This window comes from Kovacikia sp. CALU 1929 (assembly GCF_056784235.1).
The window spans coordinates 1-55046 of record NZ_JBXBCF010000087.1 but is presented as its reverse complement, the minus strand read 5'-3'; the positions used below and the strand labels follow the sequence as shown (position 1 = coordinate 55046).

Below are 55046 nucleotides of genomic sequence, written 5' to 3'. Positions count from 1 at the left end.
GGGGGCGCTTTTTTTATGGGAGGGTGAGGGGGGAGGAGGGAGGGGTTGTTAATTGTTGGTTGTTAGTTGTTAGAGAAAGGGAAAAGTTGAGCGTTGAAAGTTAAGAGTGGTGATGGGTAATCGGTTGACCAATGACCAATGACCAATGACCAATCACTGAGAACTATAACAATATCTAACTGGCTATAGTGTTCTGTATGCCCAAAACGTTTTCCTTCATACCGGATATACGACCCATTGGGCTGGGTGAAAGTCCTTTACTGCTTTTGGCGATCGCCTTGAGCGGTGGGATTTTAATGGCACTGGCAACTGCCCCTCTGAATGCCTTTCCCCTGGCATGGGTTGCCTTGGTCCCTCTCTGGGGGCTAGTTTTCCGCGATCGCGCTACATCTCCCACTGTACGACCCAGATTCTTTACCCTGCCTCTCGCTTGGGGCATTGGCTATCATGGCTTAGCCCTTTCCTGGATTACCGGACTTCACCCCCTGACCTGGCTAGGGATGTCCTGGTTAGCCAGTGTGGCAGTGACTTTCTTTTGCTGGGCATTCATTACCCTGTGGGGCGCAGGATTAGTAGTCATTTGGGCATGGGCAGTTAAAAAATTTACCCCTTTCCCCCTGGCTCCTTCCACTCTTCCACCTCCCTTTACCCGTATCCTTTTCGCTACTGCCCTCTGGTGTGGACTGGAGTGGTTGTGGAGCCTGGGTTCTCTCTACTGGACATCGCTCTCCTATACCCAAAGTCCAGGAAACCTGGCAATTCTTCATCTGGGGCAACTTTCCGGTCCTTCTGTGGTGACGGCGGCGATCGTAGCGGTAAATGGGTTGTTAGCAGAAGGCTGGATTGGTTACCGGGTCGCTAGTGAGCAGTTCCTCAAGAAACCAGAGGGCACAGGGAAAATGCGGGGAAGCGATGGAACGAGGGCATGGAAAGATTTTGATGCCCAGGCTCACATTCCCCCACCTTATATCTTTCTGGTAACGGCTGCTTTTCTCATAATTTCGCTACACCTGATTGGTTTTGGACTTTACAGTCAGCCACTGATTGATTCTGAACAAATGGCTTTGAACGTTGGAGTCGTTCAGGGCAATGTGCCAACTCGGATTAAACTTTCGCCAGTGGGTGTACGGCGTGCAATTCAAGGCTATGTCAATGGCTACACATTGCTGGCAGAGCAGGGCGTTGATGCGGTGTTAACTCCAGAAGGGGCACTACCTGTGCTGTGGGATGAGAAAGACAAGCAAGAGAATGCTTTTTATCAGGCGGTCGTGAATCAGGGAGTAGTTGCCTGGTTAGGAACGTTTACGACTGATGATGGAAAAATAACTCAGAGCCTGTTGACTCTAACTGGCAAAGGCGAGACCTATAGCCAGTATCACAAGATTAAGTTGGTGCCTTTAGGAGAATATGTTCCCTTTCGGGAAGTGCTGGGAGGGTTGATTAATCGTCTCTCGCCGATTGAAGCCGATATGGTGCCAGGCACCTCTGCCCAACGGTTTGATACTCCTTTTGGGCGGGCGATCGCCAGCATTTGCTATGAGTCTGCCTTTCCGGCACTTTTCCGGGCACAGGCAGCCGAGGGTGGGCAGTTTATCCTGACCGCATCTAACCTCGACCCCTACAGCGAGGTACTGATGGCACAACATCAGGCGCAAGACTTAATGCGGGCAATTGAAACCGATCGCTGGGCAATCCGGGCAACGAATACGGGTTACTCTGGCATCATCGACCCTCATGGCAGAGTCATTTGGCGCTCTCAGCCCCACGCCTATGAAATCCATGCCGAAAGAGTTTATCGCCGTCAAAACCAGACATTTTATGTGCGTTGGGGCGATTGGCTAACCCCGCTCCTGGTAGGAATGGCGGTAGTTAGCTGGTTGAGTGATCTCTACAAAAAAAAGTCGTTGGCAAAGAAAGAACGTAATGTATGAATGACGAAGCCAGTTACATCACCGAAGTTAATCTGGATATCACGGGGGTCAGCAAAGCATCTTTGGCTGAAAGTACCATGAAACACAAAGAGACTTTCAATCATGTAGAAAAGCTGCTTCAGCAAATTCCAACCTGGCTATTTGCGACAGGTGCGGTGATTATCCTAGCGATCATTGCCCTTTGGCTAGAAGCGGACACGATTCGATCATTTCGAGATGCCATCAAGGTACTCTTTGAACATGCGGAGTCGATCGCCATTGTGGCGGCAGTGATTTCCTTCTTTAAGGAAGCACCTGGACGTAAGGCGCAGAAGCATTATGAAGCCTGGCAGGTAATTGATCACGCCGCCGCCGCCAAGGTTTCAACCAGTTATGCACGCATTCAAGCCCTTCAAGATCTCAACCAGGATGGTGTTTCCTTGAGAGGCATCCATCTTCCGGGTGCCCGCCTGCAAGCGATAAACCTACAGGGAGCCATCCTTACCTGTGCTGACCTCAGCGATGCTGACCTTGTTCGGGCGAACCTGATGGATGCCGATTTGAGCCATACAAATCTTAGTCACGCAAATTTGATTGATGCTAATCTGCGGGGGGCAAACTTGATGGATGCTGACCTTAGCTGTGCAATTTTAGGGCTTGCTGATCTCAGCCATTGCAATTTAGTCGATGCTGACTTGATGGAAGCAAACCTGATGGATGCTGACCTCCGCCATACCAATCTCAAAGGGGCTAACCTCACGGATGCTGACGTGAGTTGCGCGGATCTGAGGCAAACTAAAAATTTGACCCTGGGACAGATTAAATCGGCTCGGTTTTGGGATCAGGCGGTTCACGAACCATCCTACTGGCGAGAACTTAGCCTCAAGTCAGACCCATAAGGCGATTTTTAGATGAGTAAACTACCACTACCTACCATTGCCTTAAAACCGCTCAACCCCTTCAAACTGCTTTGCCGCTTCCGCCCTAGCTGCTTCCCCACAGGTGCGGGGAGTTGGAAAGATTTTGCCCGGATTAGCAATACCCTGCGGGTCAAAAACTTGACGGACCCATTTCATCGTCTCCAAATCCGCTTCGGTAAACATCTCTGGCATGTAGCAGCGCTTGTCTGCACCGATGCCGTGTTCACCAGAGATGCTGCCCCCCACCGCTACACAAAGTTTAAGAATTGCCCCACCGAGTTCTTCCACCTGCTCCAGTGCTCCAGGAACCGCATTGTTGTACAGGATTAAAGGATGCAGATTTCCATCGCCAGCATGGAAGACATTGGCAACCCGGTAGCCATGCTTTTCGCCCAGTGCTTCGATTTCACCCAACACATACTCCAGCTTGGTACGGGGAATTACGCCATCCTGCACGTAATAGTCCGGGCTAATTTTTCCCATCGCGGCAAAGGCAGCTTTGCGTCCTTTCCAAAGGGTTAGCCGCTCTTCTGGATCGGTTGCAACCCGCACATGACGGGCACCGTTCTGGTAGCAAATGGACTCAACTCGTTTGCTATTTTCGTCGGCTTCCACCTCCAGCCCATCCACTTCGACCAGCAGGATGGCTGCGGCATCACGGGGATAACAATTCGTGCAGACTACATCTTCTACGGCGTTAATGCTGAAGTTGTCCATCATCTCCATGCCGCCGGGAATAATCCCTGCCCTGATGATGTCGGAAACCGTCGCTCCCGCCGCTTCAACACTGGTAAAGTCTGCTAGTAGAACCCGAATAGATTCCGGCGTTTTTAAAATCTTGAGCGTAATTTCAGTTGCAATGCCGAGGGTGCCTTCAGAACCCACAAATAAACCCGTCAGGTCGTAACCGGGCATTTCGGGAATGGTCCCACCCACCTCCACAATGGAGCCATCTGGCAACACCAGCTTAAGTCCCAACACATGATTTGTGGTAACACCGTATTTAAGACAATGAACTCCACCCGAATTCTCTGCCACATTGCCTCCCACGGAGCAGATGATCTGGCTGGAAGGGTCGGGGGCATAGTAGAAACCGGCTCCACTCACTGCCTGAGTGACCCAGTTGTTAATCACTCCTGGCTGCACGACAATCCGCTGATTTTCCAGGTCAACATCCAGGATTCGCTTCATCAGTGAGGTGACGATGAGAACGCAGTCATCGGTTGGTAAAGCGCCACCCGATAGACCCGTGCCCGAACCACGGGCGACAAAAGGAATCTGGTGGCGATCGCACACCTCCACCACCGCCGCCACTTCTTCCGTTGTCCGGGGCAGCACCACTAGAGTCGGACGGTTGCGGTAGCTGGTCAACCCATCGCATTCGTAAACCAGCAGTTCTTCTTTTCGGCGAACAACATGGTTCTCACCGACGATCGCCCCAAACTGGCTAATGATGGACAGCCAGTCCCGCTGTGTGTCCTGTGCAATCATAGCTTTGCCTGGATAGGACTCAAATACTCTCCGTACTACTACTGTATAGCACTGGTGTGGCTGATTTTGGGTATGAATTGAGAGTTGTGTGAATTGAAGACTTTCAATTCATACAGCTATTCAGCACTACCTATGGCACTGGCTACGCAGCGTTTCTTTGAATCCTATCCCCTAATGGCTTTCCTACTTAATATCGGGTTGAGTGTAAATGTATAGAGAAACTGCACCAACTACCAGTGACACTCCAAACAGGATTAACACCGGGTCAAGGGCTTTAGGTGCGTCATCTATCTCGCTGCTGCTGGGTCCATAGTTGGCAAGGAACAGACTTCCTGGCACTACAGAACGGACAGATACTGATTCATTGAAGAATGATGGGCTTGCAGCCAGACCGGGTAATGCCACCAGAGGAGAACCGACAATAATGGGAGCAACGGCAGGAAGCAGCTTACGAGCAATATTGGATCTTAGCTTCATAAGTTTCCTCACAATTCAGGTTGTTATTGGGGACTTGGCAACCAATGATTTACGACTTGATGCACCCAAAATTAGCAGATTGGAAGGTTAAAGGATAAGGGTTTGACCCGTCTCAGGTCCTATTCAAAACCTGAGGCGTTGTTTTCGAGCAGCAGCAGGAATATTTCAGAAATATCCCTGCTGCCAACTTCGAAGATAGAGAGTAGGAAACTCCCAAAAAATAAATTCTTCCTCAGTAAAGAAGGACTTTACCAGAAATGTTCCGTCTAATCAACATTGACTGGCAGGATCTGGCTTTACCGGGTGAACTATCTTCGTGGAATCCCATAGATGGTTCGCTATAGAAGTTGAATCGATATATCTGTAAATTTACTGTACTTTGGGTTCTAGTTGGTTAAGGCTCAGTGAATGCAACCAGAGGAGTGATGAAGCCTTAATGAAATGTTTGACGAGTTAAAAACTCGACTCTGGGAATCAGGGGATCTTGAACCACACCAATCCCTGCCAGTCCCCAGCGTTTGAGCAATCCTTCTACTTGATGACTAGGCACTGACTCTACCCCAAAGCGGTCAGCAACCTCTGCTCCATGCGTATTCAGGTAACTCAAAGCGTCATAGTGCTCAGAAAATACCAGCAAGTAACCTGGGTTCTGAGCTGGCTCTGTTGCCTCAGCATTGCGGTTGGGATGGGCAACGAGATAGCTGCCATCTATCTTTGAGCGCACCAGGTAATAAGCTTGAGAATACATGAATCGGAAGGCATGAAGGGTTTCTAGCGACTAACTAACTAGCCTATATTTTCGAGTTTGATTCGTGGATCAACTACTTTCAACAATAGATCTGCCAGAAGGTTTCCAACAATCAACATGACCGCGCCCATCATCAAACTTGCCATCACCAGGTAAAGGTCCTGTGCCTGCATTGCCTGGAGAATCAAGCGCCCTAAACCGGGCCAGTTAAAGAAATACTCTGTAATAAAAGCACCGCTGAGCAGACTGGCGAATTCAAACCCCAGCAAGGTAATCAGAGGATTAACGGCATTTCGCAGAGCATGGACGTAAATTACCTTATTTTCGGGTAGCCCTTTGGCACGGGCAGTTTGAATATAGTCCTGGCGCAGAACATCTAGGAGTTGACCACGGGTGATCCGTTGAAGTCCGGCAAAGCTGGTGATACTAAGGGCAATAGTCGGAAGAATCAGATGCCAGCCAATATCCAGAATTTTGCCGATCGGGTTCAAGTCAGCATGGTCGATGCTGGTCATATCGCCCACTGGAAAAAGGGGCGCGGTATTTTGTGCCAGGATTAACAGCATCAATGCCGCGATAAAGCTGGGGAACCCTTGCCCAATGTAGCTAATGACGCGCAAAACCCGATCCATCAGGCGATTTTGGTTCACAGCGCCAATTATTCCGAGGGGGAGGGCGATCGCCCAGGTAAAAAATAGGGAGACGAGCGCCATCAGCAAGGTTGCAGGTACCCGTTCCCACAGTAGAGAGGCAACGGAACGTTGGTAAACAAAGCTGGTGCCAAAATTGCCTTGAGTCACCACCTGCCACAGCCAGCGAGTATACTGCCGTGCCCAACACATTGCAGTCGCCAACCAGCCCGGTCCATTAAAGCCCGCCACATATTCCTCTGCCCAGGTGCAGTCCAGTCCGAATTGCTGACTAAGTTGTTGAATCCGTTCCGGTGAAATTTTGGGGTTTTCTCGGAGGGTATCCAGATAGTCTCCTGGGGCAAGTTGAATCACGACAAAAGACAGAATAGATGCCAGAAGCAGGGTCAGCAGCCCTTGCAACACTCGTTTGACGATGTAGGCAAATGTATCGCTAGTAAAGAATGCTACCAGCGAGTCTAGCCCAACTTCTAATCTGCTCTGATTGGAGGTGGTCATTTTAAGGAATGAAAGTTAAATGAGCTTCAGATCGGGTGGGGGAGTGGGGAGTGTGAATTAGGGAGTGCGGAGTCAGAGTGCGGAGTAGGGCTGGGTAAGTAGATTTTGGCTCGATTCAGATAGGCTTTGTTGCATCGATTCTAGTAGAGCCTGACGCAATCCGCCGTCCATTCGTGAGATCGTTCGGCTGAGTGCCCAAGCACCCAGATCGAAGCCTGACCTCTGCCCCCTAACCCCCTTAACTCATTACCGAACTCACACCACCCAATTAATACTCCACCAGGGTGATGATGGGTGCGTCGGGAAGATTTTTACGACCATTCAGGGCGGTTAGCTCAATTACAAACGCGAACCCAACTAAAGTACAATCCGTTTGCTGAACCAGTTTGGCAGTTGCCCCGGCGGTGCCCCCCGTCGCAATTACATCATCGACAATTAAAATTTTGCTTTCTGGTGGGTGCAGGGCATCTTGATGCACCTCCAGGCGATCCATGCCGTACTCTAACTGATACTCCACAGAATGAACGGCTGCTGGAAGTTTACCCGGTTTACGGACGGGGATAAAACCGGCTCCCAGCTTACATGCCAGAGGCGCACCAAAAATAAATCCACGGGACTCCATCCCAATCACGAAATCGGCTTCCAGAGAAGCACATTTTTCTGCCATTAAATCAATGGTGTATTGCAGCCCTTCCGGGTCGCGCAGGAGGGTTGTGATATCTTTGAAGTTAATTCCCGGTTTGGGGAAATCTGGGATTTCGCGAATTAGAGCCTTAATGTCCATGAATTTAGCGCAAAGGAGGGTTAAATTTTCTACCTTTGTATGTTAAAGGTAGGAACTTCATCAAAGATACCGTCTAAGTTGAACTTATGTGTAAGCAATCTAACAAGTTTGACAAACAGAATTTTTGCGATCGCGTACAGTGTGGTAAGCAAATGGTTTTAAGGCTTTAAACGATCTGTGAAGTACTTTTTTCTATCCGATGGGTGGACGGTCGGCAGGGTTTGGGAACTGGGCGGGCTATGGAACGAGGCAGCTTGGCGACGCGAACCAGCAATTTCCCAGCTAGACCTGTGCATCTGGGAGAATGGCGAAAAGCTATGGCTTTACCGGGTTGAGGAAGCCGTGCTGATGGTGGAAGTGAAGCCCACTGACCCGGCTCAACTGGACCGAGCCAGTCAAAATATCGGTCAGGTTGTTTTGAAACGACTGATCAGCGCAGACCAGGCGATTGATCGATTGTGTTCAACCCAAATGGCTCACAAATTAAGCTGAGGAGAGGGGAAGTGGCAGTGAGTTTTGAGGGTTGAGTTTCGAGTGGTGAGTTTTGAGTGCTGGCCCCCAACTGCCCCAGTTTCCCCAACTCTCACCCTCTATCTACCTAACCCTACCCCTGACTCCTGAGATCGCGGGCGGCAGCCAAGATACAGAATAGGGACGATCAAGACTATGCTTAATCGTCCCTATTGTGGGTAGGTAACTCAATTGCCAGCAAAGGGCTGTTCATAAGCGATGGCTTTGAGCCTGTTACCCATCACCCATGCCCTACGACCTCAATTAAAGTAAACATCCCAATCGAGGGGTACCGTGGGCAATTCTACGGTACTGCTGTCAATTTGTACAAATGACGAGGGAACTACCTATCCTCATAATATCTTCAAATTTTTCTGCTAGAGGATTCGGAGTTTGAGGGTTGATTGACTGACCAATCTTTTTAGCCAGTCGCTTTGAATGCCTGGCACGAGAAAGCTGCACTGAATAGTACAGGGTAGTACACAGTGCAGCTTAGAAACTAAGGCTAATCTCTGGAGATAGCTGCTGCCATAAGCAGCTTGTAACCTTTAGCCGCGATCGCTAAGTTCGTTAGTCGTTTTGCAGTTCGCGAGTGCTTCTGCGAGCAGTATCTGGGTACTGCTTACCCCATTGCTTGAACGCTTCTGCCGAATCCTCTGTAATTTGCTGGATTCGCTCATTCAAGGGAGCATCTTCACTGGCTTCTTTCTGCCACTCACCCGTTGTTCTAGGGCGCTGACCTTCAGTAGTCTGATGAGCACGTTCGCGGACTTTTTGACCTAAGGCTTTGTTGTTGAAATCGGGATTGGCATTGGTTGTCATCAACATAAAACCAACCAAAGCAACCGCCAAAACTTGCTTGATCTGGAATTGGTTAAAGAAGGAACTGATACGAGTGAATACTTGAGAAATGAGTTCTGTCATTTGGATCTCCGTTGATGTAATCTCAAACTGTCCATCCAAGGTTATTTGTAAAAGTTGTTGGTTTCCTCTAACAGAAGTCGTAGCTTAAACAGGAGCGGTGGGGACTTCTAAAGGCTTCAGGGTGTATCCGTGGGAACATCGCAGTATTTATCACTGATTACCCAGTACCCAGTACCCCATCACCCATAACGTCCAGTTCAAGATCTGTCATAGGAAGTATGTCCTAATTTGGGGTGAGGGAAGATTATAGGACGTGTGAGGAGTTAAAATTGAATTAAGAAATCCCTGGTATCGCAACACGGACAGATATCAGGGATTTTTTAATGGGAAAATCTTTAGTGGGGAAATTCTGGGTATCTTTCTGAAGCAGCGTTAGACTAGGGGCGGTAAAGATTAGGGGTCGTAATAACCCAGTATCCTATGGCTCTGTTTACGCTGCGATCGCTCCACAAAGACTTTGGTATTAAGGAAATCCTGCGGGATGCCAGCTTTAGCCTGGATGAAGGGGACAAAGTTGGATTAATTGGCACCAATGGTTCGGGCAAATCTACCCTGCTGAAGATGATTGCTGGATTAGAGCCAATTGACAGTGGTGAACTTTGGATTAATTCGGGAGCCAAAATCGTTTACCTGCCCCAGCAACCGGATGTGGACGAAAACCGCACCGTGCTGGAACAGATCTTTGCCGATAGCGGTGAGCAAATGGCCCTGGTACGGGAGTATGAAGCACTCTCTCACCAGTTAGCCCACAAACAGGGAGATGCCCAGACGTTGATGGCACAACTATCCAGTGTGTCTCAGCGAATTGACACCCTGGGCGCATGGGAACTGGAAACCAACGCTAAAGTGATTTTGAGCAAGTTAGGCATTCAGGATTTTGATGCCAGAATTGGCAGTCTCTCTGGGGGGTATCGCAAGCGAATTGCCCTTGCCACAGCCCTGCTTTCAGACCCCGATGTGTTGTTAATGGATGAGCCAACTAACCATCTGGACGCGCTCTCGGTTGAGTGGCTCCAGAGCTATCTCAATCGCTTCCGGGGGGCGTTGTTGCTGATTACCCACGATCGCTACTTTCTGGATCGGGTCACCAACCGCATTCTAGAAATAGATCGCGCCGATCTTTATCCCTATGCAGGCAACTATGCCTACTACCTGGAGAAAAAAGCAGAGGCAGAAGAATCTGCTGCCAGCACTCAGCGTAAACACTCAGGCGTATTGCGCCGGGAGTTGGAATGGTTGAAGCGAGGACCCAAAGCCCGCAGTACTAAACAAAAAGCCCGGATTGATCGGATTCGGGATATGCAGTCCCAGGAATTTAAGCAAACCCTGGGTAAGGTTGAAATTTCGACGGCGGGTCGGCGTATCGGCAAGAAAGTAATTGAGTTAGCCAATATTGGCAAAGCTTACGGCGATCGCACCCTGATCAAAGATTTCACCTATACCTTCAACCCGGAAGACCGAGTCGGTATTATTGGCAGCAATGGTGCCGGTAAATCAACCCTGATGGATATCATTACGGGACGGGTGCAACCAGACTCCGGCACCGTTGAAATTGGCTCTACGATTCATATTGGCTACTTTGACCAACACTCCAATGACCTCACACTCAACGAAAATCAGCGGGTGATTGATTATTTGAAGGACGTTGCAGAACTGGTGAAAACCTCCGATGGCAGTATCATTACCGCTTCCCAAATGTTGGAGCGTTTCCTGTTTCCACCCAGCCAGCAGTATGCACCGATTCAAAAACTGTCTGGCGGTGAGCGACGGCGGTTGTTTCTGCTGCGCATGTTGATGAGTGCGCCTAATGTGCTGATTCTGGACGAACCGACTAATGACCTGGATGTGCAAACCCTGGCAGTTCTAGAAGAATACCTGGAAGATTTTAATGGTTGTGTCATTGCGGTTTCCCACGATCGCTACTTTCTGGATCGCACCGTTGAAACCATTTTTGCCTTTGAACCGGATGGCAATCTGCGCCAGTATCCCGGCAACTACTCCGTGTATTTGGACTATAAAGCGGCGGAAGAGGGGGCGGAGGGGCAGAGGAGCGGAGAGGCAGGGGAGCGGAGGAGCAGGGGAGCGGAGGAGCAGGGGAGCGGAGGAGCAGGGGGACAGGGGGCAACAAACCTCAAAGCTCAGGCTGCGAAAAAGCTGTCCTTTAAGGAAAAGCGGGAATACGAATTGCTGGAGACTCAAATCCCTGAGATGGAGACAGAAAAGGAATCCCTTGAGAAGTTGCTTTACAGTAATCCATCGGGTGGCTTCACCGAAATGCAGAAGCTGACTGAGCGTTTGGCGGAGTTAAGTCAGGCGATCGACACCGCAACTGAACGCTGGTTAGAACTGGCTGAGCGAGGATCTTAGAATGACGATTATTTTTGAAATTCCTTAATCAGCGATCGCTGGCTGGTAGTTTATAGCAATTCCCATCGGTGTGTACGGTCAAACGCCTTACTCAGTAAGCGGTTTCGGCATTCGTTTGTACTGTACTCGTCTGAGAATCGCTATAGTTCAATCGCGATCGCTGGATTTCTGATATTCCTCCCTATGTCTGCTATCCCTTCTATGTCTGCTATGCCTTCTGTGTGTCTGATCAAACGCTTTTCAATTTCCTTAATTCTTTTCAGCCTGTCGGTTCTGCCGCCGCTCACCCAGAATTCCCAGGCAGCAACTTATCCCGATCGCGGCAAACGTGGCATGGTGACTTCTGCCCACTCTGCTGCCAGTGAAACAGGGCTGACCATTTTGCAAAAGGGAGGCAATGCAGTGGATGCGGCTGTGGCTACAACCCTGGCAATTTCGGTTGTAGAGCCGTTTTCTGCCGGAATTGGTGGGGGTGGTTTTCTGTTGTTGCGATCGGGCAAGACCGGGGAGATCCGGGCACTGGACTTTCGAGAGCGGGCACCATTAAAAGCCACGCGGGATCTCTACCTGGATGCCCAGGGAAAGGTACGCCCTAATGCTAGTGTAGATGGCTATCTGGCAGTTGCAGTACCGGGAACGATCGCCGGACTGCATGAAGTCCATCAGCGCTATGGCACGCTTGACTGGCAGCAAGTGGTAGATCCTGCCGTTCGGTTGGCAAAGGAGGGGTTTCCAGTGAGTACCCGATTGTCAACGGCGATCGCACGGCAGGAAACTTTGCGCCAAAACCCGGCAGCCCGTAAAATTTTCACCCGGAATGGCTATCCTTTACAGCCAGGGGATGTGCTGGTTCAGAACGATTTAGCTCAAACACTCCAGGCAATTGCCCAGAATCCCCAAAGTTTTTATACCGGGAACGTGGGAGAAGCGATCGTCCGCGCCATGGCGACCAATGGTGGACTAATTACCCAGGAGGACCTGAAGCGCTACCGCCCCATCTGGCGTGAGCCAGTCTGCGGTAGTTTCCGGGTCTATCAGGTTTGTTCCATGCCGCCGCCCTCTTCCGGTGGGGTTCATCTGCTGCAAATGCTTAACCTGATCGGGGCTGCGGATTTGAAGGCGATGGGCTGGCATCATCCCGATGCGCTGCATTTACTGGTGGAGGTGATGAAAATTGCCTATGCCGATCGCGCTACCTACCTGGGCGATCCTGATTTTGTTCAGGTTCCGGTTAAAGCTCTGATTAGTCCAGCCTACGCCCAATTACGCCGCCAGGAAATTCATCCCCAGAAAGCTCGTCCTGCCAGTGCGGTCAAGCCAGGAGAGCCAGAACTGCTACAAAAACTGTCGGGCGAAACCAGGTTACAACCTGACCTTTCTGTCCGTTCAAGAGTCCTAAAGAAGGAGTCTGCCGATACCAGTCATCTGAATGTGGTGGACGGTGAAGGAAATGCAGTCAGCCTCACGTTTACGGTCAATCTGGGGTTTGGAGCGGGCGTGGTCGTTCCCGGTACCGGCATTGTGCTGAACAACGAGATGGATGATTTTGTGGCTGCCCCCGGTGTACCCAATGCCTTTGGCTTAGTTGGTGGGGAGGCTAACACGATCGCCCCTGGCAAAACACCGCTTTCCAGCATGACCCCAACGATTGTGACGGAGGGTGACAAGCTGCGGCTGGTGATGGGTGCTCCCGGCGGCAGCACCATCATTACCACGGTGTTGCAAGTCATGCTGAATGTGCTGGTCTATGAAATGGATGTAAAAATGGCGATCGCCACCCGTCGTCTGCATCACCAGTGGTTGCCTGACCGTCTCCGCATAGAGCCGTGGGGCTTTGACCCATTAACCCTGGCAGAACTGCGTCGTCGTGGTCATGCGATCCAGGAAGGGGGCACCTGGGGCAACGCCAATGCCATTGTTCGCACTGCCGACGGCTGGCTAGAAGGCGCAACCGACCCCCGAGGCGAGGGCACCGCTTATGGATTTTAATTTGGAATTGCATTGAGTTTTCAGGCTCGGTAGTAACAGCATTCCCTCTCACGGTAGTTGCCAAAACCTGCTGGAAGAAGTCTATTCAAGATATCCCAAAGATTTCAGTTTATTGGCAGCGCAGCCCTTTTATGAGTAACCCTCCAGCACAGCCCTGGATCGATCGCTTCAATAGCTCCCGCCTGGTTCGCTATCTCCTCCTGTTTGCTCTGGGGTGGGCGATCGTGCAGGTTTTAGCATACTTTCAAACCGTCATTATCATCTTTAGCATTGCGGCGATTCTGGCGTTTTTGTTGAATTACCCTGTGTGCTGGGTACAACGTTTTTTACCCCGCGCCTGGGCAGTGGGAGTCGTTTTTCTGCTTGCCCTGGCAATGTTCATGGGGTTGGCGGCAACGCTTGGCATTTCTACCCTTTCCCAGGGGCAACAATTACTCGATAAGGCACCTGATTTTCTGAACTACGCTATTTCCTGGCTAGGAGGGCTTGAAGAATGGCTGCATGAGCGTAACTTTCAACTCGATTTGACGGCGATCGAAGCACAACTGAGAGAACAGGCATGGATCGGGATCAGCATGAGCTTTGCCTTGTTTCAGCAAGTGCTAACCAGTGTGTTGGATTTAATTATTATTGCTGTAGTTGCCTTTTTCATGCTGCTAGATGGCAGCAGGCTCTGGCGATTATTTACTCGGCTGTTTCCCCCCAATCTACGGGATAAAATTACGATCACCGTTAAGCGGAATTTTTTAGGATTCTTTTGGGGAAGATTGTTACTTTCGATCTTCTTTGGTCTTTCTGCTTTTATTGTGTTTTTGTTTTTTCAAGTTCCCTATGCATTGGTTCTGGCAGCGATCGCAGGTGTATTTGATCTGATTCCCGGTATTGGTGCCACCTTAGGGATTAGCCTGGTCTGTTTAATTATTTTGCCCCAGGGAATCTGGTTGAGTTTGAAGGTGTTATTAATCTGTATTTTGCTTCAGCAGATTGAGGAAAATCTTCTGATGCCTCGCGTCATGCAAGGATCTATCAATATCAATCCCGTGGTCATGTTTTTTGCACTGCTGGTAGGAGCTAAAGTCGCAGGATTATTTGGAGTCTTTCTATCCGTTCCGATCACAGGAACCCTGGTCAACCTGTTTGAGATTGATGAAATGAAAGGAGAGTAGGGCGTAGACAGAGTAAGGGGTAGGGAAACGGGGTACAGAAGGAGCCGTTTAGAGTAAAGAAAATTGAGCAGTCAGGTCGAATGCTCATGTCAAAGTCCCATGCTCGATACTCTAAAGAAATATATTGGACTCAGGCAAAATGTCTAGCAACTGGGAGGAAAAGGGACTTGCTAAGAGTTCGTAATTACTTTAAGCGCTTGAGAAGGAAAGAAGTAACGCCTGAGCAGTTGCAGCAGCTTCAACAAGACCTGCTGGCTGAATCGACTACTGACCTGTCCTACCTGATTTTAATTCTCGGCTCTTGCGCCATTGCAACCTTTGGCTTGTTAGCAAATAGTGCAGCCGTGATTATTGGTGCAATGATCATCGCCCCCTTGATGCTACCAATCCGGGGATTAGCGTTTGGCGCACTGGAAGGGAATGTTTTACTGTTTCGTCAGGGTTTGATTTCAGTGGCGGTTGGGACGCTGCTGGCGATCGCCCTTGCCTGGGGGCTAGGTGTGATGGTTGGCATTCCTGGCTTTGGCAGTGAAGTGTTGGCACGGTCCAGTCCCAACCTGTTGGATTTAGGTATTGCAGTCTCGGCGGGTTTCATCAGTGGCTATGCTAGAGTGCAGCCCAAAATTTCCGGTAGTCTGGCAGGAACCGCGATCGCCGTTGCCCTCATGCCGCCTATTTGCGTCATTGGGTTGGGGTTGTCTCAGGGAGATATGAGGCTTGGACTGGGAGCCACACTCCTCTACCTGACCAATCTATTAGGCATTACCCTATCTTGCATGGTGACTTTTTTGTTGGCAGGCTTTACTCCCTTCCGCCGTGCCCGTAAAGCCCTGACTTGGGCATTGGGCTTCACCGCTGTCTTGCTAATTCCCCTGGGGTTTAGTTTTGCTCGGTTAGTGCGTCAGGCACAGCTAGAAGCCAGTCTGCGGCAGGCACTACTCAGCCGTACCGTTACCTTCCAACGCCTGGAGTTCCTCAGCAGTCAGACGAACTGGTTAACCACTCCCCCAGAGGTGCGGCTGAATGTCCGTGCCAGGGAACCCGTAACTCCCAGGCAGGTGCAATTACTAGAAGATTTCCTGGACCGAGAGATGGGGCAACCCTTTACCCTAATTTTTGTAGTTGGGCAGGTAGAAGAAATCCGCCGAGAGAACGCCATTCCTTAGCAGGTGCCAGAAGGTTAGAACACAATGACAGGCAAACCATGCCTCTTTTCCAACTCCTGTCCCCGTCTCCTGACACCTGCTACAAATCCTTCTAACCTTTACAACTGTAGAATCGCCCTTGCCACCGAGAGATAAATGAAAACCCCTAGAACGTCCACGGCTGTCGTGATAAATGGTGCAGACATGAGTGCCGGGTCAAGTTTCAACGCCTTAAACAGAAACGGTAATGCCGCCCCTGCAACCGAAGCCAGCATGGAAATGGCAACTAAACTGATTCCCACCGAGACCGCCACCCCCCAATCCCCCTGCAAAAAATAAGCCCAGAATGTCACAACTACGCCCAGCATGGTGCCCAATAAGGCTCCAGCCAGCGCTTCTCGTCCGACAATATTGAAAGCATTACTCAGATGCACTTCATTTGTATTTAATCCCCGAATCACCACGGTCGAAGACTGTGCCCCTACATTGCCCCCAGCACCAATCAACAACGGGATAAAAAATGTCAGTGCTACGACCTGCTCCAAAATATCTTCCTGATTGCGAATCACGGCAGTCGTGCCCGTATTGGTGAGCAACAGGATCAGCAGCCAAAAAACCCGTTTTCGAGCCACTGCCAGCAGATTCGTCTGGAAATAATCATCTCCCACCGTTTGCACCCCGCCTCCGGTGTAGATGTCTTCCGTTGTTTCCTGCTCAATCACATCCAGCACGTCATCGACCGTGACAATCCCAACCAGTCGTTGTTCAGTATCAACCACGGGAACTGCCAGAAAGTCGTAATGCTGGATTAACTGTGCCACCTCTTCCTGATCCGTGTTCGTATAAACGAAAATGACATCCGTATCCATCAATTCTTGAATGGTTTGTTCAGGGGAGGCTGTGACCAGATTCCGCAGGGACAGAGTGCCAATTAAATGCCGGGACCCATCGACGACATAAAGCGTATAGATTGTTTCTGCCGCATTTGCCAACTGCCGAATATGTTCTAGTGCCTGGTTGACGGAGAGCGTTTCCCGCAAGGTAACAAACTCTGAGGTCATGATGCGTCCGGCAGTGCCCGATGCATACCCTAATAGCAGAGCCGTTGCATCCCGTTCCGTGGGACTGAGGCGGAGGAAAAGCTGGCGAACAACTTTAGCCGGAAGTTCATCAAATAGCCGCACCCGATCATCCGGTGACATCTGATCCAGAATTTCCAGCACTTCTGGGTGCTTAAAATCTTCCAGTAATGTCTGCTGTACTTTTGGTTGAAGGTACTCGTAAACTTCGATCGCTTCATCTTTTGCCAGCAATCGGAAGGCGATCGCCTGCATCGCGTCTGGCAGCGCTTCAATCACATCTGCAATATCCGCAGGTTGCATTGGCGCAAGCATTGCCTTTGCTCCATCAAATTGTTTCTGCTCTAACAACGTTTGCAGTTCCAATCTGATTTGTTCTTGAAAGTCCTGCCGCGAACCTGTCTGTGAAGTCATCTTTTGCCGCCCCCAAACCCAGTATTTACTTCACTTGATGACCTATCCCTATTCCAGGCTCCATTGTAAAGGTGAATGAAAAGTGACAGCGGTTTTCAAGAACAATTGCCGATTAGTCATCACCGCTACTCATCGCTGATGTCGATCCCGTCCATCGATCCGAAATAGCCAGACCATGAGAGCCACAATGCCAAGCTGGAGTGCCAAATTCGGTAAAGCACCATCCACTTCACGACCGGCGAGAACCTGAGTCAGAAAAATGAATACGCCGATAAGACCAGAAACCCCAAAAGCGACATAAATAAACTGTCGTAAGCCCCGATAAGGGGCAGCAGCTTCTGCTTTCAGACGGGCATAGAGTTCACGGTCTTTTGATTGGTCTAATTTTTTAGAAGTGAAAACGGGTGGGCGATCGCCTGATGAAGGTTCAGTCATTGGACTCTATAATAGACCCTGTCACAGGTGTAGTCTGACATTCTGTCATCTTACCGTTGTCTGATGTCGTTGATGTCGTTTCCGGAGGGAGTGCATGAGTCTGCTGGGAAACATTATCTGGTTAGTGTTTGGTGGTTTGCTCAGTGGCATCGGCTATATTGTGGGCGGTTTTGCAATTTGCCTCACCATCATTGGCATCCCCTTTGGAATTAAAGCAATTCAGATAGGAATTGCGACGCTGACTCCGTTCGGTAGAGAGGTTGTGGAAAAGCCAAATGCTGACAGCCTCCTAACTATGATTTTCAATGTTATTTGGATTGTGTTTTTCGGTTGGGAAATCGCCCTCAACCATTTGCTTTGGGGAATTATTCTGGCAATTACTATTGTTGGTTTACCCTTCGGCAGACAACATTTCAAGCTAATGATCCTTGCTCTGCTTCCCTTTGGTCGAGATTTCGTTTGATCGGTCCATCCCGTAATTAGTCCTCAATCACCCGGCAAAAGTAACGCTCAGACGATGTATGGCTGAAGCATCTCTCTTAGGAGAGATTAACCTTGTCAGTCTTTTGAGAGATAAAAAAGCCTGAACCCATTTGCGAATTCGGTCGGTATGTAGATGTGAAAGGGGCGCTCTTTTTGAGTAAATAGCAAATGTCAGGCAAAATTCTTATCTGACGCTTAGTGGAAAAACCATAGGACCTTTACACTTGTTAGCGCTAACAACGACTTTTTAATTAGTCTTGATTGATCAGTCTTGTTAGAGCCCAAGCAAAAGTTTCAAGGGTTTCCACAATTGCATTGATAATGGCAAAATTCTGGAGAAGTTTGTTATGAAACTCATCACAACAGTTCTAAAACCTTTTCGTTTTCTATTAGTTATTTTCACGTGTGCACTGCTAATCTTCTCATATACCAGTCCTGCATTCGCTGGTTCTGATCGGTCTACAACCCAGGAAGGTCAAGCTGCAAAGGTCTTTACCAAGAAAGCACAAGATACCCTCCAAGATGCGCCCCAGTCTTTAAAAGAAGTTCAAAAAAGGACTGGTGAAGGAGGCTTGAATGAAGTACAAGGTACGGCTGGCATTGAAAACATGAAGCGTCCTTCCAACAGCAGCGCAACGACTCCTCAAGAGTATATTGAGCGGGCATTGGACAAAGCTCAAAACAAGACTGACAAGTAGCTCAAGTAGGTTGCGCTTTCTTGCACAATGCAACTTTGTGGGAAGAACGTTCATGCCAACAATCTACTTTCCCTTTGTACTCTGCTGGAAGCAAGCGACAGTCTAACAGTGGATACTCTTCAAACATCCTCTTAGAAGGGTCATCACCTGTAACTTCAACCTACAACCAATCCATTAAAAAAGAGCAGGCAAAACCTGCTCTTTTTTAATGTGATCCCCCAGTGACTGACATCAACTGCACTAATTAAAACGCCATAAATTCTTCTCTTATAGAAAGGTTGAACAAAGTTTCAGTTATATCGTCTTTTACGGCGAGCTACAATTGCCTTCCGCTTCCGCTTCTCCAAAGGCGTTTCAAAATGTCGATGAGATCTTAGATCCGCCAAGATCCCTGCTTTGGAAACCTGTCGCTTAAAACGACGTAGTGCCGAATCAATTCCTTCGTTTTCACCAAGAACTACCTGGGTCATCCTTACTACTCTCTCCAAAAAACGACTGCAATAGAAACGAACTCTGTAGCCTGTTGGAATTGTCTATGCTGAAGGCAAAAACGCACAAAATAGCTTCAAAAACAGGCTTTTTTAGTCTAACCTAGAACCCGCTCAATTTTACACAGCTCCACTCCTGGCACATTACAGGGTAATTCAACCATTCCTTTAGCAAACTATCCCGGTGGTTTTTACAATGGCATCATCGACCAGGTGCAATATCGATCAACCTCCTTACCCAATCCTCAAATGGATTTAAGCTCCATTCCTAGGCAATTTGGTTGATGAAAGAAAGATCAATAGTACTAAAGTTTGTACTTAGCGCTACATTTAGATTTTCCATCGCCTGGACAAGCCACTGTACAGCATCGCGGGTACTCAACTCATAGTGATTAAACAGAATAGAGAACCGCTTCTCCAGATAGGGCTTCACCTTACGACAAATCAAAATGATTTTGAGCAGCAACCCAGTTGCAAGTGTGGGACCAATGTTAGAAATAAGGTCAACAAAGACATAGTGCTGAGGTCTTTGAGGGCTTTCAACCACTAAGAAGTTCAAAAGCTGGCTGCACGTTCTAACAACCAGGAAATCATTCACCTTCTGGGAATCGCTTTCCGGTAAGGTATTCCTTAACTGAATATAGAGCTGATTATTGAACTGTCGCTTACCATATTCTGGGTCAACCGAGGCGAGCATATATTCGTAAAGGTCATCCTTAAACGATTGGAAAGATTGAACCTGGCTGCTATGAGTTAGAAAGCGTTGTGCCATATCCCGATAGGTAGAGGAGTTTTGCGATCGCCCGGCGAACTGCTTAATCGCGCTACACAGTTCGCGATCGCTTAACAGGGTGGGATTTTTTACTGGCTGAATAATTCGGTTGGCTGCTTGAGGCGAAGCTGTTTTAGCAATCTGCGATCGCCGTACCTGGTAGGTCACATACTGGGATAAATCAATCTCATACTGGCGCTGTGCCCTTGCCTGAAGCTGCTTGATCGTCTGCTGGTGCTCATAGGTACTTCCTTCGGACAGCAGACAATGTTCATAGAGGTAGGGATAGCGCCGAATCAGGGATCCCAGTGGTTCACTCCCTGGGATTCCGATGGTCTCACTAGAGTGAGCCATCACCTGGGCTAAGCGACGCAGAACAACATACTGCTCACTTTCAACAAATTTTTTGACCAGCTCCCGCAGCCGTCTGACTGAGCGAGAGCGAGAATACTCTGTGATCTGACGACCTGGGGTTGACTCAAACACAGAAATCAGCTCAGGAATAGCGACCTGAAGCTGAGGTCGAGTTTGCCAGCGATTAATTAAGATGTGACAACAACGATTGAGGACGTACTGAAATTCCTGATCGGCAGCTTTAGAAGCCGCAATTCTATCCAGAGCCGCTGAGATCTCACTATCAGAATAGCCAACCCCATCAATAAATAACGCACGAAAGCGACCAATCAACTGACTGGGAAGTTCACTCTGAACCAGATCAAGGAGATGATCGTAAAGCTGCTGCTCCTCCTGGTCAACTTTTCGATTGTAGTGGGATGTCCAGGTACTCACGGCGTCTAGAACTCCCAAACCTGAAAATTAGTGTATGAATGCTTCCAGTTTGACATTGGTCATCAACTCAACTTTCTAGCCTTACACAAAGGTGTGAAGATCTCAAAAAATTTAAATTTCCATCTATCTCTAGAAAGATTTAGATAAGATGTCATCCTAAATCCTATCAGAAGGATCAAATTAACGACTGTGACCTAAATCACGAGATTTAGTCCCACACATGTAATTTCTGGCTAAACTGCCCTTTGCCGGTGCGCTCACATCTTATCAGGAATTTACCCAGCCATGATGGGAATTTTGTATTTCAGCAAGTAAATAGATTACTCAGTAGATTAATGTTAAAAATATAACACAGTCTGGGCTGAGACAAATACTATTGATTTGAGTCAATCTGGCTTAGGCGACGCAGATTCAAAACGTCACTGAGCTTTTTGACTTGAGCAAAGGTAAGTTCTAGTTGGTCGTGATCCCGAATGTCAATCCCTAAATCGATGATCGCGGTCTGGTCAGGATAGGTCTTGACCTGGGCATTGCGAACATTAATGTTATTGTCGGTCAGGCGAGACAAAATATCTTTCAACACCCCAACCCGGTCAATCACCTCGATCTGGATATCGACTGGATAGGTTTGAGGGCGCCCACTCTCTTTTTCAGTTGAGTTCCAATGGACGGGGACGAGGCGATCGCCCGGTATTTGCTCAACATTGGGGCAACCCTGACGGTGGATAGAAATTCCACGTCCGCGAGTTACCGCTCCAATAATCGGTTCACCGGGAACCGGCGTACAACAGCCCGCAATATGATAGAGCAACCCCTCAACCCCAATAATGGGAGATTTATTGGTGGGATGTACCGGGGTTGGTTTAGCAATGGAGGGAAGCAGTGGGATCACCTGAGCATCGGCACTCACCCCTTCTGGGGATTTCACAATCGGCTGCTGTGCCTTAACTGCTTCCCGCAGGCGATTGAGGGTCAGGTTTAGAGTGATCTCGCCGTACCCCAGGGCTGCCAGCAGGTCTTCTACACTGTGATAGTTACACCGCTCTGCCGTTGCCAGCATGGGAGCCGACTTGAGCAACGCTTCAAACCCATTTTTGCCCAGATCGCGCTCCAACATTTCTCGACCACGAGCAACATTTTCCTCGCGGTTAGAGCGCTTGTACCACTGGCGAATCCGGTTGCGGGCACCTGGAGTGACAACAAAGTTAAGCCAATCAAGGCTAGGACGGGAGTTTTTCTGCGTAATGATTTCAACAATGTCCCCATTTTTTAGGGGAGTGTCGAGTGTAACCATGCGTTCGTTAACCCGTGCTCCAGCGCAGTGGTTGCCAACTTCGGTATGAATTCGGTAGGCAAAGTCAACGGGAGTTGCCCCTCGACTGAGCGGAACCACATCGCCATTGGGGGTGAAAACATACACATCCCCATCAAATAAATCATCTTTGACATTTTCCAGATATTCCTGAGCATCTTTCAGGTCATTCTGCCAGTCCAATAGTTGACGCAACCAGGTAAATTTTTCGTCGGTCGTGGTCATTTGGACATTGGAACTGCCCGCCTCTTTGTATTTCCAGTGGGCGGCAATCCCATACTCCGCAATATGGTGCATTTCCAGCGTGCGAATCTGCACTTCCAGAGGTTTGCCCGTGTTACCCATCACAACCGTATGCAGGGATTGGTAGCGATTGGGCTTGGGCAACCCAATGTAGTCTTTGAAGCGACCCGGAATTGGGCGAAACATATCATGAACTACGGCAAGGGCGCGGTAGCATTCATCGTTTGCACCGACGATTATTCGGACGGCAGCAACGTCATAGATTTCGTTGTAACCCTTTTGCTGGCGCTGCATCTTCTGGTAAATCCCATAAAGATGTTTGGGACGCCCGCTAATTTCAAAACAGTGAATGCCTATTTTGGTTAACCGTTGCTTTAAGGTTTCAGCAATTTGGGTCAACCGGTCTTCCCGATCAGCCCGCTTTTCGGCGACCAGTTCTTGAATTTCTCGATAGGATTCGGGTTCTAAATATTTGAATGCCAGATCTTCCAGTTCCCACTTAAACCGACCGATCCCCAGCCGATTTGCCAGGGGTGCAAAAATCTCTCTAGTTTCAAGCGCAATCTGACGGCGCTTTTGATCGGACAGGTATTCCAATGTCCTCATGTTATGGAGGCGATCGGCGAGCTTCACAACAATGACGCGGATATCCTGTGCCATTGCCAGGAACATGCGGCGGAAGTTTTCGGCTTGACGCTCGGTTTTACTAGAAAAGTTGAACTTGGAAAGCTTGGTAACTCCTTCAACCAGTAACCGGACTTCCTCACCAAACTGCTCCTGCAACTGCTCGGCGGTAACATTGGTGTCTTCCACCACATCATGTAGAAACCCAGCAGCAATCATGGCACTACCTCCACCCAGATCGCGCAGCAAGCCAGCAACTGCAACCGGATGAATGATGTAAGGTTCACCGGATGCCCGGTATTGTCCTTCATGCAGAGTGTAGGCAAATTCAAATGCCTGACAGATCAGGTTGGCATCCTTAATCGCATCAGTGCCAGCTTCGCCATTGGGTGATTGACGAGTAATCAAACAGTCCCGCAGCCAGTCGGGAACGACAAACTCGACGGCAGATGCTGGCTCAATAGATGATACGGAAGCTGCTAGATTCATGCGGCACAGCTAATGGAGGTGAAAGGCTCAGTAAAAGATGTATTGGATTCTACTGCAAGAATGCATCGAATACTTAAATCGATGAGCTTAAAGGATTGGAAAGATTTTGTCCAGGTGTGAGATCCCTTTTGGAAAACTCATGCTCTGGAAAGAAAATCGCCCTGACTCTTGGAAAATCGCTTGCTATACCTAAAAGTGCTTGCTAAGTGCAAGATTCTCTCAAAAGAGGGATACCAAATTATTAAAATGTCAGACTAACTTCTGGGGAAGGAGGCTGTAGTGAGACTTACAGTTTACCTTAAGAATATAAAGCTTTTGCTAATTTCTATCTTATCAGTCAGACAAGATTCTTTACAGAATTTCTGCATAATGTTACCTCCCTCCCATCAGCAACGGTACCGAGAATTTAAGCACGTTCTGGAGCAGGTCAGGGAAATAGCCAATCCAGGGGTTGCTGGAACAAGCTTGAAGTCTGAATTCTCAGAGCTTCAGCAGCTTTTTCAGGGTCAGATTTTGAGTTTGGCTGGCAGTGAACTGACTCCACTGGTTGAACAGCGCGTTCAGTCTTACCAAGTAGAGATAAACAAGCAACTGCGCCTGCTGGGGATAGATGTTATGTTTTTGCAAGCAGCAAGACAGGCAGCCACAAGAGAGCAGCGTTGGGGGCAGGTGGGCGATCGCCTGACGACATTAATTCGTTACTGCGAGATCCTGCTTGAGGAGGAGGGTGAGGAGGGTGAGGGGAATATAGTTAAAGGTCAGAGTTGATCATGAAGAGTGAAGAAATGAATATCTTTACCTCACAACTCTTAACTCACCACGCCTGGTACCCATTACCCATTTTCCAATCTCTACCCCCTCTCCGGTTAAATTAGAGTGTTGGCTGATCAGGGAGAGTGGTTGTGCAGTGTCCGAAAGACAGGAAGACGGCATTGATTGATGGCTCGTTAATGGGGCAAATAAGCGTTCAGTGTTGCCCGGACTGTGAGGGCACCTGGATTCCGCCGCGGGAGTATGAGGGATGGCAGGAGCAACAGCCTGAAGTAGAGGATATACGTGCTCTGATTGATCGGGTCTTGGAGACTGATTCTACCCCAGCGCCAACCGATGGAATGGCATCATTGTGCCCGAATTGTAGTTGCTACCTAGCGCGAGTGAAGGTTAGTACAAGGACTCCATTTTACGTGGAACGATGTCCAAACTGTAAGGGCATCTGGTGCGATCGCGGTGAGTGGGATGTGCTGGAGAAAATTGGGCTGCACCGGATCCTTGATCGATTGTTTTCGACTGACTGGCAGGCACTGGTGAGGGAGCGGGAGTTGTTTGCCCAGGAACGGCGTGCCACGATTGACAAGTTGGGACCTGATCTAGCAGCTCGCGTTTTTGAGTTAGCTGAGGTTTTGGCACAGCACCCGAATGGCGATTTTGGGGTTGCTTATTTGATGCGGAGGTTTGATAAGTAAGGGGCAGGTGTCAGATATTAGGTGTCACGGTAGATTCCTGTAGCAGAAGGTGGGCGATCTCTGAGAAGGGAGGTGGGTTTAGCCATGACTCTAGAAAATCACAGGCAGACTGAGTAAACCCGCTCTTACAGGTGGGGGATAGGTGTAGGGGATAGGTGGGAATGAGCAAATTGTTTAGGGTTGAGAATTTGAGGGTTGCCTATCCTCAGCGAGGGATGGGTCGAACGACTTGGGCGGTTGATGATGTTTCGTTTAGCTTGCGCCCAGGCGAAAGGCTTGGGTTGGTGGGAGAGTCGGGTTGCGGCAAATCTACGCTGGGACGGGCGGTGATGCGGTTGCTGCCAGAGAATACCCAAATCGAAGGGCAGGTGATGTTTGATGGTCGGTCAGTGTTTGGCTTTTCGCCAGTTGAATTGCGGCGGTTTCGAGGGGATGCGGTGTCACTGATTTTTCAAGATCCAATGACCCGGTTGGATCCGCTAATGACCATTGGGAAGCATTGTTTAGAGACATTGCGATCGCACCAGCCGCATCTTTCCCGACAACAGGCGAAGGAACGGGCACTGGAAACTCTGGAGACCGTCAAAATTCCTGCCAGTCGATGGGCACAGTATCCCCATGAGTTTAGTGGAGGGATGCGGCAGCGGGTGGCGATCGCACTAGCGTTGTTGCTTAATCCAAAAATGATTGTGGCAGATGAACCGACGACCAGCCTGGATGTCACCGTATCTGCCCAAATTTTGCGGGAGTTAACCCATCTCTGCGATGAGCGGCAAATGGCACTGCTGGTTATCTCTCATGATTTGGCGATGATTGGGGAGTATTGCGATCAGATTGCGGTGATGTATGGTGGCAAGTTTGTGGAAATTGGAACCACAGAGTCTGTTTTCCAAAGACCACAACACGAGTACACGCGATCGCTGTTGAAAGCTGCCTTGCATTTGCAGGGTGGTGGAGAAGGCGAAGATGGGCGAGGTGGAGAAGATAAGCCTTTATCCTCTTCTGTTTCTCTAACTTCTTTACCCTCTTCCCTTGCCCCCCTTCTACGCATTCAAAACCTGAAACAGCATTATGCTCTAGAGCAAAATTTCGTGGCACGGCTGTTGTCCAGAGATGACCAGACCATCAAAGCGGTGGATGACATCAACCTGGAACTCTATCCAGGAGAAACTTTGGGATTGGTGGGAGAGTCGGGTTGCGGCAAGAGTACGCTGTCACGGACGATTTTGCAACTGATTCGTCCAACCGCAGGAAAGGTTGAGTTTTTAGGGCAAGAGTTGACAGAACTGGGGCGGCAAGCACTGCGTCAGCAACGGCGACAGATGCAAATGGTGTTTCAAGACCCCCATGCCTGTCTAAATCCGATGATGACCGTGGGGGAAAGTATTGCTGACCCGTTGTTGATCCATCAATTAGCAACGCCTCAGGAGGCAGAAGCACAGGTTAAGAAAATGCTGGAGCGGGTAGGGTTGATTCCGGTTGGGGAGTTTTACAACCGTTATCCAGCAGATCTATCGGGAGGGCAACAGCAACGGGTGGCGATCGCCCGTGCCCTGATCACCCGTCCTCAACTGCTGATCTGTGATGAACCCGTGAGTATGCTGGATGCCAGCGTGCAGACCCAAGTACTGGAACTCATGCGCGAGTTGAAGCAAGAGTTTAACCTGACCTATCTATTTATTACACACGATCTGTGGGTAGCGAGGTTCTTTTGCGATCGCATTGCCGTCATGAATGCAGGCAAAATTGTCGAACTGGGACAAACCCAGGTTATTTTCAACCATCCGCAACACCCCTATACACAGACGCTATTACAGGCAGCACCGCTGCTTTCAAAACGAACCGGATAAACCTCACCAACTTAGACACCCGTAGTTTTTCCTGAGAAAAATCTCCAGTTCTCAACTTGGATGAGGTTTAGAACAGGTTGTTGCGATCGCCAGCCATATTATTGAAGCGTTGGCATGGGTAGCAATGGAAACCTTGAAGTAGAACTCAAGGTTCAATAGACCTGTTAAAGTGTCCCTTTCCAGTACAAGAGATTAAATTTTTGGCACTTATAATCGCATGGGTCAATTCACATTTTTACTCATTAAATGGATTTAATGTATGGATTTGCCAAGCCTACAAAACTGAAATTACTATTTATTAAAGTGAGATTAGAACAACGGATACACTAAATCATAAAAATCAAAACTCTACGATATTACCGTAGGCAGAGGAGACTAAATTTACGATTCTTTAAAGTGATAAAACAATTGTTCATTGGGAGATAAGTTATGGCTAGTCAAGGTAAAAATTCATCCAACACTGGCGAACAAGGATTTGCATCTATGGATGATGAAAAGCAACGCGAGATTGCTAGTAAAGGAGGAAAAGCAGCTCATGAAAAAGGAACTGCTCACGAATTTACCTCTGAAGAGGCACGGGAAGCCGGTCAGAAAGGTGGACAGGTAGCTCATGAAAAAGGAACTGCTCACGAATTTACCTCTGAAGAGGCACGGGAAGCCGGTCAGAAAGGTGGTAAGTCGTAGTGTTTTCTATCCGTTGAAATAGCGCATCTTGAAATATGCCCTCTGACAAAGAGGGCGTACTTTTTTGTAAAGCATAAAACAGGAGAATATAAGGCTTTCAGCTAACGCTTCAATCTCAAGGTTTTTTGAGCTTTCAATAATTATAATTAGCACCGCTTTTTATACCTTTTAGAGAGCATTTCTGGATGTTGGCTAAGCAGGCTTTTGTTACCAGGTTCGACGATTTTCGTTGATCGTGTAAGCAGCAGGCGGATCATGACAAAATGGATCATCACTTCATGTTTTTCCCAGACAACCATTGCTAGTCACGAGCCAAGATGCAAGCATTTTCTAACCAAGTCAAGGTGTCCCATAAGCTGACTTCTCGGTTTTCACCCATAGGCATTGAGGAGGTAAGAATGGTTCAATTTTTACCATTGTGCTTCGGTAAGGTCACTGATGTAGAATGATTTGCTCTTTTGTACCCTCAGCTTTCCGGGGTTTGAATCGCCGCCGCCAGGGTTCAGCCATCGTCTGATGAATCGGTGAAGCGGCATGCTCTAGAATGACGGTGATAACACTGGCAGAAATCATGAAAAGTCCTAAACCTGCGGCTTCCATTAAGTATTCCGGGTAATGGTGGCGTAAAGTGTTCATAGCCTGGTTTCTATCTTGCCAGTTTCAGTAGATTGGCTAACTTGCAGCATGGTATCGATTGCATCCATACCCATGCGCGCAGCCAGTTCTGGGCAGGGTTTATTCGCATGATGAACCATTGTTGTTGCAGCAGTTTTTTTACTCAAATCCACTTCTTGTCGCCCATAACGAAGTACGGTAGACATCCACACCAGTTCTGCCAGGAACCGCTCCATACGGCGGCTATAGGTCGGTTTATCGATTAAGTTACCAGACTCATCAAACAGACTTTGCACATCACCAAAGTTGAGGTCATAGAAAATGGTCATTAACCCCAACTCGCGCATCACAGGCAGTAAATTTTGGATCACCCGTGTCCCCCCAAAGGGTCCAGCAGAGACTCCACATAACCCAACTGCTTTGTGAATGTACTCCTTTAAGCAGGTATCAAGGACATGCTTCAGTAATCCAGGATAACCGTGGTTGTACTCTGGAACGACAATAATTAAGCCATCGGCTCGTTCCATGCTGGCGGAGAATTGGGGATCTTTGAGCGACTCACCGGCATCGTTAGTGGCGATCGGAATGGTACGAATATCAATCAATTGCGTTTCCACGCCCTCTTGCTGACCGGCCTGGTCAACAATAAATTTGGCAACGTATTCACTCTGGCGACCCTGGCGGGAAGTACCCAGAATCACTGGAATAAACAAAGGTGTATTTGCCATAGCTATTGCTCCTGGTAGTTCCAAAGTAGTCCACCATCAACTTACATTGATTGTTGCTAAAGAGAAGATCTAAAAGATGATAACTGTCTAAGGAATTCAGTCCAGAGTACTAATATTCAGATGCGAAAACTTTTAGCTCTTTTTCAATGAACTCTCATGTTTAACTGGTTGAGAGTGAATACTCATACCAATTCCATTTTGAGGATGAGCTGATTCGGGTCTTGCGATTACTAAACGGATTATCAATAGCTATGAAATTTCAGGGCAGCTTTTGACGACGAGTACGATTTAGCCATTGCTGTCATGGAGGGATAAAGACTCGTAGCAAAGCGGTGAATACACCCTGGAACGTTTTATATTTAATTGCACCTGGCTACTTACAACTGGGTTAAATGAGTGAGACTGAACCCTATGCCCCTCGACATTCCTCGCTTTTTCAAAGCCTGCAATCCGAGTAAAACGATCGCCTACGACAATCCCGCAGAACGGCAGTTTTACATTGACTTTTCCCCTGTGCGGGGCACTAATCTGATTCAAATGATGGAGCGGGAAATCGAATTGCGGGCGGATGAAACGACCTGTCAGTTATTTACCGGGCACATTGGCTGTGGCAAATCGACCGAACTGTTTCGGCTGAAGGCGGAGCTGGAGCAGGAAGGGTTTTATGTGGTCTATTTTGAGTCCAGCCAAATTCTGGATATGGCAGATGTGGATATAACTGATATCCTGCTAGCGATCGCCCAACGGGTCAGTGAACGCCTGGAAGCAGACGGCACTCGGCTCAAACCCAGTTACTTCAAAACGTTGTTTGCCGAAATTGGAGATATTCTGCAAACCCCCGTAGACATTTCCCAGATCGATTTTTCAGTTGGCATTGCCAAGATCACTGCCCGCACCAAAGACAGTCCCCGTTTGCGAGACCAACTGCGGCAGCGGATAGAGCCGCGCACCAACAGTATGTTGCAATCGATCAACGATGAGCTATTGGGGCAGGCGAAATCCCTGCTTGCGCAACAGGGCAACAAGGGATTGGTCGTGATCATCGACAACCTCGATCGCGTTGATCAGCGGCAGCTTCAATCAGGACGCACCCAGCCCGAATACCTGTTCATTGATCGGGGAGAACAACTGGCACGGTTGAACTGTCATGTCGTGTATACCATTCCCCTGGCATTGGTCTTTTCCAACGAAATTGAAACCCTGCGACAACGGTTAGGCGGTGGTATTGCCCCTCAAGTGCTACCGATGGTACCTGCTCGTCAGCGGAACGGAGAAATTTACGAGAAGGGATTGGCTCTTTTGCGCCAGATGATCCTGGCACGGGCATTTCCCAGAGTTGAGCCAGCGCAACGGGTGATTCTAATTCCAGAAATCTTCCAGGAACCAGAAACCCTGGATCGCCTCTGTTTAGTCAGCGGTGGTCATGTCCGCAACTTACTGGCATTAATGTACAACTGCCTGCGCCAGGGCAATCCCCCGTTTTCCAGAGATGTGTTGGAAACCGTGATTCGGGAACAGCGGGATTCTCTGGAACGGGCGATCGACGAGAATGAATGGGAGCTTATTTTTCAGGTCGTCGAGCGGCAAAGCGTGCGAGGAGATAGCGAGTTTCAAGCCCTGCTCCGCAGCATGTTTATCTTCGAGTATCGGGATGAACAGGGAGGATGGTATGGCATTAATCCGGTGTTGGAAGAAACTCAAAAGTATCAGACGCGATTTGGGTTGAGGAGGCAGAATGGAAAGTGAGGGGGAACGACTATATGACCAATGCTGGACAGTTTCAGGATGTGGAGGCGTTGAATGAGCGATCGCTCAATACCCTGGTACGAACGATTCAGTTGTCTCAGGGGGAGTTTTCGCTGATTCTGGCACGTTGCAACTACGCCAGCCTGCGCGATCGCCTGATCCAACACCTGCACGAAATCAGCCCCCTCCCGATCCAGGCAATCACCCTGCCAGAATCAGCAAAAACCCTGTTTACCACAATTCAAAACACGGTACAGAGTACGGAGTACAGGGTATCCGGTATGGAAGAAGGAGTCCGAATACCAGGTACAGAGTCCACCCCCCACTCCCCACTCCCCACTCCCCACTCCCCACTCCCCACTGCTCTCCTCATCCTCGGCTTAGAATCCCTCACCAACCTTGATCACGCTCTCGTCTCTACTAATCAAGTACGGGACGAGTTTCCTAAACACCTGAAATATCCGCTGGTGCTGTGGGTGAATGACTGGGTGTTGCAAAGGTTATCGCGGCTGGCACCTGATTTTAGAAGTTGGGGCACGGTGATTGAGTTTGACCTGGCGATCGCAGACCTGATCGACTCCCTGCGCGACCACACCAACCGGGTATTTGCCAAAATCCTCGACTCTGGCGATGAATACTTCTCACCCAACTGGGCAGCCGCGCCCCCTGCCAACTCCCTCCGCCGTACCGAACTGGAATTTGCCCTTAACCGCATCAACAACAGTGGGCACCCCCTCGACCCCGCCCTGCGTGCCAGCATGGATTTCCTGCTAGGACAGGAGGCACACACCCAGGCTCAACTGGAAACCGCCCGCCAATACTACGAAAGTAGCCTGAAGTTCTGGCAGAGCCGGATGGGGAGTGAGGAGAAAGGAGAGAAGGGGGCGGAGGAGCCAGGGAGCAATGGGGCAGGGGAGCCAGGGGGAGAGGGGGCAGAGGAGCAGAGGGGAACTTCTAACTCTCAACTCCCAACTCTCAACTCTCAACTCCCCGACTCGCCACCCACCTACCCCCCTATCCCCTACACCCTGAACCCCACTCCCCACACCGAACGAGCCGCCTGTGTCCTGGTTCACCTCGGTCTGCTGTGGCGTTCCAATGCGGTGTTGCAGCGGGCGATTTATGAACCTGCCTGCCGCCGTGCCCACAGCTATTTTCAGCAGAGCCGGGAGCTATTTGAACACATTAACCGGCAAGACCTGGTTGCCAAGTTCATTACAGCCGAGGCTGAGGTCTTGCAAAAGTTAGAGCTATGGGAGGACCTGGGAGAACTGGCGAAGAAGGCGCTGGTGCTGCACAAGCTGTACAAAGATTTGGTGCGGCAGGCGCGGGACCACGGCTTTTTAGCGGAAGTGGCGATCGCCCACACTGAGTGGTCAGAGGCAAAACATCACCTGGAAGCTGCCCGTCGCATTCTGGAAACCGCCGAGCAAATTCTGGCTGAACACGACCATCCCCATCCCCATTTAGAAGCCAGCCTGGAAATCGCCCATCGCTATCACTATGGCTGGTACTTGTTGCTATTGGCAAAAGCAGAAGCCCATTTGGGACAGCTAACCGAGGCGATCGCCCACCTGGAAATCGCCAGGGACCAGACCTACCCCAAAAACGACCCCCAACTTTACATCCAGATCTTGCAATCCCTGGAACACTTTTACTTCGAGGAAAAGCACTATCGCGAGGCATTTCGCACCAAGCAGCTCCGGCGATCGCTAGAGCAGCAATTTGGCTTTCGTGCCTTTGTAGGAGCTTTGCGTCTGGAAGCCCAACAAACCTTAGCCTTACCGGACACCGTTGATGCTGCAACGCTTCTGGCGCAGGAAATTGCCGCCTCTGGTCGCCAGCAAGATGTGAATCGTTTGATCGCCCGCCTGAGGCGCAGAGATTACAAACTTACTGTGATTCACGGTCCCTCCGGGGTGGGTAAAAGTTCGATTGTGAGTGCCGGACTGGTTCCCGCCTTGAGGGACCGGTTGATTGGCGATCGCATCGCCCTGCCCATCGTGGTAGACCGCTATACAGACTGGCAGGCAGTGGTGGCGAGTTACTTGCCGAGCACGGAGGCAGGGAGCAGGGGAGCGGAGGAGCAGGGGAGCGGAGGGGCAGAGGAAGCAACGGAAACTCTACCCCCACTAACAACCAACAACCAACCACTAACAACTCTCCTCAACCTCCGCCTCCAACAAGCAACCGCCCTCAACCTCCTCCCCGTCCTCATCTTCGACCAGTTTGAGGAGTTCTTCTTTGTTCACGAAACCATTCCAGAGCGTCGCCCGTTCTACAACTTTCTGAGTGAGTGCATCAACCTGGATTACGTCAAAGTCATCCTGTCCCTGCGGGAAGACTATCTCCATTACCTGCTGGAGTTTCAGCGCCTCACCAACCTGGACATCATCAATAACGATATCCTCAGCAAGGACATTCGCTATCCCCTGGGGGACTTCACCCCTGACGATGGGCGATCGGTGATCAAAAGCCTGACTGCTCGCGCCCAGTTTTATCTAGACGATGACCTGGTTGAGGCACTGGTCGATGATTTAGCAGGAGAGTTGGGAACCATTCGCCCGATCGAACTGCAAGTGGTCGGTGCCCAACTCCAGGCAGAGGGCATCACCACCCTGGCAGCGTACCGGCAAAAGGGACCGAAAGAAAAACTGGTGGAACGCTCCCTGGAAGCGGTGGTACACGACTGTGGACCAGAGAATGAGGATGTAGCCCGCATTCTGTTACTCCTGTTGACCAATGAAAACGGTACCCGCCCCCTCAAAACCCGCGACGACCTGGAAGCCGATCTGGTAGATCTGGGCATGACCCAGGAAATTGACAAACTCGACCTGGTGCTGGAAGTCCTGGTTGGCTCTGGTCTGGTCTTCTTCATCCCCGAATTGCCAGAAAACCGCTATCAACTGGTTCACGATTACCTGGTCAGTTTTATTCAGCAGCAGTACAAGACTGGACTGGTGGAAGAACTGGAGCGGGAGCGAGAACAGCGCAAGCAGGCAGAAGAAAAACTGAGTGTTGAGCTGCGGAATCGACTGGCAACGGAAGAGAAGTTGAGTATTGAACTGCAACAACAGTTGGCAACTGAAAAGGAACGTAATGCTGCGGTGCGGCAACGACTGTATTGGTCACGCAGGGCGGTAGTCATCCTGTCAGGCTCAGCTATTCTGGCTGGGGCGTTATGGCTTCAGGCGATCAGCAAAAACAACGGGCAGAAACTGGAGAATTGAATGCCCAGCTCAGTGATATGAGGTTTCTTCGGGGGCACTGTTGCTAGCAAATCAGGATTTGCCTGCGCTCACAGAGGCTATCAAAGCCGTCATCCGCTCACGCCAAGATGCCAGAGCCTCACCTGCAACCAGATTAGAAGCAATTGCTACCCTACACAGGCAGCATACGCAGTATCTGAGCGTAACCGTCTGCAAGGGCATCGTGCTGAGGTCTTTGGTGTGGCCTTTAGCCTGGATTATTCACAAAGTGCGTAGGATGGGTTAGCGTAGCGTAACCCATGCTGCCCGTGTTGGATTCTCTCTTATAGAAATCCTCTAAAATCAAAGGCATGGTAAAGAAGTCATGAATTCCGAATTAATGATTAAACCTTCATCCCTGATGTCGTCTGGCATTGAACTGGAGCCGTTTGGGGATGCTTACCTCTTCCGGTTCAACGAGCAGCTTCAGGCTCGGCTTGAGCAACTATTGGAGAAGAGTAAAGCCGGTTCTTTGACATCTGATGAAACGATGGAATGGGCTGGAATTTCTGAGCTATCGCGTATTTTTACATTCATTAACGCTCAACTCACTGCCAAAGCCAAATGGTGCCCACCCGAACTCGACAAATTGTAAGGCAACGAGTCAAATTTCTGTGCGAATACTGCTATTCAGTAAAACACTTGAACCTATTAACGGGATGTGCAACTAATTTGCCCACCCTACGGGAAGCAAGCTACATCCCCACCCTTCTCCCCAAGGAGAAGGGCTTTCAGACATTTCCTGTCTCCTCTCCGCTCTATCACCTGACCATAGATTTTTATTGATGGAGATGTGTTTCGGTTTATAACGACACTTAATCAATGTTTAACTCTTTCTTAAGACAAACCGCGATTTTTGAGATCCAGTATTTGAGCGGGCAGACAATCAGCTTACAAATCTCAGTCATCTGAGATACAAAATGACTGGCTAGGACTAAGAGGTCTAGCAAGCTTTTCGTGTTTTAGTCAGCCAAGTGTCGTTTAGCTAATTGCTGGCGAGGAACTATGAACGAAAAAGTTTTGTTGGGTACCCGAAACGTGGCGATCGTGGGTCCCTATCTAAGTGGAAAAACTACACTTCTGGAAAGCATTTTGTCTGTGACCGGAGCGATCACTCGCAAAGGCAAGATGCAAGATAAAAATACGGTCGGGGATAGTGCGCCAGAAGCCCGCGATCGCCAAATGACTGTGGAAGTCAACGCCGCCTACACTGAGTATGGCGGCGTTCATTTTACGTTTTTAGATTGTCCTGGTTCCATTGAGTTTATCCAGGAAACCTGTAATGCCCTGATTGGGGTAGATGCGGTTGTCATTGTCTGTGAACCTGTTGCAGACAGGGTTTTGACCCTGGCACCCCTGTTCAAGTTTCTGGATAACTGGCAGATTCCCCACCTGGTTTTTGTCAACAAAATGGATCGGGCAGATGGCGATATTAGCCGTGTCTTGCAAGCTTTGAAAACAGTCTCTAGCCGTCCTCTAGTGGCACACCAGTATCCCATTGGAGTGGGAGACAACCTGGTTGGGTTTATCGATCTGGTGACTGAACAGGCATACCATTACCATCCAGGCGCACCGGCTGACCCCGTCCCCCTGCCTGAATCGCTACGAGAGCAGGAGAAAGCTGCCCGCAACGAAATGCTAGAGACTCTGGCAGATTTCGACGATCATCTGTTAGAAGAACTCCTGGAAGACATTGACCCACCTCAAGAAGAAATCCTGAAGGATTTGAAGATGGAGTTGGGTGCCGATCAGATTGTACCGGTTTTCTTTGGGGTCACCGATCAGGACTACGGGGTGCGTCCCCTCCTGGAAGCGTTGCTGCGGGAAGCTCCTGAACCTGAAGCAACGGCTGAAATCCGGGGGATTACGCTCAGTAATAGCGCCCCCCTGGCGCAGGTATTGAAGACCTACTACACCCCACAGGGCGGAAAACTGTCCCTGGTTCGGGTCTGGCAGGGCACCTTAACCGATGGGATGACACTAAACGGCACTCGGGTCGGTGGGATCTACCGCCTCATGGGTCAGCACCAGCAAAATCTAGACAGTGCTGAAGCGGGTGAAATCGTGGCTTTAGGTCGCCTGGAAAGCATCAAAACCGGAGATACGCTCACAACCGATGCTTCAACCAATAACGAACTGCCCAAAGCCGAGCATTTGGCTCCTGTGTTTGCCCTCGCAATCACGGCTGAGATCCGTAGTGATGAGGTCAAACTGAGCAGTGCCATGACAAAACTGCTGGAAGAAGATCCGTCCCTGAACTGGGAACAGCATGGGGATACCCATGAAGTCATTCTCTGGGGGCAGGGAGACATTCACCTCCAGGTAGCGCTGGATCGGCTGCGGCGCAAGTATAATTTGCCGATGATCACCCATTTACCTCAAATCCCCTACAAGGAGACGATTCGCAAGCCTGCTGAGTCGATTCATGGGCGCTATAAGCGCCAAACCGGTGGGCATGGACAGTTTGGTGATGTTTACCTGGATATCAAGCCCCTGCCCCGTGGGGAAGGATTCAACTTCCACGAAAAGATTGTGGGTGGGGTGGTGCCCCGACAGTACATCCCTGCTGTAGAAAACGGGGTGCGGGAATACCTGGTTCATGGTCCGCTTGGTTTTCCCGTTGTGGATGTGGATGTTACCCTGACGAACGGGTCGTATCACACCGTTGATAGCTCTGAACAGGCATTCAAGCAGGCAGCCCGAATTGCCATGCAGGAGGGGATGGCGAAGTGCCAGCCCACCTTGCTGGAACCGATTCTAAATGTCACGGTTTCGGTGCCGTCAGACTTTACCTCAAAAGTGCTGCGGTTGGTCAGCGGTCGGCGGGGTCAAATTCTGGGCTACAATGGCAAACCGGACTGGGCGGGTTGGGATCAGGTTTCTGCCCAAATTCCCCAGGCGGAGATGCATGACCTGATTGTGGAATTGCGATCGCAAACGATGGGCGTTGGCTTCTTCAACTGGGAATATGACCACCTGCAAGAGGTGCCAGACAAACTAGCTGAACGGGTAATTGCTACCACCAGTCAGGGCAATGGCAATCACAACAAATAGTTGAACCCAATACCAAAATTGAGGACTGGCAAGCGATCGATCTCGTGATGCCCAATAGATCCCCGACTTCTTAATCCATGCTGACCTGGGATTAGTGATTCAGCCAAAGAAGTCGGGGATCTTATTTTCATGCTTCCGTTCAGCCATGCCGCCCGTACTGTTCCTTTCTCAAGCCCTTTTGGCTCAGTGTTGTGAGAACATAGAGACTTGTCATCAGCGACCAATCAGCCTTTAACAAAATGGAACAGAATCGCAAGTCAACGGCTATTATTACGGGTGCCTCCTCAGGGGTTGGCTTATACGCCACAAAAGCCCTTGCTCAGCGGGGGTGGCATGTGATTATGGCGTGTCGAGATTTACAAAAAGCCAAAAAAGCTGCTGAGGAAGTGGGAATCCCCGAGGGCAGCTACACCGCCATGTTTATTGATACGGCATCCCTGGAAAGTGTGCGCCAGTTTGTCAAAGATTTTAGGGCAACGGGCAAATCCCTGGATGCGCTGGTGTGTAACGCCGCCATTTATATGCCCCTGCTGAAAGAACCACTCCGCAGCCCAGAAGGTTACGAATTGAGCGTGGCGACCAATCATCTGGGGCATTTTCTGTTGTGCAATCTCATGCTTGAAGATCTAAAGCACTCTTCGTCGTCAGACCCACGGCTTGTGATTTTGGGAACCGTCACCCACAACCCGAAAGAGCTGGGCGGAAAAATCCCACCCCGTCCTGACTTGGGCGATTTGAAAGGATTTGCCGATGGGTTTAAAGCGCCCATCACGATGATCGATGGCAAAAAGTTTGAACCAGTGAAAGCGTACAAAGACAGCAAGGTCTGTAACGTTTTGACAATGCGCGAGTTGCATCGACGCTATCACGAGTCCACCAGCATTACCTTTACTTCCCTCTATCCCGGCTGTGTGGCAACAACCGCCCTATTCCGCAATCACTACCCTCTATTCCAGAAACTTTTCCCTATCTTCCAGCGCTATATTACAGGCGGCTTCGTCTCCGAAGAACTTTCTGGAGAGCGGGTGGCAGCGGTGGTGGCTGACCCTGAGTACCGCCAGTCTGGGGCTTACTGGAGTTGGGGAAACCGTCAGAAGAAAGATCGCAAGTCATTTGTGCAACAGGTTTCACCTGAGGCAAGCGATGCAGATAAGGCAAAACGCATGTGGGAGTTAAGTGAAAAACTGGTCGGGATTGCCTGATACCTTATACCAGTTCAATATGAATTTGCCCTTAACAAGGGGCTTAAGCCCCTTGTTAAGGGCGTGATTCTGTGCAGCTTCAAAGAGAATTAGTATCCGGCTCATTCCATCAACAACCAGAGGCGCTTCAAGGAATTAGAAGGAGACTTGTCTCCTTGCCCACACTCGTTGAGAGACCAGCATCGTTCGATATATTCGACCTGTTGGTCTTTCTCAGTTAGCTCCTCTACCAACAACTTGAGAAACCCCCGCCAGAACCAGCTAACCATAAAGGTAAACGGGGGGCTACTGCGATCGCTGCAAACGGAATCAGAAATGAGTTCCTGCTGTTTATAAACTTGCCATTGATAATCTTCTACCAGGTTGTGGTTTAAGAGTTTCATGGTGAACCTCCTCAATTTTGAACATTGTGGAGGCACTTCAAAACCTGTCACCAAACCCTCGCCTTAAAAAGTTGCGAGCGCATGTCCGAATCTTTTTCTGTGCCAATAAATACTATTTTAGAAATATTTTTCAGATCGTGCAACCCGCGTGTCAAGACCTCCTCACATCCCAACCACCTGATAATTGTGGAATGATTGTCTCTGCCGTACTTTGGAAGGTAACTACTCATTCCAATAACGCCAGATCGGCAATTTGTTAATGCCAAATTCTCAAACTAATGACCTTTTTTACAGCAGTGTGGTGATTGAACACATTGTACCGAGGGGTAAAGGGCTTGCCTTTCGGGTATGGCACGCTCATCTAATTCGCAGTGCCAGAACCTATGAAGGCTTTGTTCGAGCCGACTTGTGTGCACCCTTGAAGTGCAAGGACGGAGTAGTTAAGTGGTATTCCATTATCCACTTTGACACCCCAGAGCGATTGAATCGCTGGTTAGCGTCAGACGATCGCCGCGATCTGCTGGAGTCAGGGCAGGATATTTTTCAGGCTTACCGATTCAAATCCTTTACCACGGGGTTAGAAGGTTGGTTTTCCCTAGAAGCAGGTTCAGAGCAAGTCGGGTTAGGACCTCCAGCCTGGAAGCAAACCCTGGCGGTGGTGCTGGGACTATATCCCACAGTCATGACTCAATCGATGATTTTTGCATCACTTGGCATTATGCAATCCTGGTCACCTGCCAGTTCCATGCTGGTTAACAATCTGATCACATCCTGTATTCTGACCTGGATGGTTATGCCTGTTGTCAGGCGGTTGATGAGCTTTTGGTTGCAGCCTTCCTACAAGCTTTTCTCAGTCAAAACGGATGTGATTGGGGCGATGATTGTGGCGATGTCATTGGGATTGTTGGTTGTGTTATTCGATCGCTGATATTAATCAAATTAGTTGTGAGAATCGACAGATTACTGTGACCAATTACAAGCGAGCGTCATAGTATTGCCAGAATCGTCGGGTTGCGTAGTGCATCAAATTTCTCGGCAATGCCCCGCTTCAAACTCAGCGATCGCCTCTCGAGCTAACGCCTCTAATTTACCCTCTGCAATGTCCTGCTCTAGCTGTTCATCCCAGCGTTCATAATCGAGATCGAAAAACCAAAGTCTTAGCCTCTCAAACTCACTTGATGGCAGCGAAAGAATTGCTGCTTCATCTGCTCAAGGTTTGACATGAACAGGTTTACCTCTATGCTCTTAGGAGAATTATAACTTTGCTGGAAAGGGCAAGCCATGCTCGTGTATTCCCGCAAACCACTGTCTCACCTACAACCTTAAACTAGCCGCCTCTTGAACGCTGACAGCTATGACTTCGGTTGCGCCCGCTCCTACCAATGACTGAGAGGCATATCTTTTACATTACTCTAGTAGTGCTTTGTGGCAGAAGTTTTGCGCTCGTGAAGTGGCTGGGTGGATGTTCACGCCCCAACTGGGTAGTTATTTCTGCCAGCCTCCACTAGGTAATCGCTATTATTCCCCGGCACTCACCAAACCCAATTCTGGCGTAGCCTGCCTTTTCGCAGTAGCCGCGAAAAATGATCTCATCGCCATCTGAGAGAAACGATCGCACTTCTCCGGTGGGCAGTTCAACGGGCTGAGTACCGCGATGGGTCATTTCCAGCAGGCAACCCTGGGTATCGGGGGCGGCACCGGAAACCGTACCACTTGCCATCAGGTCACCGGGACGCAGGTTACAGCCATTGCTGGCATGGTGGGTGAGCATTTGTGCCAGGGTCCAGTACATCTGGTTGAAGGAGGTGTGGCTCAATCGGAAGGGTTCCATCCCGGCTGCTCGCATCTGAGCCGTGCGAATCTTTACTTCCAGGGTGATGTCGATACCACCCAATTGAGTGTTAGTGGAGGATGCCAGATAGGGCAGGGGGGCTGGATCCTCCGCAGGACGGGAAAACGCCGGACAGCGGAAGGGAGCCAACGCCTCCAGGGTGATAACCCAGGGTGAAATTGTCGTGGCAAAACTTTTTGCCAGGAATGGACCTAAGGGCTGGTATTCCCATGCCTGGATATCCCGTGCCGACCAGTCGTTGACCAGACACAGCCCAAACAAATGGTCTTCCGCCTGATCGATGGCGATCGCCTGCCCCCGTTCATTTCCAGCACTGACGAACCAGCCTACTTCTAATTCGTAGTCCAGCAGGCGGGTGGCTCCAAAGCTGGGAATGGCTTCGTCGGGCTGCTTGCGCTGTCCCTGGGGGCGCTGGATGGGGGTGCCGCTGGGAACGATGGAGGAGGCGCGACCGTGGTAGGCGATCGGCACAAATTTGTAATTTGGTAAGAGGGGATTGTCTGGGCGAAACAGTTTACCGACATGGGTGGCGTGAAAAATGGAGGCGTAAAAGTCGGTATAGTCTCCGATCACAGCAGGCAATACCATTTCAACCTCCGACAGGGGCACCAGAATACCACTGTCAGGCGATAGGGGTTGATGACTGGTTTGCAGAAACTGACTCAGTTGATGGCGCAGGTGCAGGGAAGCCTCAGAACCGAGAGCCATCAGGGGATTTAAAGGGGTGGCTGTGCAGGCGACCTGTACTTTTTCTGGAAGTTTCGGCAGCAAGCCCAGCCGCACTGTTTGAACCAAATCTAAAACCTGGTCTCCGATCGCAACGCCAATCTGAGGGGATTCTGTTCTTCCCTGGCGGCGAAACACACCCAGGGGCAAGTTTTGGATGGGAAAGTCGGTACCGGGTTGATTGGCTGACTCTACCCAACTTTGCAAATTCGGGTTGTGAGTTGCGTCAACAGAGTGTTTCATAACAGGTGTAAGGATTGAAGGTCATGGATAGGTTCTTGAAACGAACAGGAACCAAAGGAACGGAAGCAATGCTGCCGGGTTTCTGCCAGGGTGGCACAGTCTAGAAAATACTGATTCCAACTAATACCGCTATCACTGAATTGGAAGTTTTCAATAGAAGCGGTTTCGAGAACTTCTAAGCCTTGTTCTAAAGTGATTTTTTGCTGGAATGCCAAGGCAGATAGAATCACCACATTTAAAAAGCCATGCATTCGCGTGAACGGACTGTCTCGCTGGTAAGTCAGGGGATAACAGGCGGGTAAGGGATGGTGCAAACCGGCGGTTGCCTTGAAGGGGACAGCAGCTTGGGCACAGGCTACGATGAAACGGCTTAACTGAGCATTAGTGGGAAAGGCTGGAGCCTTGATGCCACCAGTTCGGATTTTTGCCGCTGCTCCTGCGTGTTTTAGACCGTCCAGGTAAGGGGCTGGATCTTCGGTGAAGGGAACTTCGACAAAGGTTTCGATTTCCCTGGGCAGGTTAGCAAGGATGGGCGCGATCGCCGCCGGTTTCAGAGGCGGCAGTTCTACAGCCGTGATAGTAATTTCTGAACTGTCAAAAGATTGAATTTGGGCGATCGCATCCTCCAGGTCTGCCGTCAGAATGATGCTAAGTGAGCATGGTTTTAAGCAAACTGTGGACAGTAATGCGGCGAATTCCTCCAACCTGGATGCAGGTAGCACAAAGCGACCCAGCATCCAGGAATCGGCTGACATCTGGTATTGGGCATAATTTTCCATTGCTTGCCGCATATCCAACTCTGCCGGAGGAAAGAGACCAGCATAGTCCACAATCGAGGTAAGGAGGGTTTTGACTGAGTTCAGCATGAGGATTAACCTCCCTGTGCTTACTGCAATGGGCTTACTGCAATGGGCTTACTGCAATGGCAATGAAGTCGAAGTTTTGATTTCATTCAAGACAATATTGGTCCTAATCCGGTCTACACCGGGAATTTGGGTGATTTTCTCCGACAATAACCGTTCTAGATGTTGATGGTTTGCTACTACGACTTTTAATAAATAGTCAAACTCACCCGTCAGGTGATGGCATTCCAATACCTCTGGCAGTTCTGTAACCTGATGGCAGAATTCACCGACACATTCGGGTTGGTGATGCGCCAGTGTTACCTGGGCAAAGCACAACAGGTCTAAACCGAGTGCTTCTCGATTCATTAACGTGACATAGCGCCCAATGATGCCGGTTGTTTCTAGTTTCTTCAACCGCTTTTGCAGTCCGGGTGTGGAGAGATTGACCTGACGGGCTAATTCAGTGCTGGTAACGCGGCTATTTTCTTGAAGCAGTTGCAGAATTTGACGATCAATATCGTCAAGCGCTTGAAGTGATTCTGGGTTTTTCAGTGCTGGCTTCACTTTGGGTTTTCCTCTGGCAGGCTGTTTGGGCAAAGTAGCTCTTCCTTGAATGATGCTCGTAGCAGTAGCAGCGAGCTATTTCATTACGGATTTTAACTTAGTCTGTTAAGAAATACTCCTTGATGATTCCCTATAGTTGATTTTATAATCGAGTTACGGACTTTTAGTTTAATTGTTTAACTAGTTAACTAAAAGTCCGCAGGCTCAAATCAAACCGTTGCTGGAGTAGGTTTTTGAGCGATAAGCGCGATCGCGCATTCACCTACCGCGCATTCACCTGTAGACAAGTCGTTCAGAAAACAAATTGCTCATAAGACAAGCTGCTCAAAACTTGAGATCTCAAGTTTGAAATTGAGAGTGCTGTTACCGGGTTAGTCACTCTCCATATCGTGAATGTTTATTGTACAACAGCGAAACTTTGAAGGTGTTGGGTTTCGCAGTAGTTCTATCCAGCCTACTTTCAAGACTGACATTTAGCATCATTACAAGTTAATCATATCCATGCAGCGATCTCTGTCGGCTGATTGCTCAATCAAGAAGAGCCATTAGTACACAGGCTGTATGCAAGGAGGTTTATCCATGAATCATATTTTCCCTGTTAAACGCTTTGATCATCTAGAGTTTTATGTGGGAAATGCCAGACAGTCGGCGCGGTTCTACGCTCAGTGTTTTGGGTTTAGCCATACTGCCTATCAAGGACTAGAAACCGGTAATCGCAAGGTCGCGTCCTATGTGATGGAGCAGGGAGAAACTCGCTTTGTGCTTAGTTCAGCACTCCACTCAAGCCATGCGATCGCAGACAGTGTGCAAAAGCACGGGGATGGAGTTGCGGTGATTGCGTTGGAAGTGCCGGACGTGGTCAGAGCTTACCAGGAAACGACTGCTAGAGGGGCGACAGGAGCCATTCCAGCGACCGAAATGGAAGATGACTATGGCGTCCTGCGCTACTCTGCAATCCATGCCTATGGAGACGTGTTGATCAAGTTTGTTGATCGGGCTGACTATGCTGGAGTGTTTGCACCGGGTTTTGTGCCTCGACAAGAACCTGCGTCATCTCCATATAAGTTGTCCAGACAAACCGGGCTAAGGTCGATCGACCATATAGTTGGTAATGTTGAGTTTGGTCAAATGGATCGCTGGGTGCAGTTTTTTGCTGACATTATGGACTTCAATCTGTTGATGAAGTTTGATAGCGAAACCATTTCGACCGAGTACTCTGCCCTGATGTCTAAAGTCATGCAAGACAGTAGCGGTAAGATTAAGTTTCCCATTAATGAGCCAGCATCCGGCAAACGTAAATCCCAAATTGAAGAATATCTGGAATACAACCACGGTCCCGGTGTGCAGCATATTGCCCTGGCAACTGACAATATTATTCAAACTGTCACCACGCTTAAGCAGTTTGGGGTTGAATTTCTGACCGTGCCCCAGACCTATTACAACCATTTAGAACCCTGGGTTGAAGAAATTGATGAGCCAATCGACCAATTGGCAGCGTTAGGAATTCTGATTGATCGAGATGAAGCCGGTTACCTGCTCCAGATCTTTACCCAACCCGTCCAGGACAGACCCACTCTATTCTTTGAAATCATTCAGCGGCAGGGTTCCCAGGGTTTTGGAGAGGGGAACTTTAAGGCACTGTTTGAAGCGATCGAACGGGAGCAGGCATTGAGAGGAAACCTTTAGGAAAATGAGTTATTACTACAAGTTGGGCACGATTCCCCACAAGCGCCATACCCAGTTCCGCCAATCCGATGGCTCTTTGCACCACGAAGAGTTGATGGGAATTCATGGGTTCTCAGGGATTCAATCGCTGCTTTACCATCTGCATCCACCAACTCAAATTCAAAAGATTTTATTAGAGAAATGCGTAAAAATTCGTTATGGAGAAATGGATGCTTTACGTCCCCGCCATTTGCGGACAGCGATGGTAGATCAGACCGGCGATGCGATCGCCTCCCGTGTACCTCTGTTAGCCAACGCTAATCTTTGTATTTCGGTTGCCCGTCCAACTGAACCGATGGCTTACTGGTATCGGTTTGCCCAGGGTGATGAGTTGATCTTTATTCATCGGGGTACGGGTATTTTAGAAAGTCAGTACGGGATTCTGCGCTATCGCCCCGGTGATTATTTAGTGATTCCGACTGGTGTTTTGTGGCGAATTCTGCCGGATGGTGAGGTTGAGCAGCGAATGCTTGTCATAGAGGCTCAGGGGCATATTGAACCGCCTGCCCGCTACCTCAACCGCTATGGGCAGTTTCTAGAACATGCACCCTATAGTGAGCGGGATATTCGCCCACCGGATGAACTGGTGACCCATGATGAGGAGGGTGAATTTGAGGTGCAGGTGAAGGCACGCGATCGCATTACCCATTACCTGTTCCGCTACCACCCCCTGGATGTGGTGGGTTGGGATGGGCATCTCTACCCATTTGCTTTCAATATTGAGGATTTTGAACCGATTACGGGACGGGTGCATCAACCGCCCCCGGTGCATCAAACCTTTGACGGTCCGGGATTTGTGGTGTGTTCGTTTGTACCGCGCCTGTTTGACTACCACCCCCAGGCAATTCCTGCCCCCTACAACCATTCCAATGTGGATTCAGATGAAGTTCTTTACTACGTGGGTGGGGCTTTTATGTCACGAACCGGAATTGAGCCAGCGTCGATGACGGTTCATCCAGGAGGGATTCCCCACGGTCCCCATCCGGGCATGTATGAGGGGTCAATTGGGCAAGAACGGACGGATGAACTGGCGGTGATGATTGATGTTTTTCATCCGCTTAATTTTACCGAACAGGCAATTGTAGTTGAAGACAAGGAGTATGCCTACAGTTGGAGCGTTTAAGAGGGATTTAAAGTTCACAAATAATAATTCAAACAGCAATTTGAAAAGTTAGGAGGACTCGATTATGGTTTATGTTCTTACCAATCCTCCCAGTCACTCAACCATTTCTCCACGGATTGAGGAACGCTTGCAGAAGGGGGAGCTAACCCAGGAACAGGTGAGTCAGTTTCAGGATTTTCTAGGGGAGGTCGATCGCGAATTTTTACAGCATCGGATTATCACGGATAATGCTTACACTCGCTGGTTTGCAGCCGGTACTGCTACCGATGAAGAACTGCGTCATTTCATCAAACAGTTCTCGGTTTTTTCCAACCAATTTTTGATTGCAGCCCTGTTAAAAGTGATTAACTCACCCACACTGCAACAGTCCCGTGCCAGCCGGGAGATTTTGCTGAACGAGTTGGGTGTGATCTACCGCAGAACCGGGCAATTCGCTGCCCCTGCCCCAGTTCAAACAAGTTTAGACAAAGACCGGGAAGGCGACCCGGAACTGGTCAGCACGGAAGGCACCGTCGATGGGGGGATTTGCCGATTTCGAGCGGCTCATTTTGAGTGGTTGACTGGCGTGGCAGAGGGGTTAGGGTTGCACTACGAGGACATTGGCAAGCGCAAGCACGGTAGACCCACGACTTTACACTTTTGTGATGAGTTGCAGCGGCTCTATGGCAGTGACGATCCAGCCATTTCAGAAGGTGCCAGCTTTGCCGTAGAAAACTGGGCTGCCGCCGGTTTCTGGCAGGAATTGGAAGACGGGCTGATGCGACTCAAACAGCAGCGTTACCCCAACTTGCATCTGGCATTTTTTACCTGGCATAACCGGGTTGAGGCACAACACGCCGGACACACCTTGGAAGAACTGGAAACAGTCTATTTCAGCTCCAATTTTGACCGCAAAAAGTTTCTGCAAGGAGGCAAAGAAATCCTGGAAGCGATCGCCGTTTTCTGGGATGGACTGGAACGCGATCGGCTAGACCACATTTATCTGTAAAGCACTTGCATTCGACCATTGGGAGCGACCTATGGATAGCCACCCCTATTTTCCCCCCTCTGCCCAAGGCATTCAGCTAATTCAAGCCTTTGCCCACCTCTTTCGGCTACCGTTAGCAATCATGGCAGCTCTGGCAAGTTGTGCAACCATCTATGCCGTGGATGCCACCACCCCACTCTGGAAGTATGGATTGATGGCAGTCATTCTATTCTGCATGACCGCTGCTGCCTGTGCCATTAACGACTACTGGGATGTAGACAAAGACCGAATTGATCATCCCGATCGCCCCTTACCATCCGGTGCCCTTTCCCTTCAGCAAGCCTGGTGGGCGGCGATCCTTTTGTTTGGGATTTCACTAGTGGGGGCAATCCCACTGGGGCTTTATCCCACAATAGTCGTTGCTGTCAGCGTTGGCTTGCTATGGAATTACTCCCATCTCCTGCTTTACAGTGGCATTTTGGGGAATTTCATCGTTGCGACCATTGGCTCTACACTGATTTTTTTAGGCAGCTTAGTGGCAAACCGTCCCTTTGCCATGCTTTATCCCACTGGGTTTCTCTTCTGCTATGCCCTGGCAAAGGAAATCGTCTGGGATGTGCATGATGCCAAGGGCGATCGCAGTCAGGGCATTACCACCATTGCCAATCTGTGGGGCGATCGGGCAGCCTTTTCCATTGCCTGGACCTTACTTGCCGGGTTGTTAGGGTCCATCCCGATTGCATTCTATAGGCTACCAATGGCACATCCCTGGCTATTTGTAGGATTTGCCTCAGCAGTTTTATTCACCCTGGGCGTGGCACTTGCCCATTACCAACAACAGCGCAGTGCGATCGCCTATCAAACGTTTATCTCATGGGAACGGTTAAGCATGATGTTTGGAGTATTTGCCCTCTTAGCCACTGCCCCACCAGGGGTTTAAATTAATAAACGAGGTTGCTATGGAAAGCTTTAGCCTGACACTAGAACAACAGTTTCAAATGAAATTAATTAAAGAATCAACTCAACAGATGACCCCTGAGCAAATGCAAGAAACGTTGATTCAGGTGTCACGGTTACTGATGGTAAAAGACAATGTGATTCGCAGCCTGATGAAAAGTTGCCTCATTCTCTAAGGCTGGGAGAGGAGTTGGGAGTTGAAAGTTGAAAGTTGAGAGCCATTAGTTCTTGAGAAACTCTAAACTTCAAACTCTAAACTCTAAACTTCAAACTCTAAACTCTAAACTTGACCTTACCCCTCACACCTTCTAGACGAGGACCGATGCTTAAGCACTGCGACCCATCTCCAGTCTGGATTCCATCCACCGAGCAGATCCAGGCAACCCATATTGCAGATCTGATGGATGAGTTGAAGATCGACTCCTATTCATCGCTCCATGCCTGGTCAGTTAACCAGCGGGCTGAGTTTTGGGCAGTGATGATTCGCCGGTTAGGAATTCGGTTCAGGCAACCCTATCGTCAGGTGCTTGATTGTTCTCAGGGTGTGGAATATCCTCAATGGCTGGTGGATGCAAGTCTCAATATCGTTGAAAGTTGCTTTCAGGCACCGGAGACTGCCCCTGCCATTTTCTTCCAGCAAGAAGGGGCAATTTTGAGCCTGACCTATGGCGAACTGTTAGCCCTCACTAATCGGGTGGCAAATGGACTCGTCCATGCCGGATTTCAACCGGGGGATGCGATCGCCATTGCGATGCCCATGACTCCCCCATCCGTTGCCATCTACATGGGCATCATCAAAGCGGGCTGTGTGGTCGTTTCGATTGCTGATAGTTTTGCTGCCAGTGAAATTGCCACCCGCCTGCGATTGGCAAAGGCAAAAGCAATTTTTACCCAGGACTACACCCAGCGCTCCGGAAAACAATTACTGCTCTACACCAAAGTTACTGAGGCAAATGCACCGAAGGCGATCGTGCTGCCGCTGGGTGATTTATTATCGGTTGAACTGCGATCTAGTGATTTAACCTGGCAGCAGTTTTTGAGTGCCAACGAACAGTTTGATGCCATTCCTGTAGCCCCCTCTGCCCATAGCAATATTCTGTTTTCCTCCGGCACCACTGGCGACCCCAAAGCGATTCCCTGGACCCACACCACGCCAATTAAATGTGCCTCCGATGCCTACCTGCACCATGACATCCATCCAGAAGACGTGCTGGCATGGTATACCAACCTGGGTTGGATGATGGGACCGTGGTTGATTTTTGCCAGTTTAATCAATCAAGCGGCGATCGCCCTTTACACCGATGTCCCCACCGATCTCGCCTATGGTCAATTTATCCAGGATGCCCATGTCACCCTGTTGGGAGTCGTTCCCAGCCTGGTCAATGCCTGGAAAACGACTGGCTGTATGCAAGGGTTAGATTGGAGCAGCATCAAAGCCTTTAGCTCCACCGGGGAATGCTCCAACCCCCAGGACATGCGCTACCTGATGGCTCTAGCAGGCAACAAACCCGTGATTGAGTATTGCGGTGGCACCGAAATCGGCGGCGCATACATCACCGGCACCCTGGTTCAACCCTGTATTCCTGCCACCTTTACCACCCCCGCCCTCGGACTGGATATTGCCATCCTCGACCCCAACGGTAACCCCGCCCCAAAAGGGGAGGCCTTCATCCTCCCCCCCTCCATTGGACTTTCCACCGAACTTCTCAACAAAAACCACCATCAAGTCTACTTCGCCTCCTCCCCCTCTCCCCCCCTCCGCTGCCACGGCGACCAGCTAGAACGCCTCCCCAACGGCTACTTCCAGGCACACGGTCGCGTCGATGACACGATGAACTTAGGCGGCATCAAAGTCAGTTCCGCCGAAATTGAACAGGTACTCAACACCGTAGAAGGCGTTTGCGAAACCGCTGCGATCGCCCTCCCCCCCGCCGAAGGCGGACCCTGCCACCTGGTCGTCTACGTCGTGCCTTCCCCCCATGCCCAGAAAACCAAACCAGAACTACTCACCGAACTTCAAACCGCCATCAAACAACAGCTCAACCCCCTATTCAAAATCCACGACCTAGTCATCGTAGCAACCCTCCCCCGCACCGCCTCCAACAAAGTCATGCGACGGATTTTGCGCGATCGCTACCAACCCCACCCCCCCTTACCCTCCAGCCAACCAAAAACCAACCAACTTCCACTTCCCACGAATCAATAGCCTAGTTCTGGAGGGGGTCTGGGGGACGCAGCCGTCCCTCAGATCGGGGGGTTTGGGGGGCAGCCCCCCAAGCCAGGTTTTGCCTTCCCACCTAAAGTTCCGCGTTGCTGATTTTGGATACAAATCGAGAGCTATAAGAACTGAAACTTCCCTCCAAGTCATATAGCTATTAGCTATTCAGCACCACCTGAATTAGCCAACCCCACCCCCAATTCTCAAAACCTTCCCATCAATAAAATCATGGTTCTCCCTACATTTAACAAACAGCCCCTTATTTCTCTCAGACTTAAAGATTACGAAGTCAACCCAGAAACCGGCTTCCTACCACCCCAATCCCCCGCCAAAACTGAACTACCCAAAGACCTTCAACCCATACAGGAAACCGCAACCCATTTACCCAAATGGCTAACCCTTAGACACATTCGCCACAGACTTCAACAACTCCCAGAAATCAACCTGGAACAGCATCCATTAGACGACATGCAACTGCGTCGAGCCATGCAGGTCTATTCTTACCTGACCCATGGCTACATTTGGGGAGAATCCCCCCCAGTCAACGTTTTACCCCGTAACCTGGCTGTTCCCTTCCACCAAATTGCCCAGCAACTGGGGCGACCGCCCGTTTTATCCTACGCCTCCTATGCAATGGATAACTGGCTCCGGATTGACGAAACCAAACCGATCGCTATCGGCAACATCATCATTGGGCAAAACTTTCTGGGTGGAATCGATGAAGACTGGTTTATTTTAATTCACATTGACATTGAGGCAAAAGCCGCCCGCGCCTTAGCCACCATTCCCTCAATTCTAGAAGCCATCGCCAATCACGATGCGATCGTCATCATCCACGGATTAAAAGCAATCAAACATGCATGGGAAGCCATCAACCTGACCATGAACCGGATGCCCGAAGGCTGCGACCCCTACATCTACTACAACCGGGTGCGCCCCTACATTCACGGCTGGAAAAATAATTCTGCCTTACCCGATGGGCTAATTTATGAAGGCGTTGAAGCGTATGGCGAACAGCCCCAACTGTTTCGGGGAGAAACGGGTGCCCAAAGCGCGATCGTTCCCACAATGGATGCCCTGTTCAATATCACCCATGAACACGACCTCCTATGGGAATTTCTGACGGAAATGCGCCAGTACATACCACCCAAACATCGTGAATTTATCGCAGAAGTCGAAAACCGTTCCACCCTGCGTGACTTTGTTAAAACTCATAACGAACAAGTCCCTAAATTGAAAGACTTATATAACGATTGCATTTCTCAAATTGAGCAATTTAGAACCAAGCATTTAGAATTCGCCGCCCAATACATCCATCAACAAGCCGCCCACTCCAACAACGACACCAATGTTGGCACCGGCGGCACCCCCTTCATGAACTACCTGAAAAAACACCGTGATGAAAACAGCAAACACCTGTTGAAATGAAATGTTCCTCTCTCCCTTCCCCACCATCTGACCCCTGCTCCCTCACCCCTATTCCAAAAGCGAGTAAACCATGATGAAATTTGCCGAACGAATGAATCACCTGGGTACGGAATCTGCCTTTGAGGTCTTTGCCAAAGCCAAAAATCTAGAAGCACAGGGCAAAAGCATTATTCACCTTGAAATTGGTCAGCCCGACTTTCCGACCCCAGCCAACATTTGCGAAGCTGCTTGTGAAGCAATGAAACAGGGCTACACAGGTTACGGTCCCGCTGCCGGATTAATAGAGTTTCGTCAGGCGATCGCCGATCACGTTGCCAGAACCAGAGGCATCAATGTTCATCCCAACGAGGTGGTGGTGACTCCCGGTGCCAAACCAATTATTTTTTTTACCCTGATGGCGTTAGTCGATGCTGGTGATGAAGTGATTTATCCTGATCCAGGATTTCCCGTCTATGAATCGGTCATTAACTTTGTTGGTGCCAAAGCCGTACCTTTACCATTACTAGAGGAAGTCGATTTTCGATTTCGGATGGATGACTTGATTGATGCCATTTCCGATCGCACAAAACTATTGATCCTGAACTCTCCCCAAAATCCCACTGGGGGACTGCTAACCGCAGAGGATCTAGCAGCGATCGCCCATCTCGCCAATCAGCACGACTTTTACATCCTTTCGGATGAAATCTACTCCGGCATCATCTACGACGGACAACACACCAGTATCCTCCAATTTCCTGGCATGAAGGAGCGTACCATCCTGCTTGACGGACACTCCAAAACCTATGCCATGACTGGCTGGAGGCTGGGTTACGGAGTTGCCCCTGAACCCATTATTGACCAGATCACCCGCCTGATGATTAACTCCAATTCTTGCACCTGCTCCTTCACCCAAATTGCCGGAATCGAGGCACTCACAGGACCCCAGGATGCCGTCAACCAGATGGTGGCAGAATTCAAGCGCAGAAGAGATGCGATCGTCGAGGGCTTGAATCGCATTGAAGGCATTCACTGCCTCAAACCTGCCGGAGCCTTTTACGTTTTTCCCAACGTCGCCCAGCTCCCCCTCCCCTGTGACAAACTGGCAGATTACCTGTTAGCAGATGCAGGCGTTTCGGTTCTATCAGGAACCGCCTTTGGCAAATGGGGCGATGGTTACCTCAGACTTTCCTATGCCAATTCCCTGGAGAACATTCAGGAAGCATTACAGCGAATTCAAGTGGCAGTAAGCACGCTTTGACACTCACACCAAACCTTATGAGATTTTATAGGAATTCTATGACCAGGATTCGCTCTAGTGCCGTGCCGCAATGACCCATTTCTACAAACGAGTAAAACTCATTGCTCGTAAAGAAGCACTTGACGCGATCGCTCTTTTCCATAGCATGAAACCTTCATGCGATAGGGGTGCTTCTCAAACTGCCTTCTGGGTTTGATCAACTCATTGCTAAAATAATCTATCTTGTACTTGCCAAATTACTTGTCAAAGTTGCCCAACGCTCAACGGTTCAAAATTGCTGATTGCCTGCTAACAAACGTTCTTTTTGCCTCCAAAGATCCTTAAATAAACCTCAACTGCTAACCCATGAGCCTGACTGCTGACATCCTCTCTCAACTACCCGGAGATATACTAGGAGCGCTCCGGCAAGCAGATGCCCGCTGGCACTCTCTGAAAACGGGAAATCTCCCCATCCCTCAAGTGGTGCAGGAGGATAGCGAACCACTGGAACCGGATTGGGATGTCGTCATTTGTGGGGGCACCCTGGGAATTTTGCTAGGGGCAGGATTGGCTCAACGGGGATGGCGGGTTGCTTTAATCGAACGGGGGACATTGCGGGGACGGGAACAGGAATGGAATATTTCCCGCAAGGAGCTTCAGGCATTTGTCAAACTAGGTTTGTTGACGGAAGCCGAACTGGAGCAGGCGATCGCCACCGAATACAATCCTGCCCGCGTCAGCTTCTTAGATGGACCAGAAATTTGGGTCAGGGATGTGCTCAACATTGGAGTAGACCCGGTGTTTCTGTTGGAAACCTTAAAGCAACGATTCCTTTCCTGGGGTGGACAGTTGTTTGAGCAGACTCCATTTACAGGCGCGGTGGTTCATCCTGATGGGGTGCAGGTCAAGGCGGGAGAGCAGGAATTCAAAACTCGTTTGCTGCTGGATGCAATGGGGCACTTTTCCCCAATTGTGCAGCAGGCACGGCAGGGCAAACAACCGGATGCAGTCTGTCTGGTGGTGGGCAGTTGCGCTACGGGCTTTGCTGACAATGCATCCGGTGATTTAATCGTGTCTTTCACGCCGCTGCAAAACCAGTGCCAGTACTTCTGGGAAGCTTTTCCTGCCAGGGATGGCAGAACGACTTACCTGTTCACCTACCTGGATGCCCACCCCGATCGCCCCAGTCTGGAAACTTTATTTGAAGAGTATCTGCGTCTGTTGCCCGATTATCAAAACGTGTCTCTGGAGCAGCTTCAGTTTAAGCGGGCGCTGTTTGGCTTCTTTCCCTGCTACCGCCAAAGCCCACTCAAGTTGCACTGGAACCGAATTTTACCCGTTGGAGACAGCAGCGGCAGTCAGTCTCCCCTCAGTTTTGGTGGGTTTGGGGCAATGGTGCGCCACCTGGAGCGGCTGACTAGCGGGACTCACGATGCGTTGCAAAACAATGCTCTCGACCAAAAAGCGTTGGCGCTGTTGCAACCCTATCAGCCCAGCCTATCGGTCACCTGGCTGTTTCAGCGGGCAATGAGTGTAGGCATGGATCAGAAAATTACGCCCAACCAGATTAATCAATTGCTTGCCAGCGTGTTTACTCAAATGGAGCAGTTGGGCGATCCGGTATTGAAGCCCTTTCTACAGGATGTGGTGCAATTTTCGGCACTATTTCAAACCCTGGTCAAAACCTCTCTGGCGCAGCCCGGTATGGTGTTCAAAATTCTGCCTCAGGTTGGACTGCCCACCCTGCTAGACTGGATGGTACATTATGCCAGTCTGGCAGTCTATTCCGGGTTATCGCCAGTGGGGCAGGCTTTGCAAGTGTGGAGCGATCGCCTCCCACCCACCCAACAATACTATCTGCGGCGCTGGGCAGATGCCTGGAAGTATGGTTCTGGAAACGATTACATAGAATAGGAATCAGCAGTCAGCAAACAATCCCTATCTGTTCACCCCTAAGTTGGGAGCGGAGACTTTGCCGGATCAAGGATTTAGCCAAATTCCTTGATGAGTTAGGGGCATGGTAGCCGTTCAATCTTATCTGCCGTAGGCTGGATTGGGCAATTTCCCAGCGCGGATATCCCTGGCTTTTCAGATACAACGCTTCCCTTGTGCGCTGCACCCGTGGATGGGGGGATGAAAACAAAATCTAGCCCGTCAAAGGATATCTCCTTCAGTTCTCCCCACCCTGATAACTCGCCCATCTCTCAACTCAAGCCCCCTTTCGCTGGCTGCCAAATCGCGCATAAATTCAGCTTTGTCTTCCGGTGAAATGAGAATAGATTTCAGTTTTCCATTGCTCTGATAATCTACCCGCAATCTGTCAAGCGACAAGGCTGGTGAACTTAAAGGGTTTCTCGTTGGGCGCACCTCATAAACAGATGTAAGCGGTATCTGCCACCACAATAATCCACTCCGTATGCTTAAATCCGACGCAGTAATTTGGTAGTAAAGCGGATGCGTTACCCCGACGATCACGAACCCAGTGACAACATTAATCAGGATGGAGAGCCACCCCACCTGGCTATTCCCCTTGGAAGATAGGAGATTGTAGATGCCCCAAATGGATTGCAAAATGATCACTATTGCAACGATAACCAGTATGACAACAAGCCACCAATCCTTCTTTGAGTAATAAATCATAGCCTGCCTTTCTCCCAATCATCTAACTGAACCACTATGCACTGAAAGTGCATAGGTTCCTAAAGGGCTGAAAGCCCAAGTTAATCTACTCAAGTAGGAAGTTATCGCGCTCCTGATTCGATGGACTCCGATGATGCTCTAAATACTCCTCCACTAACTGCTCA

46 protein-coding genes are annotated in these 55046 nt (G+C 49.7%); 28 read left to right on the top strand and 18 right to left on the bottom strand.

Going from position 1 to position 55046, the window contains the following annotated elements:
* The first annotated feature begins 197 nt into the window (after positions 1-197).
* Positions 198-1931 (top strand): apolipoprotein N-acyltransferase, encoded by a 1734-nt coding sequence (gene lnt, locus AC1S52_RS24070; RefSeq protein WP_482031578.1) that lies wholly within the window; start codon positions 198-200, stop codon positions 1929-1931.
* The gene (locus tag AC1S52_RS24065) at positions 1928-2809 is read left to right on the top strand and encodes a pentapeptide repeat-containing protein (RefSeq protein WP_482031577.1); all 882 of its coding nucleotides are present in this window, start codon (positions 1928-1930) and stop codon (positions 2807-2809) included. The genes lnt and AC1S52_RS24065 overlap by 4 nt, the downstream gene beginning before the upstream one ends.
* A gap of 42 nt (positions 2810-2851) precedes the next feature.
* On the opposite strand, the gene glcD is transcribed toward AC1S52_RS24065, so the two are convergent.
* The 5 genes from glcD to AC1S52_RS24040 form a co-directional block, all read right to left on the bottom strand.
* On the bottom strand, positions 2852-4321 hold the full coding sequence (gene glcD / locus AC1S52_RS24060) for a glycolate oxidase subunit GlcD (RefSeq protein ID WP_482031576.1): 1470 nt from the start codon (positions 4319-4321) through the stop codon (positions 2852-2854).
* A 183-nt stretch (positions 4322-4504) separates the two neighbouring features.
* Positions 4505-4798, bottom strand: coding sequence for a hypothetical protein (locus tag AC1S52_RS24055; protein WP_482031575.1), 294 nt, complete (start codon positions 4796-4798; stop codon positions 4505-4507).
* A 433-nt stretch (positions 4799-5231) separates the two neighbouring features.
* The gene (locus tag AC1S52_RS24050; protein WP_482031574.1) at positions 5232-5546 is read right to left on the bottom strand and encodes a hypothetical protein; all 315 of its coding nucleotides are present in this window, start codon (positions 5544-5546) and stop codon (positions 5232-5234) included.
* A gap of 38 nt (positions 5547-5584) precedes the next feature.
* Positions 5585-6694, bottom strand: a complete 1110-nt coding sequence (locus AC1S52_RS24045; protein ID WP_482031573.1) for an ABC transporter permease — start codon at positions 6692-6694, stop codon at positions 5585-5587.
* 268 nt (positions 6695-6962) lie between these two features.
* Positions 6963-7478, bottom strand: a complete 516-nt coding sequence (locus tag AC1S52_RS24040) for an adenine phosphoribosyltransferase (protein ID WP_482031572.1) — start codon at positions 7476-7478, stop codon at positions 6963-6965.
* Between the two features lie 177 nt (positions 7479-7655).
* Here AC1S52_RS24040 and AC1S52_RS24035 point away from each other — a divergent pair, with 177 nt between their 5' ends.
* Positions 7656-7970, top strand: coding sequence for a hypothetical protein (locus AC1S52_RS24035; RefSeq protein ID WP_482031571.1), 315 nt, complete (start codon positions 7656-7658; stop codon positions 7968-7970).
* 588 nt (positions 7971-8558) lie between these two features.
* Here the strand turns inward: AC1S52_RS24035 and AC1S52_RS24030 are convergent.
* Positions 8559-8912 carry a hypothetical protein gene (locus AC1S52_RS24030; RefSeq protein ID WP_482031570.1) on the bottom strand — a complete coding sequence of 118 codons (354 nt, stop codon included), beginning with the start codon at positions 8910-8912 and terminating at the stop codon, positions 8559-8561.
* Between the two features lie 420 nt (positions 8913-9332).
* Here AC1S52_RS24030 and AC1S52_RS24025 point away from each other — a divergent pair, with 420 nt between their 5' ends.
* The 4 genes from AC1S52_RS24025 to AC1S52_RS24010 all read left to right on the top strand — a co-directional run bounded on the left by AC1S52_RS24025 (position 9333) and on the right by AC1S52_RS24010 (position 15600).
* Positions 9333-11279 carry an ABC-F family ATP-binding cassette domain-containing protein gene (locus AC1S52_RS24025; protein WP_482031569.1) on the top strand — a complete coding sequence of 649 codons (1947 nt, stop codon included), beginning with the start codon at positions 9333-9335 and terminating at the stop codon, positions 11277-11279.
* Between the two features lie 183 nt (positions 11280-11462).
* A complete protein-coding gene (gene ggt, locus AC1S52_RS24020; protein WP_482031568.1) occupies positions 11463-13268 on the top strand; it encodes a gamma-glutamyltransferase in 1806 nt (601 codons plus the stop codon).
* Between the two features lie 131 nt (positions 13269-13399).
* Positions 13400-14434, top strand: a complete 1035-nt coding sequence (locus tag AC1S52_RS24015) for an AI-2E family transporter (RefSeq protein WP_482031567.1) — start codon at positions 13400-13402, stop codon at positions 14432-14434.
* Positions 14435-14601: 167 nt separating this feature from the next.
* Entirely contained in the window at positions 14602-15600 is a 999-nt protein-coding gene (locus AC1S52_RS24010; RefSeq protein ID WP_482031566.1) for a DUF389 domain-containing protein, read from the top strand.
* 98 nt (positions 15601-15698) lie between these two features.
* On the opposite strand, the gene mgtE is transcribed toward AC1S52_RS24010, so the two are convergent.
* Together mgtE and AC1S52_RS24000 are read right to left on the bottom strand one after the other, a co-directional pair.
* The gene (mgtE, locus tag AC1S52_RS24005) at positions 15699-17072 is read right to left on the bottom strand and encodes a magnesium transporter (protein ID WP_482031565.1); all 1374 of its coding nucleotides are present in this window, start codon (positions 17070-17072) and stop codon (positions 15699-15701) included.
* A gap of 129 nt (positions 17073-17201) precedes the next feature.
* Positions 17202-17507 (bottom strand): DUF3493 domain-containing protein, encoded by a 306-nt coding sequence (locus tag AC1S52_RS24000; RefSeq protein WP_482031564.1) that lies wholly within the window; start codon positions 17505-17507, stop codon positions 17202-17204.
* 94 nt (positions 17508-17601) lie between these two features.
* On the opposite strand from AC1S52_RS24000, the gene AC1S52_RS23995 reads away from it, so the two are divergent.
* On the top strand, positions 17602-17970 hold the full coding sequence (locus AC1S52_RS23995) for a YccF domain-containing protein (RefSeq protein ID WP_482031563.1): 369 nt from the start codon (positions 17602-17604) through the stop codon (positions 17968-17970).
* A 367-nt stretch (positions 17971-18337) separates the two neighbouring features.
* The gene (locus tag AC1S52_RS23990) at positions 18338-18688 is read left to right on the top strand and encodes a hypothetical protein (RefSeq protein WP_482031562.1); all 351 of its coding nucleotides are present in this window, start codon (positions 18338-18340) and stop codon (positions 18686-18688) included.
* Positions 18689-18978: 290 nt separating this feature from the next.
* Here AC1S52_RS23990 and rpsU read toward each other — a convergent pair whose 3' ends face one another.
* The 3 genes from rpsU to AC1S52_RS23975 form a co-directional block, all read right to left on the bottom strand.
* Positions 18979-19158 (bottom strand): 30S ribosomal protein S21, encoded by a 180-nt coding sequence (gene rpsU, locus AC1S52_RS23985; RefSeq protein ID WP_009556054.1) that lies wholly within the window; start codon positions 19156-19158, stop codon positions 18979-18981.
* Between the two features lie 286 nt (positions 19159-19444).
* The gene (locus tag AC1S52_RS23980) at positions 19445-20737 is read right to left on the bottom strand and encodes a hypothetical protein (protein WP_482031561.1); all 1293 of its coding nucleotides are present in this window, start codon (positions 20735-20737) and stop codon (positions 19445-19447) included.
* 373 nt (positions 20738-21110) lie between these two features.
* Positions 21111-23405 carry a RelA/SpoT family protein gene (locus tag AC1S52_RS23975; protein WP_482031560.1) on the bottom strand — a complete coding sequence of 765 codons (2295 nt, stop codon included), beginning with the start codon at positions 23403-23405 and terminating at the stop codon, positions 21111-21113.
* 369 nt (positions 23406-23774) lie between these two features.
* On the opposite strand from AC1S52_RS23975, the gene patD reads away from it, so the two are divergent.
* From patD to AC1S52_RS23955, 4 genes are all read left to right on the top strand, one after another.
* On the top strand, positions 23775-24173 hold the full coding sequence (gene patD, locus AC1S52_RS23970; RefSeq protein WP_482031559.1) for a heterocyst frequency control protein PatD: 399 nt from the start codon (positions 23775-23777) through the stop codon (positions 24171-24173).
* Between the two features lie 134 nt (positions 24174-24307).
* On the top strand, positions 24308-24868 hold the full coding sequence (locus AC1S52_RS23965) for a TFIIB-type zinc ribbon-containing protein (RefSeq protein ID WP_482031558.1): 561 nt from the start codon (positions 24308-24310) through the stop codon (positions 24866-24868).
* A 161-nt stretch (positions 24869-25029) separates the two neighbouring features.
* Entirely contained in the window at positions 25030-26718 is a 1689-nt protein-coding gene (locus AC1S52_RS23960; protein ID WP_482031557.1) for a dipeptide ABC transporter ATP-binding protein, read from the top strand.
* A gap of 429 nt (positions 26719-27147) precedes the next feature.
* Positions 27148-27402 carry a KGG domain-containing protein gene (locus AC1S52_RS23955; RefSeq protein ID WP_482031556.1) on the top strand — a complete coding sequence of 85 codons (255 nt, stop codon included), beginning with the start codon at positions 27148-27150 and terminating at the stop codon, positions 27400-27402.
* Positions 27403-27834: 432 nt separating this feature from the next.
* Here the strand turns inward: AC1S52_RS23955 and AC1S52_RS23950 are convergent, their stop codons facing one another.
* Both AC1S52_RS23950 and AC1S52_RS23945 read right to left on the bottom strand, forming a co-directional pair.
* On the bottom strand, positions 27835-28038 hold the full coding sequence (locus AC1S52_RS23950; RefSeq protein WP_482031555.1) for a hypothetical protein: 204 nt from the start codon (positions 28036-28038) through the stop codon (positions 27835-27837).
* On the bottom strand, positions 28035-28745 hold the full coding sequence (locus tag AC1S52_RS23945; protein ID WP_482031554.1) for an NADPH-dependent FMN reductase: 711 nt from the start codon (positions 28743-28745) through the stop codon (positions 28035-28037). Before AC1S52_RS23945 ends, AC1S52_RS23950 begins: the two co-directional genes overlap by 4 nt.
* Before the next feature lie 411 nt (positions 28746-29156).
* Here AC1S52_RS23945 and AC1S52_RS23940 point away from each other — a divergent pair, with 411 nt between their 5' ends.
* The 5 genes from AC1S52_RS23940 to AC1S52_RS23920 all read left to right on the top strand — a co-directional run bounded on the left by AC1S52_RS23940 (position 29157) and on the right by AC1S52_RS23920 (position 37995).
* Positions 29157-30491, top strand: a complete 1335-nt coding sequence (locus AC1S52_RS23940) for a P-loop NTPase fold protein (protein WP_482031553.1) — start codon at positions 29157-29159, stop codon at positions 30489-30491.
* A gap of 14 nt (positions 30492-30505) precedes the next feature.
* Positions 30506-33721 carry an ATP-binding protein gene (locus tag AC1S52_RS23935; RefSeq protein ID WP_482031552.1) on the top strand — a complete coding sequence of 1072 codons (3216 nt, stop codon included), beginning with the start codon at positions 30506-30508 and terminating at the stop codon, positions 33719-33721.
* A 343-nt stretch (positions 33722-34064) separates the two neighbouring features.
* Entirely contained in the window at positions 34065-34334 is a 270-nt protein-coding gene (locus AC1S52_RS23930; RefSeq protein ID WP_482031551.1) for a hypothetical protein, read from the top strand.
* A gap of 410 nt (positions 34335-34744) precedes the next feature.
* A complete protein-coding gene (locus AC1S52_RS23925; RefSeq protein WP_482031550.1) occupies positions 34745-36793 on the top strand; it encodes an elongation factor G in 2049 nt (682 codons plus the stop codon).
* Positions 36794-37032: 239 nt separating this feature from the next.
* Positions 37033-37995: a protochlorophyllide reductase gene (locus AC1S52_RS23920; protein WP_482031549.1), complete on the top strand. Its 963-nt coding sequence runs from the start codon at positions 37033-37035 to the stop codon at positions 37993-37995.
* 101 nt (positions 37996-38096) lie between these two features.
* On the opposite strand, the gene AC1S52_RS23915 is transcribed toward AC1S52_RS23920, so the two are convergent.
* The gene (locus AC1S52_RS23915) at positions 38097-38378 is read right to left on the bottom strand and encodes a hypothetical protein (RefSeq protein WP_482031548.1); all 282 of its coding nucleotides are present in this window, start codon (positions 38376-38378) and stop codon (positions 38097-38099) included.
* A gap of 259 nt (positions 38379-38637) precedes the next feature.
* Here AC1S52_RS23915 and AC1S52_RS23910 point away from each other — a divergent pair, with 259 nt between their 5' ends.
* Complete coding sequence (locus tag AC1S52_RS23910) at positions 38638-39306, top strand: hypothetical protein (protein ID WP_482031547.1); 669 nt, start codon at positions 38638-38640, stop codon at positions 39304-39306.
* A gap of 576 nt (positions 39307-39882) precedes the next feature.
* Here the strand turns inward: AC1S52_RS23910 and fahA are convergent.
* The 3 genes from fahA to AC1S52_RS23895 are packed head-to-tail and all read right to left on the bottom strand — an operon-like array spanning position 39883 to position 42641.
* On the bottom strand, positions 39883-41199 hold the full coding sequence (gene fahA / locus AC1S52_RS23905) for a fumarylacetoacetase (RefSeq protein WP_482031546.1): 1317 nt from the start codon (positions 41197-41199) through the stop codon (positions 39883-39885).
* Entirely contained in the window at positions 41196-42065 is an 870-nt protein-coding gene (locus AC1S52_RS23900) for a hypothetical protein (protein ID WP_482031545.1), read from the bottom strand. The genes fahA and AC1S52_RS23900 overlap by 4 nt, the downstream gene beginning before the upstream one ends.
* A 48-nt stretch (positions 42066-42113) precedes the next feature.
* Positions 42114-42641: an Lrp/AsnC family transcriptional regulator gene (locus AC1S52_RS23895; RefSeq protein WP_482031544.1), complete on the bottom strand. Its 528-nt coding sequence runs from the start codon at positions 42639-42641 to the stop codon at positions 42114-42116.
* 546 nt (positions 42642-43187) lie between these two features.
* Here AC1S52_RS23895 and hppD point away from each other — a divergent pair.
* From hppD to AC1S52_RS23850, 9 genes are all read left to right on the top strand, one after another.
* Positions 43188-44294 carry a 4-hydroxyphenylpyruvate dioxygenase gene (hppD, locus tag AC1S52_RS23890; protein ID WP_482031543.1) on the top strand — a complete coding sequence of 369 codons (1107 nt, stop codon included), beginning with the start codon at positions 43188-43190 and terminating at the stop codon, positions 44292-44294.
* Between the two features lie 4 nt (positions 44295-44298).
* The gene (locus AC1S52_RS23885) at positions 44299-45456 is read left to right on the top strand and encodes a homogentisate 1,2-dioxygenase (protein WP_482031542.1); all 1158 of its coding nucleotides are present in this window, start codon (positions 44299-44301) and stop codon (positions 45454-45456) included.
* Between the two features lie 64 nt (positions 45457-45520).
* Positions 45521-46444 (top strand): hypothetical protein, encoded by a 924-nt coding sequence (locus AC1S52_RS23880; protein WP_482031541.1) that lies wholly within the window; start codon positions 45521-45523, stop codon positions 46442-46444.
* Between the two features lie 31 nt (positions 46445-46475).
* Positions 46476-47363: a geranylgeranylglycerol-phosphate geranylgeranyltransferase gene (locus tag AC1S52_RS23875; protein ID WP_482031540.1), complete on the top strand. Its 888-nt coding sequence runs from the start codon at positions 46476-46478 to the stop codon at positions 47361-47363.
* 19 nt (positions 47364-47382) lie between these two features.
* Entirely contained in the window at positions 47383-47556 is a 174-nt protein-coding gene (locus AC1S52_RS23870; protein WP_482031539.1) for an NblA/ycf18 family protein, read from the top strand.
* 146 nt (positions 47557-47702) lie between these two features.
* Positions 47703-49586 carry an AMP-binding protein gene (locus AC1S52_RS23865; protein ID WP_482031538.1) on the top strand — a complete coding sequence of 628 codons (1884 nt, stop codon included), beginning with the start codon at positions 47703-47705 and terminating at the stop codon, positions 49584-49586.
* 240 nt (positions 49587-49826) lie between these two features.
* Complete coding sequence (locus AC1S52_RS23860; protein ID WP_482031537.1) at positions 49827-51026, top strand: PrnB family protein; 1200 nt, start codon at positions 49827-49829, stop codon at positions 51024-51026.
* Between the two features lie 70 nt (positions 51027-51096).
* Positions 51097-52263 carry a pyridoxal phosphate-dependent aminotransferase gene (locus AC1S52_RS23855; protein ID WP_482031536.1) on the top strand — a complete coding sequence of 389 codons (1167 nt, stop codon included), beginning with the start codon at positions 51097-51099 and terminating at the stop codon, positions 52261-52263.
* Between the two features lie 345 nt (positions 52264-52608).
* A complete protein-coding gene (locus tag AC1S52_RS23850; RefSeq protein WP_482031535.1) occupies positions 52609-54156 on the top strand; it encodes an FAD-dependent oxidoreductase in 1548 nt (515 codons plus the stop codon).
* 240 nt (positions 54157-54396) lie between these two features.
* Here AC1S52_RS23850 and AC1S52_RS23845 read toward each other — a convergent pair whose 3' ends face one another.
* Entirely contained in the window at positions 54397-54882 is a 486-nt protein-coding gene (locus AC1S52_RS23845) for a PH domain-containing protein (RefSeq protein ID WP_482031534.1), read from the bottom strand.
* Positions 54883-55046 lie beyond the last annotated feature (164 nt).

Excerpts from the sequence above, each read along its gene's own strand:
- lnt (WP_482031578.1), top strand. The coding sequence starts at position 198 with ATGCCCAAAACGTTTTCCTTCATACCGGATATACGACCCATTGGGCTG.
- AC1S52_RS24065 (WP_482031577.1), top strand. The coding sequence starts at position 1,928 with ATGAATGACGAAGCCAGTTACATCACCGAAGTTAATCTGGATATCACG.
- glcD (WP_482031576.1), bottom strand. The coding sequence starts at position 4,321 with ATGATTGCACAGGACACACAGCGGGACTGGCTGTCCATCATTAGCCAG.
- AC1S52_RS24055 (WP_482031575.1), bottom strand. The coding sequence starts at position 4,798 with ATGAAGCTAAGATCCAATATTGCTCGTAAGCTGCTTCCTGCCGTTGCT.
- AC1S52_RS24050 (WP_482031574.1), bottom strand. The coding sequence starts at position 5,546 with ATGTATTCTCAAGCTTATTACCTGGTGCGCTCAAAGATAGATGGCAGC.
- AC1S52_RS24045 (WP_482031573.1), bottom strand. The coding sequence starts at position 6,694 with ATGACCACCTCCAATCAGAGCAGATTAGAAGTTGGGCTAGACTCGCTG.
- AC1S52_RS24040 (WP_482031572.1), bottom strand. The coding sequence starts at position 7,478 with ATGGACATTAAGGCTCTAATTCGCGAAATCCCAGATTTCCCCAAACCG.
- AC1S52_RS24030 (WP_482031570.1), bottom strand. The coding sequence starts at position 8,912 with ATGACAGAACTCATTTCTCAAGTATTCACTCGTATCAGTTCCTTCTTT.
- AC1S52_RS24025 (WP_482031569.1), top strand. The coding sequence starts at position 9,333 with ATGGCTCTGTTTACGCTGCGATCGCTCCACAAAGACTTTGGTATTAAG.
- ggt (WP_482031568.1), top strand. The coding sequence starts at position 11,463 with ATGTCTGCTATCCCTTCTATGTCTGCTATGCCTTCTGTGTGTCTGATC.
- AC1S52_RS24015 (WP_482031567.1), top strand. The coding sequence starts at position 13,400 with ATGAGTAACCCTCCAGCACAGCCCTGGATCGATCGCTTCAATAGCTCC.
- mgtE (WP_482031565.1), bottom strand. The coding sequence starts at position 17,072 with ATGACTTCACAGACAGGTTCGCGGCAGGACTTTCAAGAACAAATCAGA.
- AC1S52_RS24000 (WP_482031564.1), bottom strand. The coding sequence starts at position 17,507 with ATGACTGAACCTTCATCAGGCGATCGCCCACCCGTTTTCACTTCTAAA.
- AC1S52_RS23995 (WP_482031563.1), top strand. The coding sequence starts at position 17,602 with ATGAGTCTGCTGGGAAACATTATCTGGTTAGTGTTTGGTGGTTTGCTC.
- AC1S52_RS23990 (WP_482031562.1), top strand. The coding sequence starts at position 18,338 with ATGAAACTCATCACAACAGTTCTAAAACCTTTTCGTTTTCTATTAGTT.
- rpsU (WP_009556054.1), bottom strand. The coding sequence starts at position 19,158 with ATGACCCAGGTAGTTCTTGGTGAAAACGAAGGAATTGATTCGGCACTA.
- AC1S52_RS23975 (WP_482031560.1), bottom strand. The coding sequence starts at position 23,405 with ATGAATCTAGCAGCTTCCGTATCATCTATTGAGCCAGCATCTGCCGTC.
- patD (WP_482031559.1), top strand. The coding sequence starts at position 23,775 with ATGTTACCTCCCTCCCATCAGCAACGGTACCGAGAATTTAAGCACGTT.
- AC1S52_RS23960 (WP_482031557.1), top strand. The coding sequence starts at position 25,030 with ATGAGCAAATTGTTTAGGGTTGAGAATTTGAGGGTTGCCTATCCTCAG.
- AC1S52_RS23955 (WP_482031556.1), top strand. The coding sequence starts at position 27,148 with ATGGCTAGTCAAGGTAAAAATTCATCCAACACTGGCGAACAAGGATTT.
- AC1S52_RS23950 (WP_482031555.1), bottom strand. The coding sequence starts at position 28,038 with ATGAACACTTTACGCCACCATTACCCGGAATACTTAATGGAAGCCGCA.
- AC1S52_RS23945 (WP_482031554.1), bottom strand. The coding sequence starts at position 28,745 with ATGGCAAATACACCTTTGTTTATTCCAGTGATTCTGGGTACTTCCCGC.
- AC1S52_RS23940 (WP_482031553.1), top strand. The coding sequence starts at position 29,157 with ATGCCCCTCGACATTCCTCGCTTTTTCAAAGCCTGCAATCCGAGTAAA.
- AC1S52_RS23935 (WP_482031552.1), top strand. The coding sequence starts at position 30,506 with ATGACCAATGCTGGACAGTTTCAGGATGTGGAGGCGTTGAATGAGCGA.
- AC1S52_RS23930 (WP_482031551.1), top strand. The coding sequence starts at position 34,065 with ATGAATTCCGAATTAATGATTAAACCTTCATCCCTGATGTCGTCTGGC.
- AC1S52_RS23925 (WP_482031550.1), top strand. The coding sequence starts at position 34,745 with ATGAACGAAAAAGTTTTGTTGGGTACCCGAAACGTGGCGATCGTGGGT.
- AC1S52_RS23920 (WP_482031549.1), top strand. The coding sequence starts at position 37,033 with ATGGAACAGAATCGCAAGTCAACGGCTATTATTACGGGTGCCTCCTCA.
- AC1S52_RS23915 (WP_482031548.1), bottom strand. The coding sequence starts at position 38,378 with ATGAAACTCTTAAACCACAACCTGGTAGAAGATTATCAATGGCAAGTT.
- AC1S52_RS23910 (WP_482031547.1), top strand. The coding sequence starts at position 38,638 with ATGCCAAATTCTCAAACTAATGACCTTTTTTACAGCAGTGTGGTGATT.
- fahA (WP_482031546.1), bottom strand. The coding sequence starts at position 41,199 with ATGAAACACTCTGTTGACGCAACTCACAACCCGAATTTGCAAAGTTGG.
- AC1S52_RS23900 (WP_482031545.1), bottom strand. The coding sequence starts at position 42,065 with ATGCTGAACTCAGTCAAAACCCTCCTTACCTCGATTGTGGACTATGCT.
- hppD (WP_482031543.1), top strand. The coding sequence starts at position 43,188 with ATGAATCATATTTTCCCTGTTAAACGCTTTGATCATCTAGAGTTTTAT.
- AC1S52_RS23885 (WP_482031542.1), top strand. The coding sequence starts at position 44,299 with ATGAGTTATTACTACAAGTTGGGCACGATTCCCCACAAGCGCCATACC.
- AC1S52_RS23880 (WP_482031541.1), top strand. The coding sequence starts at position 45,521 with ATGGTTTATGTTCTTACCAATCCTCCCAGTCACTCAACCATTTCTCCA.
- AC1S52_RS23875 (WP_482031540.1), top strand. The coding sequence starts at position 46,476 with ATGGATAGCCACCCCTATTTTCCCCCCTCTGCCCAAGGCATTCAGCTA.
- AC1S52_RS23870 (WP_482031539.1), top strand. The coding sequence starts at position 47,383 with ATGGAAAGCTTTAGCCTGACACTAGAACAACAGTTTCAAATGAAATTA.
- AC1S52_RS23865 (WP_482031538.1), top strand. The coding sequence starts at position 47,703 with ATGCTTAAGCACTGCGACCCATCTCCAGTCTGGATTCCATCCACCGAG.
- AC1S52_RS23860 (WP_482031537.1), top strand. The coding sequence starts at position 49,827 with ATGGTTCTCCCTACATTTAACAAACAGCCCCTTATTTCTCTCAGACTT.
- AC1S52_RS23855 (WP_482031536.1), top strand. The coding sequence starts at position 51,097 with ATGATGAAATTTGCCGAACGAATGAATCACCTGGGTACGGAATCTGCC.
- AC1S52_RS23850 (WP_482031535.1), top strand. The coding sequence starts at position 52,609 with ATGAGCCTGACTGCTGACATCCTCTCTCAACTACCCGGAGATATACTA.
- AC1S52_RS23845 (WP_482031534.1), bottom strand. The coding sequence starts at position 54,882 with ATGATTTATTACTCAAAGAAGGATTGGTGGCTTGTTGTCATACTGGTT.